This is a genomic window from Microbacterium sp., assembly GCF_036566905.1.
Lineage (GTDB): Bacteria > Actinomycetota > Actinomycetes > Actinomycetales > Microbacteriaceae > Microbacterium.
This window is the reverse complement of sequence record NZ_DATCVK010000093.1, coordinates 1-43,385: the sequence shown is the minus strand read 5'-3', so window position 1 is coordinate 43,385 and position 43,385 is coordinate 1. Positions and strand designations below refer to the sequence as shown.

The 43,385-nt window shown below is 70.9% G+C and carries 43 protein-coding genes; 22 read left to right on the top strand and 21 right to left on the bottom strand.

Going from position 1 to position 43,385, the window contains the following annotated elements:
• The 6 genes from VIP82_RS07315 to VIP82_RS07290 form a co-directional block, all read left to right on the top strand.
• Window positions 1–393 (top strand): ATP-binding cassette domain-containing protein (locus VIP82_RS07315; protein WP_331907146.1); only part of this gene is annotated, 393 nt, incomplete at its 5' end.
• Window positions 390–1,802 (top strand): M20/M25/M40 family metallo-hydrolase, encoded by a 1,413-nt coding sequence (locus tag VIP82_RS07310; RefSeq protein WP_331907144.1) that lies wholly within the window; start codon window positions 390–392, stop codon window positions 1,800–1,802. The genes VIP82_RS07315 and VIP82_RS07310, both read left to right, overlap by 4 nt.
• Window positions 1,799–2,887: an LLM class flavin-dependent oxidoreductase gene (locus VIP82_RS07305; protein WP_331907142.1), complete on the top strand. Its 1,089-nt coding sequence runs from the start codon at window positions 1,799–1,801 to the stop codon at window positions 2,885–2,887. The genes VIP82_RS07310 and VIP82_RS07305 overlap by 4 nt, the downstream gene beginning before the upstream one ends.
• A 32-nt stretch (window positions 2,888–2,919) precedes the next feature.
• The gene (locus VIP82_RS07300; RefSeq protein ID WP_331907140.1) at window positions 2,920–3,792 is read left to right on the top strand and encodes a DUF1684 domain-containing protein; all 873 of its coding nucleotides are present in this window, start codon (window positions 2,920–2,922) and stop codon (window positions 3,790–3,792) included.
• The gene (locus VIP82_RS07295; protein WP_331907138.1) at window positions 3,789–4,874 is read left to right on the top strand and encodes an LLM class flavin-dependent oxidoreductase; all 1,086 of its coding nucleotides are present in this window, start codon (window positions 3,789–3,791) and stop codon (window positions 4,872–4,874) included. Before VIP82_RS07300 ends, VIP82_RS07295 begins: the two co-directional genes overlap by 4 nt.
• Complete coding sequence (locus VIP82_RS07290) at window positions 4,828–6,372, top strand: MFS transporter (RefSeq protein ID WP_331907136.1); 1,545 nt, start codon at window positions 4,828–4,830, stop codon at window positions 6,370–6,372. The genes VIP82_RS07295 and VIP82_RS07290 overlap by 47 nt, the downstream gene beginning before the upstream one ends.
• Window positions 6,373–6,400: 28 nt before the next feature.
• On the opposite strand, the gene VIP82_RS07285 is transcribed toward VIP82_RS07290, so the two are convergent.
• The 8 genes from VIP82_RS07285 to VIP82_RS07250 all read right to left on the bottom strand — a co-directional run bounded on the left by VIP82_RS07285 (window position 6,401) and on the right by VIP82_RS07250 (window position 12,770).
• On the bottom strand, window positions 6,401–6,802 hold the full coding sequence (locus VIP82_RS07285; RefSeq protein ID WP_331907131.1) for an ester cyclase: 402 nt from the start codon (window positions 6,800–6,802) through the stop codon (window positions 6,401–6,403).
• A gap of 27 nt (window positions 6,803–6,829) precedes the next feature.
• Window positions 6,830–6,961: a hypothetical protein gene (locus VIP82_RS07280; RefSeq protein ID WP_331907129.1), complete on the bottom strand. Its 132-nt coding sequence runs from the start codon at window positions 6,959–6,961 to the stop codon at window positions 6,830–6,832.
• A gap of 204 nt (window positions 6,962–7,165) precedes the next feature.
• Window positions 7,166–7,543, bottom strand: a complete 378-nt coding sequence (locus tag VIP82_RS07275) for a DUF2255 family protein (protein WP_331907127.1) — start codon at window positions 7,541–7,543, stop codon at window positions 7,166–7,168.
• Entirely contained in the window at window positions 7,540–7,962 is a 423-nt protein-coding gene (locus tag VIP82_RS07270) for a (R)-mandelonitrile lyase (protein ID WP_331907125.1), read from the bottom strand. Before VIP82_RS07270 ends, VIP82_RS07275 begins: the two co-directional genes overlap by 4 nt.
• A 146-nt stretch (window positions 7,963–8,108) precedes the next feature.
• On the bottom strand, window positions 8,109–9,755 hold the full coding sequence (locus VIP82_RS07265; RefSeq protein WP_331907123.1) for an LLM class flavin-dependent oxidoreductase: 1,647 nt from the start codon (window positions 9,753–9,755) through the stop codon (window positions 8,109–8,111).
• 93 nt (window positions 9,756–9,848) lie between these two features.
• On the bottom strand, window positions 9,849–10,841 hold the full coding sequence (locus VIP82_RS07260) for an ABC transporter substrate-binding protein (RefSeq protein WP_331907121.1): 993 nt from the start codon (window positions 10,839–10,841) through the stop codon (window positions 9,849–9,851).
• Window positions 10,842–10,893: 52 nt separating this feature from the next.
• On the bottom strand, window positions 10,894–11,685 hold the full coding sequence (locus VIP82_RS07255) for an amino acid ABC transporter ATP-binding protein (RefSeq protein ID WP_331907119.1): 792 nt from the start codon (window positions 11,683–11,685) through the stop codon (window positions 10,894–10,896).
• Window positions 11,682–12,770, bottom strand: coding sequence for an amino acid ABC transporter permease (locus VIP82_RS07250; protein ID WP_331907117.1), 1,089 nt, complete (start codon window positions 12,768–12,770; stop codon window positions 11,682–11,684). Before VIP82_RS07250 ends, VIP82_RS07255 begins: the two co-directional genes overlap by 4 nt.
• Before the next feature lie 197 nt (window positions 12,771–12,967).
• Between VIP82_RS07250 and VIP82_RS07245 the strand changes: the two genes are divergently transcribed.
• Together VIP82_RS07245 and VIP82_RS07240 are read left to right on the top strand one after the other, a co-directional pair.
• Complete coding sequence (locus tag VIP82_RS07245; protein ID WP_331907115.1) at window positions 12,968–14,026, top strand: LLM class flavin-dependent oxidoreductase; 1,059 nt, start codon at window positions 12,968–12,970, stop codon at window positions 14,024–14,026.
• Window positions 14,023–15,336: an NtaA/DmoA family FMN-dependent monooxygenase gene (locus VIP82_RS07240; protein ID WP_331907113.1), complete on the top strand. Its 1,314-nt coding sequence runs from the start codon at window positions 14,023–14,025 to the stop codon at window positions 15,334–15,336. Before VIP82_RS07245 ends, VIP82_RS07240 begins: the two co-directional genes overlap by 4 nt.
• A gap of 168 nt (window positions 15,337–15,504) precedes the next feature.
• Here the strand turns inward: VIP82_RS07240 and VIP82_RS07235 are convergent, their stop codons facing one another.
• The 3 genes from VIP82_RS07235 to VIP82_RS07225 form a co-directional block, all read right to left on the bottom strand.
• On the bottom strand, window positions 15,505–16,032 hold the full coding sequence (locus VIP82_RS07235) for a DUF1269 domain-containing protein (RefSeq protein ID WP_331907111.1): 528 nt from the start codon (window positions 16,030–16,032) through the stop codon (window positions 15,505–15,507).
• Window positions 16,033–16,247: 215 nt separating this feature from the next.
• Window positions 16,248–17,492: an RNA polymerase sigma factor gene (locus VIP82_RS07230; RefSeq protein ID WP_331907109.1), complete on the bottom strand. Its 1,245-nt coding sequence runs from the start codon at window positions 17,490–17,492 to the stop codon at window positions 16,248–16,250.
• 112 nt (window positions 17,493–17,604) lie between these two features.
• Window positions 17,605–17,991, bottom strand: a complete 387-nt coding sequence (locus tag VIP82_RS07225; protein ID WP_331907107.1) for a YciI family protein — start codon at window positions 17,989–17,991, stop codon at window positions 17,605–17,607.
• A gap of 272 nt (window positions 17,992–18,263) precedes the next feature.
• On the opposite strand from VIP82_RS07225, the gene VIP82_RS07220 reads away from it, so the two are divergent.
• Window positions 18,264–18,761, top strand: coding sequence for a C40 family peptidase (locus VIP82_RS07220; RefSeq protein ID WP_331907106.1), 498 nt, complete (start codon window positions 18,264–18,266; stop codon window positions 18,759–18,761).
• Between the two features lie 192 nt (window positions 18,762–18,953).
• Window positions 18,954–19,346: a rhodanese-like domain-containing protein gene (locus VIP82_RS07215; RefSeq protein ID WP_331907105.1), complete on the top strand. Its 393-nt coding sequence runs from the start codon at window positions 18,954–18,956 to the stop codon at window positions 19,344–19,346.
• A gap of 63 nt (window positions 19,347–19,409) precedes the next feature.
• On the opposite strand, the gene VIP82_RS07210 is transcribed toward VIP82_RS07215, so the two are convergent.
• Entirely contained in the window at window positions 19,410–20,732 is a 1,323-nt protein-coding gene (locus tag VIP82_RS07210; RefSeq protein WP_331907103.1) for a M20/M25/M40 family metallo-hydrolase, read from the bottom strand.
• Between the two features lie 146 nt (window positions 20,733–20,878).
• On the opposite strand from VIP82_RS07210, the gene VIP82_RS07205 reads away from it, so the two are divergent.
• The 7 genes from VIP82_RS07205 to VIP82_RS07175 all read left to right on the top strand — a co-directional run bounded on the left by VIP82_RS07205 (window position 20,879) and on the right by VIP82_RS07175 (window position 30,228).
• A complete protein-coding gene (locus VIP82_RS07205) occupies window positions 20,879–21,640 on the top strand; it encodes a Pr6Pr family membrane protein (RefSeq protein WP_331907101.1) in 762 nt (253 codons plus the stop codon).
• A 201-nt stretch (window positions 21,641–21,841) separates the two neighbouring features.
• Window positions 21,842–22,576 carry a Pr6Pr family membrane protein gene (locus VIP82_RS07200; protein WP_331907099.1) on the top strand — a complete coding sequence of 245 codons (735 nt, stop codon included), beginning with the start codon at window positions 21,842–21,844 and terminating at the stop codon, window positions 22,574–22,576.
• 64 nt (window positions 22,577–22,640) lie between these two features.
• A complete protein-coding gene (gene argG / locus VIP82_RS07195; protein ID WP_331907097.1) occupies window positions 22,641–24,083 on the top strand; it encodes an argininosuccinate synthase in 1,443 nt (480 codons plus the stop codon).
• Window positions 24,084–24,135: 52 nt separating this feature from the next.
• Window positions 24,136–24,795 (top strand): TetR/AcrR family transcriptional regulator, encoded by a 660-nt coding sequence (locus VIP82_RS07190; protein ID WP_331907095.1) that lies wholly within the window; start codon window positions 24,136–24,138, stop codon window positions 24,793–24,795.
• Window positions 24,792–25,469, top strand: a complete 678-nt coding sequence (locus VIP82_RS07185; RefSeq protein WP_331907093.1) for a hypothetical protein — start codon at window positions 24,792–24,794, stop codon at window positions 25,467–25,469. The genes VIP82_RS07190 and VIP82_RS07185 overlap by 4 nt, the downstream gene beginning before the upstream one ends.
• Window positions 25,466–27,319, top strand: coding sequence for a YhgE/Pip family protein (locus VIP82_RS07180; RefSeq protein WP_331907091.1), 1,854 nt, complete (start codon window positions 25,466–25,468; stop codon window positions 27,317–27,319). The genes VIP82_RS07185 and VIP82_RS07180 overlap by 4 nt, the downstream gene beginning before the upstream one ends.
• Before the next feature lie 251 nt (window positions 27,320–27,570).
• Complete coding sequence (locus VIP82_RS07175; protein ID WP_331907089.1) at window positions 27,571–30,228, top strand: penicillin acylase family protein; 2,658 nt, start codon at window positions 27,571–27,573, stop codon at window positions 30,226–30,228.
• 15 nt (window positions 30,229–30,243) lie between these two features.
• Here the strand turns inward: VIP82_RS07175 and VIP82_RS07170 are convergent, their stop codons facing one another.
• Window positions 30,244–30,441, bottom strand: a complete 198-nt coding sequence (locus VIP82_RS07170; protein WP_331907087.1) for a hypothetical protein — start codon at window positions 30,439–30,441, stop codon at window positions 30,244–30,246.
• A gap of 19 nt (window positions 30,442–30,460) precedes the next feature.
• The gene (locus tag VIP82_RS07165) at window positions 30,461–30,904 is read right to left on the bottom strand and encodes a VOC family protein (protein ID WP_331907085.1); all 444 of its coding nucleotides are present in this window, start codon (window positions 30,902–30,904) and stop codon (window positions 30,461–30,463) included.
• A 132-nt stretch (window positions 30,905–31,036) separates the two neighbouring features.
• Between VIP82_RS07165 and VIP82_RS07160 the strand changes: the two genes are divergently transcribed.
• Window positions 31,037–31,585 (top strand): CGNR zinc finger domain-containing protein, encoded by a 549-nt coding sequence (locus VIP82_RS07160; protein WP_331907083.1) that lies wholly within the window; start codon window positions 31,037–31,039, stop codon window positions 31,583–31,585.
• 34 nt (window positions 31,586–31,619) lie between these two features.
• On the opposite strand, the gene VIP82_RS07155 is transcribed toward VIP82_RS07160, so the two are convergent.
• Window positions 31,620–32,297, bottom strand: a complete 678-nt coding sequence (locus VIP82_RS07155) for a TetR/AcrR family transcriptional regulator (protein WP_331907081.1) — start codon at window positions 32,295–32,297, stop codon at window positions 31,620–31,622.
• Window positions 32,298–32,355: 58 nt separating this feature from the next.
• Here VIP82_RS07155 and VIP82_RS07150 point away from each other — a divergent pair, with 58 nt between their 5' ends.
• The 3 genes from VIP82_RS07150 to VIP82_RS07140 all read left to right on the top strand — a co-directional run bounded on the left by VIP82_RS07150 (window position 32,356) and on the right by VIP82_RS07140 (window position 35,726).
• Complete coding sequence (locus tag VIP82_RS07150; protein ID WP_331907079.1) at window positions 32,356–33,213, top strand: SDR family NAD(P)-dependent oxidoreductase; 858 nt, start codon at window positions 32,356–32,358, stop codon at window positions 33,211–33,213.
• A 255-nt stretch (window positions 33,214–33,468) separates the two neighbouring features.
• Window positions 33,469–34,335 (top strand): AraC family transcriptional regulator, encoded by an 867-nt coding sequence (locus VIP82_RS07145; protein ID WP_331907077.1) that lies wholly within the window; start codon window positions 33,469–33,471, stop codon window positions 34,333–34,335.
• A 113-nt stretch (window positions 34,336–34,448) separates the two neighbouring features.
• Window positions 34,449–35,726 carry an FAD-dependent oxidoreductase gene (locus VIP82_RS07140; RefSeq protein ID WP_331907075.1) on the top strand — a complete coding sequence of 426 codons (1,278 nt, stop codon included), beginning with the start codon at window positions 34,449–34,451 and terminating at the stop codon, window positions 35,724–35,726.
• A gap of 19 nt (window positions 35,727–35,745) precedes the next feature.
• Here the strand turns inward: VIP82_RS07140 and mnhG are convergent, their stop codons facing one another.
• From mnhG to VIP82_RS07110, 6 genes are read right to left on the bottom strand one after another with little or no spacing between them, the layout of a single operon-like run.
• Window positions 35,746–36,102, bottom strand: a complete 357-nt coding sequence (gene mnhG / locus VIP82_RS07135; protein ID WP_331907073.1) for a monovalent cation/H(+) antiporter subunit G — start codon at window positions 36,100–36,102, stop codon at window positions 35,746–35,748.
• A complete protein-coding gene (locus VIP82_RS07130; protein WP_308866291.1) occupies window positions 36,099–36,365 on the bottom strand; it encodes an MrpF/PhaF family protein in 267 nt (88 codons plus the stop codon). Before VIP82_RS07130 ends, mnhG begins: the two co-directional genes overlap by 4 nt.
• The gene (locus VIP82_RS07125) at window positions 36,362–36,952 is read right to left on the bottom strand and encodes a Na+/H+ antiporter subunit E (protein WP_331907071.1); all 591 of its coding nucleotides are present in this window, start codon (window positions 36,950–36,952) and stop codon (window positions 36,362–36,364) included. Before VIP82_RS07125 ends, VIP82_RS07130 begins: the two co-directional genes overlap by 4 nt.
• On the bottom strand, window positions 36,949–38,532 hold the full coding sequence (locus VIP82_RS07120) for a Na+/H+ antiporter subunit D (RefSeq protein ID WP_331907069.1): 1,584 nt from the start codon (window positions 38,530–38,532) through the stop codon (window positions 36,949–36,951). Before VIP82_RS07120 ends, VIP82_RS07125 begins: the two co-directional genes overlap by 4 nt.
• Complete coding sequence (locus VIP82_RS07115) at window positions 38,529–39,095, bottom strand: Na(+)/H(+) antiporter subunit C (protein ID WP_331907067.1); 567 nt, start codon at window positions 39,093–39,095, stop codon at window positions 38,529–38,531. The genes VIP82_RS07120 and VIP82_RS07115 overlap by 4 nt, the downstream gene beginning before the upstream one ends.
• Window positions 39,092–42,028: a Na+/H+ antiporter subunit A gene (locus VIP82_RS07110; RefSeq protein WP_331907065.1), complete on the bottom strand. Its 2,937-nt coding sequence runs from the start codon at window positions 42,026–42,028 to the stop codon at window positions 39,092–39,094. Before VIP82_RS07110 ends, VIP82_RS07115 begins: the two co-directional genes overlap by 4 nt.
• A 180-nt stretch (window positions 42,029–42,208) precedes the next feature.
• Here VIP82_RS07110 and VIP82_RS07105 point away from each other — a divergent pair.
• The coding region (locus VIP82_RS07105) for a hypothetical protein (RefSeq protein WP_331907063.1) at window positions 42,209–43,385 on the top strand (1,177 nt) is incomplete at its 3' end.

Genomic DNA, 43,385 nt, shown 5'->3' with positions numbered 1-43,385 from the left:
GGGACGGCCTCGCGGCGCCCCGCCGAGCTCTCGGGCGGCCAGCGCCAGCGCGTCGCGATCGCTCGGGCCCTCGCGCTGCGCCCCGACCTGGTGGTGCTGGACGAAGCCGTATCGGCGCTGGACGTGTCGGTGCAGGCGCAGATCCTCGATCTGCTCGCGGCCGTGCAACGCGACGTCGGGGTGTCGTATCTGTTCATCAGCCACGACCTCGCCGTCGTGCGCGAGATCTCCCACCGCGTGGCAGTCATGCAGCACGGGCGGATCGTCGAGCAGGGTGCGACCCCGCGCGTGCTCGGCGCCCCGCGCGAGGAGTACACGCAACGGCTGATCGAGGCGATCCCGGGTTCGACGCTGTCGGCGGCGCCGGTGCTCGCGGGCGGGACGGCGGCATGAGCGCGCAGCATCTTCGGGCGCCGGGCCGGCACGCGCAGGGCACGCTCGCGCAGCAGACCACCGAGCTGCTGCAGGAGCTCATCCGCAACGCGGCCGTGAACGACGGCACGCCCGACTCGGGACACGAGCACCTGCAAGTGCGCACTCTCGAGCGCTTCTTCGCGGGCTCCGGGCTCGAAGGCGTCGTGGTCGAGCCGCACCCGGGACGCGCGTCGCTCATCGTTCGTATCGAGGGCACCGATCCCGCCGCGCCGTCGCTCGCCCTGGTCGGCCACACCGACGTCGTGCCGGTGGAGCCGTCCGGGTGGTCGCGCGATCCGTTCGCGGCCGAGATCGTCGACGGGGTGCTGTGGGGCCGCGGTGCGATCGACATGCTCAACCTCACCGCCGCGTACGCGGTGGTGACCCGCGCCATCGCGACCGGCGGGTTCCGCCCGCGCGGCGACCTCATCTTCGCCGCCGTCGCCGACGAGGAGAACGGCAGCCGCTTCGGCGTCGGCTGGCTCACCGAGCACCGCCTCGACCTCATCGACGCCGACTACGTCCTGACCGAGTCCGGCGGTGCGCACGCGGGCTCGCGCCCGCACCTCGGAGTCATGGTCGGTGAGAAGGGCGGCGCCGGCCGGCTGCTGCGCGTCACCGGGGCGCCGGGTCACGGCTCCGCCCCGTGGGGCTCGCGCAACGCGGCCGTCATCGCCGCAGAGGCGATCACTCGACTCGCGACGCACCGCGGACCGACCGTCATCACGCCGCAGTGGCGCGCCTACGCCGAGGCGCTCGACCTCGACACCGAGACGCGAGCGGCGCTCACGGACCCCGACCGGTTCTACGACGGGCTGCCGCGCCTCGGCACTCTCGACGGGTTCGCGCACGCCTCGACGCACACCACGGTCTCGCCGACCATCGTCCGCGCGGGTGAGAAGGGCAACGTCATCCCGGGCACCGCGACCGTGCAGCTCGACATCCGCATCCTCCCGGGCGTCACGCGCGATGACGTCGAAGGCCTCATCAGAGAGGCGCTCGGCGACCTCATCGAGCACATCGAGATCGAGGGGGACTGGTTCGGCGAGTCGACCGCCTCCCCCATCGACACACCCCTGTTCGATGCGCTCGGCAGCGCCGTGCGTCGCGCATATCCGAGCGCCGAGCTGCTTCCGATGCTCGGGGTCGGCGGTACCGACGGCCGGTTCTACCGGCGCCGCGGCATCCCGGCTTACGGCTTCGGCGTGCTCAGCGAGCGCTGGGACTACGGCACCTTCCGCCGCCTGTTCCACGGCAACGACGAGCGCATCGACCTCGACTCGATCGCACTGACGGTGGACGCGCTCGACCACGCCGTCCGCACCTTCCACGCCGACACCGGCGCGGCCACCAGAGCCCGCGCCGCCCGTGAGGAGGCCGCCGTTTGAGCGCCGGCACCATCCCCGTTGCGGGCATCATCCTCGCCGGCACCTTCCCCGAGCACGATCCGGGGGCGGGGCTCGAGACCACGCTGCGCCTCTTCAAGCTCGCGGAGGATCTCGGATATGACGTGGCCGGCATCCGTCAGCGCCATCTCGAACGCGGCGTCTCGTCGGCGCTCACCTTCCTCGCCGCCGCGAGCCAGCGCACGCGCACGATCCGCCTCGAGACCGACGTCGTGCCGCTGGGGTACGAGACGCCTTTCCGCCTCGCCGAGGACTTCGCCACCGTCGACGCGCTCGCGCGCGGGCGGGTGAACGTCGGCGTGAGCACGTCGGCACCGCACGGCGAACTGCTCGCTTCATTGGGACGCCCGGTCCCCCCGCCCCCTCCAGGCGCCGGTGGCGCGTCGCCCGGAGCCTCCGGGCGCGTGGGCCCCGCTGCCGCCACCGCCGACCCGTACACCCTGATCGAACGCTTCCTCCTGTCGCTCGAGGGGCGCGCGCTGTCGGACGAGGAGCTGTCCACGCCGTACGGGCCTCAGATCCCGCGCGTGCAGCCGCACGTGGCCGGGCTGCGCGACCGGGTGTGGCTGGGCGGCGGATCACTCCGGTCGGTGCGCTGGGCGGCCGAGCACGGCCTGAAGCTGCTGCTCGGCAACGTCGGCGACGGCGACGCTGCCGACACGTTCGAGGCGGCACAGCGCGCCCACGTCGACGCCTACCTCTCCGCGTTCCGGGGCGACGCACCGGCCATCGGCGTCGAGCGGGTGATCCTGCCGACCGACTCGGCGACCGCGGCGCAGCGCGAGCATTACGCCGCCTACGTCGCCGCGCGCGACGAGCGCACCGCGCAGCCGGTGACCCTCGGCGGACGCACCGTCGTCTTCCAGCGCGACCTGCACGGCACCGCTGAGCAGATCGCCGAGCGCCTCGCCTCCGACCCGACGTTCGACGGGCGCACCGAGCTGCGCGTCGCCTTCCCCTACGGGTTCGACGAGGACGAGTACCGCCAGATCGTGACCGACATCCGTGCCGCCGTCCTGCCGCTCGTCGGCTGGCAGCCGGCTGTCGCGGTCGCCCACGCCGCCTGACCCACCCACCCGTCCGCACCGAGGAGGACCCCATGACCACCACGCTCAACACCGACATCGACCGCGCGCAGTTCGGGCACGAATGGGAGGACTGGCACCGCGGCCACGAGACCCGCCGGGCGGACGCGCTCGGGTTCTTCGCCATCACCGGCCTGCACTGGCTGGGCTCCGAGCCGATCACGCTGCCGGGCGCACCGGGAACCTGGAGCCTCGGCGCCGAAGGCGTCGTCGTCGAGCTCGCCGAGGGCGAGAGCCTCACGCTGGACGGCGGCACGATCACCGGTCGCCACACCTTCGGCGAGCTCCCGGAGCGCAGCAGCATCACGCCCGGCTTCACCGACGGCGACGTCGCCGGCGCCGTCGAGATCGCCCAGCGCGGCGGGCACACGATCCTGCGGCCTCGTCGCGCCGACCACCCGTTCCTCGCGGAGTACCCCGGCACCCCGACGTATGTGCCCAATCCACGCTGGCGCGTGGCCGCACGCTTCCGTCCGTTCGACGCGCCCCGCCCGACCGAGGTGGGCGCCGCCGTCGACGGCCTCACCCACGTCTACGACGCCCCCGGCGTGCTCGAGTTCTCGTGGCGCGGCGAGGACTTCACGCTCACGGCGTTCGACGGCAAGGCGCCCGGCGACCTGCTCGTGCTCTTCACCGACGCGACGAGCGGGCTCACCACGTACGCGGCGAACCGTTCCGTCGGCGTCGACGCCCCGGACGCCGACGGCTGGACCACGATCGACTTCAACCGCGCCGTCAACCTCCCGTGCGCGTACACCGACTTCGCGACGTGCCCGCTGCCTCCGGAGGGCAACCGCCTGCCGATCGGTATCGAGGCGGGCGAGAAGACGCCGAGCACGCGCGTGCGCTCCACCGATGCGCTCGTCGCCCCGGGGAGGGCCGCATGAGGTTCCAGCTCCTCGACATCGTCCCCTATCGCGCCGACCCCCTCACCGGTCGCCAGGTCTCGCCGTCCGAGCGGTTCGCCGAGACGCTGCAGCAGGCGATCCGCGCCGAGGAGCTCGGGTTGGATGCGGTCGCGATCGGCGAGCGCCACGCGGGGCACTTCATCTCGTCCTCGCCGACGGTGCTGCTGGGTGCGATCGCGGCCCGGACCTCCCGCATCCGTCTCAATTCGGGGGTCACGGTGCTCTCGGTGCTGGACCCGGTGCGCGTCGCCGAGGACTACGCCACGATCGATCAGCTGTCGGGCGGCCGGCTCGACCTCACGATCGGCAAGGGCAACGAGGCCCTGCAGTTCCCGCTCTTCGGGCTCGACATCGACGACCAGTGGGAGCTGCTCGCAGAGAAGTACGAGCTGCTGCGGACGCTGTGGCGCGAGGAGGACGTCACCTGGCCGGGTAGCGAGTTCACCCGCGCGCTGACCGGCGTGACGACCCTGCCCCGACCCTTCGCCGGGGCGCCGCGGGTCTGGCACGGGTCTGCCACGACGCTCTTCTCGGCCGGACTCGCCGCCCGCTTCGGCGACCCGCTGTTCAGTGCGAACGCCATCCAGCCTCTCGGGAACTACGGCGTGCTCGTCGATCACTACCGCTCCGAATACTCGCGGCACGGCCACGACCCGGCGAGCGCATTCGTCGGTGCCGGCTCGGGCGCTCTCTTCATCGCCGACACCACCCAGGAGGCGATCAGCGAGTACGGACCGGTGTACAACGCGATCGTGGCCGCCACTAACGTGCCCGGGAACAACACCCCGTTCCGCGACATCGAGCACGCCGTCGCCGAGGGTCCGGCCCTCGTCGGCACGCCGCAGCAGGTCATCGACAAGATCGCGCGGTTCCACGGCCGGCTGGGGCATGACCTGCAGTCGATCAGCCTGCCGACGACGGTGCCCTTCGCGCGGCAGCTCGAGATCCTCGAGCGCTTCGCCGACGAGGTGGCGCCGGTGCTGCGGCGCGAGTTCCCGACGGCGCTGTGGACGGATGCCGACCCTCACGGGCTGCGCACCCGCGAGCTCGCCGTCGCGTGAGCCCGGCGGACACGTGATGATCCAGGGCGCGGGCCGCGCGCGGCGATCCCGCACGCGGCCCGCGCTCTGGGCGTGCCTGGCAGCCGGCTTCGCGACGCTGTTCGACGCCACCGTCATCACCTACGCCGCCCCCGCCGTGAGCGCATCTCTCGGCGGCTCGACCGCCGGTGTCCAGTGGCTGCTCGCGTCGTTCTCATTGACGTTCGGCCTCGGGCTGATCCCCTCCGGCCGGCTCGGCGACGTCTACGGCCGGCGCCTGCTGTTCCTCGTGGGGCTCTGCATCTTCCTCGTCGGAGAGATCGCCGCCGTCGTCGCGCCCACGATCTCGGTGCTGATCGCCGCGCGGTTCGTGCAGGGACTCGGCGCGGGCGTCATCAGCGCACAGGTGCTCGGCGCCATCCAGGACCTCTTCACCGGCGCCTCGCGCCTGCGGGCCCTCGCCGCGTACACCGCGGTCGGAGGCCTGGCCGGCGTGCTGGGGCCGGTGCTGGCCGCCGCACTCCTCGGCACCGTCCCCGCAGATGTCGCCTGGCGTCTCGTGCTGCTGACGCCGCTTCCCCTCGTGCTCGTCGCGCTCGTGCTCGGATGGCGAGGGATGCCGCATCCCGCCGTCGCTCGCGCCGCGACGCGCGTCTGGCTCGACCTGCCAGGCATCGTGCTGCTGTGCCTGATCGTCGTCGCCCTGACGCTGCCCGTGGTGGAGCCGGGTCTCTCAGGACTGGCCGGGCTGGTCGTCGCGGGCGGCGCGGTCCTCCTCGCGGCGGTGCTCGTCGTGTGGGAGCGGGGCTACGCGCGCCGCGGTCGCCTCCCTCTGTTCGCGCCGCAGCTCGTGAGATCGCGCGGCTTCGTGATTGGCAATGTCGTGGCCCTGCTGTGGTTCGGCAGCGGCATGGCCGCCGGATCCGCCGTGACCCTCTACTTCCTCCAGTCACCGGCGCTGTCGGCGCTGGCGATCGCCCTGGTGTTCGCGCCCGGCGCTCTCGCGCGGCTCGGCGGATCGCTGTTCAGCCTGCGCGTGGTGCGCCGCATCGGCCCGTCCGCCACGGTCGGGCTCGGCCTCGGACTGCAGGCGGTGCTCTTCGCGGGTCTGGCGATCGCGGCACCGCTGCTGTCCGACGGCACGTTGTTCGCGGTGGCGGCGGCCGCCCAGATCGGACTGGGCGTCGGCGGCGGCCTCGTCGAGCCCGTCGTGCGCGCGACCACCCTCTCGTTCGCGCCCGCCGAACTGCACGGCGTCGCCGCGTCGTTCCTGCAGCTCACGCAGCGGCTGTCGGCGACCTTCCTCGTCGCCCTGGCCACCGGCATCCTGCTCACCGCCACCGGTGTCAGCACGGCCGTGACCCTGCAGGCGGCACTCGCCACCTGCGCGCTGGGCTCCCTGATCGCGCTGGCGGCGTCGACCGATCCCGCCTATCGGCGGGCGGGCACACGCGGGACGGCCGGCACCGATGACATGCCGGCGGCTCGTCCCTCGACGCGCCGCACGGCCCGAGTGTGAACGCACGTCGCGCTGCGCGGGACGATGACTATCGTTCGGACCGGTCCAGCTGGGCGCGCAGCTCGAGGTCGTTCTCGGAACCGGTGAATTCGGTGATCCGCCGGTTGGTCACGCGGTACATCGAGAACTCGGCCACATTGACGCGGCGCCGGGTGGCAGCGATCCCGCGGAACGTTCCCAGGTGGGTGCCGCTGCCGCGCAGATGGGCGGCGACCCGGTCGTCCTCGACCACGAGCTGGATGCGGCGCCACTGCCAGTCGGGGAAGCCCTGGAAGAGGTCGGCCATGTCGGCGACCCACGCCTCCGCTCCGCCGGGCAGATGCGCACGCCGGACCGACGGATCGACGAACGAGCGGATGGCGTCGAGGTCGTGTCGGTTGCAGGCGTCGAGATACTCGGCGTACCACTCGCGCGTCTCCCACGGCTCCACTCCCTCATTATCCGGGGAGCCGCGAACTCATCGGTTCGCGTCGCGTCCCGAGGGAAGCGCCTGACGCCATGTCTTGCGGAACCAGTCGAAGACCGGCGCGATCGATCGCCATCGTCGTCCGAACAGCGCCTTGCCGAATGAGTGGTCCTGCTCCGTCATGTCAGATCCCTGCCGATGCCGCGTGCGGGCACCGCAGGGTCGGAACGTCGACGAACCGAGGAGCGGGCTCGCGCGGAGGCCTGTGTGCCGAGGTAAGCGCCGGGGTCTGGGGCGCCAGGCCAAGGGTAGGCGCATTATGGCCGGTTGTCGCGCTTTTTTTCGGATCAGACGATGCGCCCGACCCCGCGTGCGGCGGTCAGCGGCCTAACGCCGGGGCAGGACCTCGAGCGTGGTCTCGAGGACGTCGTCGCCGGTGATGGCGCCGACGGGGCCGGGTCCGTACCTGTCGTACTTCGCGTGGAGGGCGCTGTCGAGGCTCGGACGCACCTCCGGGTCGGCGACACGGAAGGTCACGTCGACCTCGATGCCGCCGGCGCTGACCCGCCCCTGGCCGGAGCGCCGCGCCCGGCGGAACCATCCGTTCTCCGGGCCATGGGCGGAGCGGATGTAGAGCGTGTCGCCGACGGTGGCGTGCCAGATCGTGGTGAAGGGTCGCAGCGTGCCGTCCGGTCGCTGCGAGGTGACGCGAAGCTCGGTGGCACCGCCGATCCGGCGGAGCTCGTCCGCGGTCCAGGCGGTCACGATGCGCTCTCCCGTCCGCCGCGCGGGTACTCGCCGGGCGCGAGCTTGTCGCCCCAGACGGTCTCGGGCTCGTCTGTGGCCGGGGCTTCCCACATCGCCAGATGGCACATGAAGTCGTCTCCGGTCGCGCCGTGCCAGTGCCATTCCCCCGCCGGCGTGTACACGGTGTCGCCGGGGTGCAGTTCGATGACCTCCTCACCACGGCTCTGCACGTATCCGCGGCCCTCGGTGACGTGGAGCGTCTGCCCGACGGCATGCTTGTGCCACGCCGTGTGCGCACCGGGTGTGAATCTGACGAGGTTCAGGCGTGCACGGGAGGGCTCCTCACCGGCGTAGTACGCGTTGAAGTACACGTCCCCGGTGAACCACTCGTCGGGCCCCTTCACGGTGGGTGTCTTCGGCTGCATCCGCGTGCTCATAAATCCTGCCTTCCTGCGACCCGCCCTGCCTCGGCGGCCGTCACACCATTCCACTCCCCCCGTCCCGCCGGGGGAAGGTGCTGGTGTGACGTGTACTGCGAGTGCCCCCCAACCAGATCTCGAGCGTCCGTCGGCACGGCGAGGTGTCAGCGGAGCGCGGGAGCCAGGTCGTAGCCGAACGCGTACAGCTCGATCCACCGGCCGGGCTGCACCTCCCACAGCCCCTCGCGCTCCGACAGCCGCTGGAAGCCGAGCTTCGCGTAGAGCGCGTGGGCGCCGGTCATCTCGGGCCCGCTGTTCATCACGACGCGGTGCGAGCCCCGCTGGCGCGCGAGGTCGATGACGTGGCGCGTGAGCGCCTCGCCGATACCGCGCCCTCGCGCGGACGGTGCGACGGCCAGCTGGCGGAAGTCGGTCTCGCCCGGCTGGGCCATCTCCGCGAGCGGCTTGCCCGCACGCGCGACCCATACGGTGCCGAGGATGTCGCCGCCCGCGTCGACCGCCACCCAGACGTCGCCGTCGTCCACCCGGCCGGCGACGTCGCGCAGCGACGAGACGTACTGGTCCGACAGCCCGCCGTAGCTCGCCAGATAAGCCTCCGCGGTCACCTCGCCGGCGCGCTCGTACTCCTCGGTGCGGACCAGGCGGATGGTCCAGCCGGCGTCGGCCTGCGCGGAACCGTCTGCGGCTTCGGCATCCCATGCCTCCGCCAGCAGCTCGTACGACCGCACCCGATCGACGGGGTCGTGCGTGACGGTCGTGACCAGGAGCTCGTCGGCGCCGGTCACGCGCTGCAGCGTCTCCAGCCGTTCGACCACGGTCTCGGGCGAGCCCACGAACTGCGTGTCGAGACGGTCGCGCACCACGGCGAGCTCGTCGGCCGCGAGCGGTTCCGCTGCGGCCTCCTCGGGCGAGGGGAAGGGGACGGCGCCCTGACCGGCGCGGATGCTGTGCACCCATCGACCGTAACCCGCCGTGAGACGGCGGGCTGCGGCATCCGTCTCCGCGATGACGGCGTCGACCGACACGATGACGTAGGGCTCGGCGATGCGGCCCGGACGGAACGCGGCGCGGTACTCGGCGATCGCCTCGAGCACGAACCCGGCCGCGACGTGGTAGTTGGCACCGAACGGCAGGCCGAGCTCGCCGGCGAGACGCGCGCTGGGGCCGGCGGTGGAGCCGTGGATCCAGACCGTGACGTCGGCGCCCTCGGCGGGCGTGACATGGATCGGCACCTTCTCGGGCGGGCTGAAGGTGCCGTCGAAGAACGACAGGATGTCGGCGACATCGGCGGCGAAGCGCTCGGCAGCCGCGTCGGTGCGTCCCAGCAGACGCGCCTGCACGACGAAGCGCTCGGCGTCGAATCCGGCGAACGGGCGGGCGGCGGGCAGCAGGAGCCCGTCGACGACGCGATCTCGCGGCGCGGACGGCAGCGCGGCCTGGGCGGCGCTGCGCGAACCCGACCTGCCGATGCCGAGGTCGAAGCGACCGGGGTGCAGCTGGGCGACGACGCCCGCGGCCTCGGCGACCTGAGCCGGGGAGTAGTTGCCGATGATCGTCGCGGCGGTGCCGATGCGGATGTCGCGCGTCACCGCCGCGACCGCCGCCAGCAGCACGTGGGGCGCGGCCCCGGCGATCCCAGGGTTGAAATGATGCTCGGCCACCCAGTAGCGCCGGTATCCGAGACGCTCCGCCGCGCGCGCCAGTTCGATGCTGGCACGGAGGCCGTCAGCAGGCGTCTGGCCCGTGCCGAACGGCGACAGGTCGAGGACGGAGAGCGGAACGCGGGACATGGGTGCTCCCTCGGGTGGACGCAGGGCGGGAGGGTGAGGGTAGACGCAGGATGCCGGCCGGACCCGCGGAGGGTCCGGCCGGCATGATGCTGGTCAGGACTTGGGGAGTCCGGGCGGGTTGATCAGGCTCTCGTCGACGCGCTCCGAGTCCAGGTCCCAGATCTTCAGGACCTCGTCGTACTGCCCGTTCTCGATGAGGTAGTTGAGCGCGATGCCCACCGGCTCGATGAGCCCGTTGCCCTTGGCCGTCGCGGCGGCGATGTTCGCCGTCAGCGGCCAGCCACCGGGCACGAGACCGACGAGCTTGGTGTCACCGGTCTCGCGAGCGGACCAGGCCGACGTCGCGTTCGGACCGAACGTCGCGTCGATGCGGCCGGACTGCAACGCCAGCACCGTCGCGGCGTTGTCGTCGAAGTACTGCAGCTCGGCGGGCTCCTCGCCGGCGGTCTCGAGCTCCTCGTTCCAGGCCAGCAGCACCTGCTCCTGGTTCGTGCCCGAGCCGACCGCGATGGTGAGGCCCGAGATGTCGGCGGCCTCTTCGATCTTCTCGATGTCACTGTCGCTCTTCACGTAGAAGCCGAGCAGGTCCTCGCGGTAGCTCGCGAAGTCGTAGAGCTCCTTGCGCTCCTCCGTCACGGTGACGTTCGACGTGATGAGGTCGTACTTGCCCGACTGGATGCCGAGGGGCCAGTCCGCCCACGCGACGACGACCGGGTTGTACTCGAGGCCGAGAGCGTCGGCGATGAGCGCGCCGATGTTCGGCTCGGTGCCCGCGGCCTCGGTCTCGCCCTCGGGGATGTAGCCCAGCGGCGGGACATAGGCGGAGTGCGCCACGGTGAGCTTGCCCGGCTCGACCGGCTCGAACCCGCTCTCCTCGAGGGCCGCGACCGCCTCCGCCACGGGCTCGTCCAGACGGACCCACTGGATGTCGTCGGTCGCGACGTTCGCCGACTCCGCGGTCGCCTCGGGTGCGGCCGCCTCGGCCGGGGCGTTCTGGTTGACGCCCCAGACGACGCCGCCGACGATCGCGGCCACCGCGACGACGCCGACGCCGATCGCGACGCCCTGCTTCTTGCTCAGTGCCATTGCTGTGTTTCCTTTTTCTCGGGTGAAGACTCGGTATCGAGATCTGTGGTGGTCAGGCCAGGACCTTCGCGAGGAAGTCCTGGACGCGCGGGTGCTTCGGTGTGACGAGGACCTCGGCGGGCGGGCCCTGCTCGACGACCTGGCCGCCGTCGAGGAACACGACGCGATCGGCCACCTCACGGGCGAACCCGACCTCGTGCGTGACGATGATGAGCGTCGTACCCAGCTGTGCGAGGTCGCGGATGACGTCGAGCACCTCGCCGACCAGCTCGGGGTCGAGCGCGCTCGTCGGCTCGTCGAACAGGATCACCTTGGGCTTGAGCGCCAGGGCACGGGCGATCGCGACGCGCTGCTGCTGTCCGCCCGACAGCTGGCGCGGGTAGTGCTCGGCCTTGTCGGCGAGGCCGACGCGGTCCAGCAGGCCCAGCGCGAGCTCGCGGGCATCGTCCTTCGAGAGCCGGCCGAGGGCGATCGGCGCCTCGGTGACGTTCTCGAGCGCGGTCAGATGCGGGAAGAGATTGAAGTTCTGGAAGACGATGCCGATCTGCGTCCGCCGCTCCAGCACCTCGCGCTCGCGCAGCTCGTAGAGCTTGCCGCCGCGCAGCTCGTAGCCGATCAGCTGGCCGTCGACCGTGACCGAGCCCCGGTCGATGCTCTCGAGGTGGTTGATGGTGCGCAGCAGCGTCGACTTGCCCGAGCCGCTGGGTCCGAGGATCGCGACGACCTCGCCCGGCTCGACGGTCAGATCGATGCCGCGCAGCACCTCGACGCCGCCGTAGCTCTTGTGGACGTTGTGGATCTCGACGAGCCCGCGCGTGGCGGTCTCCGCGATGACGGTGCTCATGCGCCTGCTCCTCCAGAGTTCTTGGTGTCGTTCGACGAGCCGCTGAACGTCGCCTTCGCGACGACGGGGGCATCGACCCCGACGAGGGGTGCCGGACCGGTCTCGGCGTCGCCCAGACGCGCCCACTGCACAGCGATCCAGTGGCGGGCCCGCTGCACGGGCGTCGGCGGCAGCACGCGCACGGTGCCACGGGCGTAGTGACGCTCGATGTAGTACTGCGCGATGCTCAGCACCGTGGTGATGATCGTGTACCAGACCACCGCGACGAGCAGCAGCGGGATCACGCGACTGTTGCGGTTGTAGATGACCTGCACGGCATAGAAGACCTCGGGCAGGGCGATCACGAACACGACCGACGCACCTTTGACCAGCCCGATCACCTCATTGGTGGCGTTGGGGACGATCGAGCGCATCGCCTGCGGCAGGACGATGCGCGTCAGGCGACGGCGGGGCGGGATGCCGAGTGCCGCGGCCGCCTCCAGCTGGCCCTGGTCGACCGACAGCAGACCGCCACGGATGATCTCGGCCGAGTACGCCGCCTGGTTGAGGCTGAGCCCGAGGATCGCGGCCGCGAATGCGCTGATCAGCTGCACCGTCGGGAACTCGACGATCCAGAAGTCCGTGGTGAACGGGGTGCCGAGCCCGAGGGTCGGGTACAGGTAGCCGAGGTTGTACCAGACGATGATCTGCACGACGAGGGGCACCGAGCGGAAGAACCAGATGAACAGCCACGCGGCCGAGTTCAGGAGAGGCGACTTCGCGAGGCGGGCGAGCGCCAGCAGCGTCCCGAGGAAGAACCCGATGGATGCCGAGACCACCGTCAGCAGCAGGGTCAGGCCGACGCCCTGGAGCACCGGCTCCGAGAGGAAGTAGTGGGCGAAGACATCCCACTCGTAGTTCTCGTTCGTCACCAGCGACCAGGCGAACTGGGCGACGACGAACAGCACGACGATGCCGATCGACCACCGGAACCAGTGCCGGGTGTGGACGACGGGGAGATCGCCGAGGTCGACGCGCGACGACGCCGCCGGCGACGGCGGCGCGGCTTCGGCGGCGCCTGCCTGGCGCGGGAGTGTGTCGGTCATGAGGGGCTCCTCGGTCGGTGGCGCGGTGTCTGCGGGGTGCGCCGGTAGGCCGAAGCTAGGGCCAGACGCCGCCGGTTGCCGAGCCGTCAGGGGCGCCCGGCGACACGGATCGTGACGGTCCGCAACGCGGCGTCACACTCCGGAATGCACCGACGCACACCGTCCGTCCCGGCGCGAGGAGACCTACCGTGGCTCGCATGTCCGATACCCCGTTCGCCGTCGCCCTCGAGCTGGACGCCGACGGCGCCCACCCCGCGGCATCCGCCCCTCCTGCCGCGCTCTCGCCGCGCCGCCTCGCCGCGCGCATCGCGAGCGCCGAACGGCTCGGGTTCACCGCCGCCACCTTCGACGATGCGCCGTTGCCGGTGGGCGATGTCCCGCGGTGGGATGCCGTGCAGCGGGCTGCGTACGCGGCGCCACTGACGACGGCGCTCGGCCTCGTGCCGGTCGCGCACGTGGCATACAGCGAGCCGTTCCACGTCGCGACCCAGCTCGCCAGCCTCGATTGGGCGTCGAACGGCCGCGCAGGCTGGATCGCTGCGGCCTCCGCAAGCGCCCGCGAGGCCGCCGCCTACGGGCGCGAGGCGCTGTCCGACGAGGAGCTGCGCCGCGAACGCGACGACGTCATCGAGGTGGCGCGCCGGCTGTGGGACTCGTGGGACGACGACGCGGTGATCCTGGATGCGGCCACCGGCCGGTACCTCGACGCCGACAGGCTGCACTACGTCGACTTCGAGGGCGAGAACTTCTCGGTGAAGGGTCCGCTCATCACGCCGCGTCCGCCGCAGGGCCAGCTCGTCGTCGTGGCGCCCGCCGGGACCGTGGGCATCGACGTCGCGCTCGTCGAGGGCGCCGACACCGTGGAGATCGCGGATGCCGCCGCCCGCACCCGCGCAGCCGGCGCGACGCGCGTCTGGGCTGAGGTGGAGGTCGTGCTCGATGCCCGGGGCGTCACCGCCGAGCGGCGACTGGACGCCCTGGGGACGTGGCCGTCGGGCGCGCGCCTGCGGCACGTCGGCGACGCCGCGGGGCTCGCCGCACTCCTCGCCGATCTGTCGGCGGCCGTCGACGGCGTACGGCTGCACGTCGCCGAGCTCGACGTCGACCTTGAAGAGACAGGGCGCGCCGTGCTGCCGGCCCTCCGAGCGCGGATCGGGTTCCGTTCCCCCCGCCCGGGCGAGACCCTGCGCCACACGCTCGGCCTCGAGCGCCCCGCCAACCGCTACGCCGCATCCGCCGTGAAGGAGTTCGCATGACCACGTCCCGCCGCATCCAGTTCGGAGTCTTCTTCCAGGGCGTCAATTTCGGCACCATCTGGTCGAGCGACCGCAGCGGATCGCAGTACGACTTCGAGTCGTTCCGCCGCATCGCGCAGACCGCCGAGCGCGGGCTCTTCTCGGCGTTCTTCCTCGGCGAGGGACTGCGCCTGCGCGAGCACTTCGGCCGCATCCACGACCTCGACATCGCCGGGCGCCCCGACGCGCAGACCCAGCTCGCGGCGCTGGCCGCGGTGACCGAGCGCATCGGCCTCGTCGCGACGCAGAACACCACCTACAACGACCCGTACGACCTGGCCCGGCGCCTGAACTCGCTGGATCTGATCAGCGAGGGCAGGGCCGGCTGGAACATCGTCACGACCGACAACGCCTGGACGGGGGCGAACTTCCGTCGCGGCGGCTACCTCGACCATGCCGACCGGTACCGGCGCGCGGCGCAGTTCGTCGACGCCGCTCAGCGGCTGTGGGATGCCGGCGCCGACGGCGTCGGAACCACGGTCGAGGTCGACCGCGACCTGGTGTCGTTCGCGGGTCCCGCACCGCTGCCGCCGAGCCGGCAGGGTCGGCCGGTGCTGTTCCAGGCCGGTGACTCCGACGAGGGACGCGAGTTCGCCGCGGCGAGCGCGGACGTCATCTTCTCGGGCCACCCCGGACTCGACGAGGCGATCGCCTTCGCGGCAGACCTGCGTCGGCGCCTGCCCCGGCACGGGCGGGGTGAGGACGAGCTCAAGTTCTTCCCGGGCGCGCAGTTCATCCTCGCGCCGACCGACGCCGAGGCGCGCGAGAAGGCAGAGTGGGTCACCCACGCGCAGGTGTCGCCGCAGACGGCGATCCGCTTCCTCGAGCCGATCTGGGGCCGGGATCTGTCCGACTTCGACGCTGACGGCCCGCTCCCCGACATCGACCCCGTCGTGGACGAGGTCGACGGCGCGCGCGGCTCGCTCTTCCAGGGGCGCCGCGCGCTCGAGACGGCGAGGGAGTGGCGCGAGAGCGCGGCCGCGGACGGCCTGTCGATCCGCGAGTTCGTCATCAAGCGGTCGTCGCTGCGCACCTTCGTGGGCGGCTACTCGACGATCGCCGACCGTGTCGTGCAGTACGTCGACGCCCACGCCGTCGACGGGTTCAACGTCTCGCCGTACCTGGTGCCGGAGGGCCTCGACGACATCGTCGACGGGCTCATCCCCGAGCTGCAGGAGCGCGGCGTCTACCCCGCCGAGTACCCCGGCACGACGCTGCGCGAGAACCTCGGCCTCCCCGACGTCGGCCAGCGCGCCGAACTCGCGGCCTGAGGGGGGCGAACTCGCGGCCACAGATCTGAGGGGTACGTGGGTGACCGACCCGCCGCCCGTTTCGAACTTCGGCCGGCATCCAGGCTCGGCATCCAGCCACCGTGGTTCCCTCGTGAGGTGGCGGCGGTGAGGCCCGGCGCTCGCCCGCCGGGCCTTCTCTAGAGGCGGCTAGGAGTTGATCTGCTCGACGACGTCGTCGGCCGACTCCTCGATCGCCTTGCGCAGCTTGTCGTAATCGTCGGAGTCGATCGCCTTGCTGATCCGCTTGTCGGCCCTGGTCAAGGCCTTCTCGACGTTGTCGGCCCACTTGTCGTCGACGACGGCGACGACGGCGGAGGTCCCGGGCGCGAGATACTCGTCAACGTCGACGCCGAGCTGCTTCTCCTCGCGGTTCTTCTTGATCTTTCCGAGGATCGCGCCGATGCCGGCGCCGACCGCGGTGGCCGCCAACAACGGCGGTGCGAACAGGCCGACCACCACTCCGGCGCCGGCGCCCCAGGCGGCACCGTGCCCGACCGACTTGTCGCCGTGCTCCTTGACCTGGACCTTGCCGTCCTTGTCGCGGACGAGCACCACGGCGCCGACGATCTCGTATCCGCCGGCGTCCTGGCCGCTTCGGAGGGCTTCGTAATCGTCCGACGCCGCCGTCGTGTCGTCGTACGAGCCGACTACCAGTGCGAGATTCTTCGTACCCATGGATCTCTCCTTCGGTTGATCTCGGAAGCGACCGGCCGGTCGCTTCCGGACTCTGGGTCATCAGGGTGGTGTGATCTTATTGCTGCGCCCGATGCGCTGGCGAGGCTCTCAACGGTGAATTCTTCGATTCTTCTGAAGTGAGAATCCAGGCTGCCGCCACGGAGGTCGGGGCGCAGATGGGTCGGCGAGTGGGCGGAAGAGAGCCAGACCGCAGGTCACCACGCGAGTTGGTCGCGACGGCGGGTGAGGTAGGCGCGCTCGGCGGCATTGCCGGCCAGCGCGATGGCCATGTCGTACGCCGTCCGCGATTCGCCGCTCCGCCCGACCCGCCGCAGGAGGTCGGCGCGCGCGGCATGGTACGCGTGGTACCCGTCGAGGGCCTCACGGAGTCGGTCGATCTCGGCGAGCGCCACATCGGGGCCGTCCACCTCGGCGACGGCGATCGCGCGGTTGAGTCGCACGATCGGGGAGTCATCGAGCCGGATCAGGCGGTCGTAGAGTGCGACGATCTGGGACCAGTCGGTGTCGCGTGCGGACGGCGCATCGGTGTGCACCGCGTTGATCGCGGCCAGCAGCTGATATCGCCCTGGCGGCTCGGCACCGGCGGCGACCGCGGCGATCCGTTCGCGGACCAGCGCGTGACCCTCGATGATCAGAGCCCGGTTCCACGCGCCGCGGTCTTGCTCGTCCAAGGTCACCAGCTCACCGGCGTGCGACACGCGCGCGGTGCGTCGTGCGTCAGCGAGGAGCATCAGGGCGAGGAGTCCCGTCACCTCACCCTCATCGGGAAGGAGCATGCGCAGGAGGCGGCCCAGGCGGATCGCCTCATCGGTCAGGTCGGCGCGCAGCGGGTCATGGCCGGCGGTGGCGAGATAGCCCTCGTTGAAGATGAGATAGATCACCGCGAGCACACCGGCGAGCCGTTCCCGGATGTCGCCGGCCGACGGCATCCGATAGGGAATGCGCGCAGCCCTGATCTTCGCCTTCGCACGGGTGATACGTCGCGCCATCGTGGTCTCCGGTACCAGGAAGGCGTGGGCGATCTCTGCGACGGTGAGTCCGCCGAGCAGGCGCAAGGTCAGCGCGACCCGGGCCTCCATTGCGAGAGCAGGATGACAGCAGGTGAAGACCAGCCGGAGGCGGTCATCCTCGACCGGCCCAGTCGGGTCGTGTGGTGTGTCGTCGGACAGCATCTGGGCCGCCTGATGTTTGTCGTCGCGATGGGACTCCCGACGCAGCCGGTCGATCGCCTTGCGCGTCGCGGTCGTGGTGAGCCATGCGCCGGGGTTGGGCGGTACGCCGTCGCGCGGCCACCGCTCCACCGCGGCGACGAATGCCTCGGCGGCTGCGTCCTCGGCCAGATCGAGATCGCCGAAGCGACGGGCGAGACCGGCCACCACCCGCGCCCACTCCTCCTGGTGGGCACGGGCGATGGCCTGGTCGACGGGGGATCCGGTCACGACTCCCGCAGAGCCCGAACGGATGCCGCGCGCCGCGCGGGCCGCGTTTCGACGGAACCGAGCTCGTTGTCCTCAGCCGGCACGAACGCGGACTCCATGCAGCACGGCATCCTCATTCACCCGCGCGCGATTGCCGTTCGATGATCTCCGAGACGTCTGACGGGAATCGGTGCACTTCCTGCGGCCAGTCCAGCGAGACGGCCAGTCGCCCTGCCCAGTAACGGGCGGCCTCATCGTCCGGCACTTCCACGACGGTGAATCCGCCGAGATGCTCCTTGCTCTCGACGAACGGCCCGTCGGTGAAGACCGGCTTCCCGTCCTTGCTCACGACGCTGCAGACAGCGGTCGAGGCATCGATTCCCCCATCGGCGTAGAGGAAGACGCCCGCCTCCTTCATGTCGTCGAGTACGGCTCGCGAGGCCTCGCTCTTGGCGCGCAGTTCGTCGGGGGTGTGCTCGGGCACCCACTCGTCGTTGAATGCGATCAGATACTTCGTCACTGTCGTCTCCTCTCATCGGGACGGGAGCCATGTCGCGGCTCCTCGGTCGCGGCGACCCGGACGGGGTCGCACACCCAATCCACGAACGGCGGCGCTCGGATACGACACTATCCCCGGGACATTTTTCGCGGCTGCCTCATGCTCACCCGGCGTCACGACGTTCTGCGGCCGGCGCGCGAGCTGCAGACGCCGGCACCGACGCCAGCTCCGGCACCGGCCGTGGCCGTGGCCGAGCCAACGGGTGGTCCGGCGCGTTCGCTAGCCTGCTGTCGATGAGTTTCGATGTGGAGACGTGCGGCGCGAACGCCGTGACCTGGGCGCGCGGGCACGCCGGCTCGACCGCGTACGCGACGCGCTGCCTGGCGTTCGTCGAGGACGCGATCGAGCGCTCGAACGACCTCGAGATGTTCGGCGGCGACGACGCGGCCGAATCGGCTCGCCTCTACGCCGCAGCGGTGAACACCGGTGAACCCCCCATCCACGCGCTGGTGTTCTACGAGAGCGTCGGCGATCTCTTCGGCGAGCGACGCGACTGGGGCCACGTCGGCCTGAGCCTCGGCCACGGCCGGATCGTCCACGCGTGGGACCGGGTGCGCGTCGACGACTACCGCGACCTCGAAGCGCTGACGCCCGCGCCCGGGTGGGAGCCCTTGCGCTGGGTCGGATGGGTGCCACTCGCCCGCGCACTCGAGGGTGCTCGGCCGCGGGTGTGGGACGAGGATGCCGCCACCGCAGCCCTCCGGATGCAGGCGGAGCGCTTCGCCGGCTGACGAGCCTCAGCGCTCGAAGGGGGAATCGTCGCGAGAAGCCAGGGGCGTAGCCCGGCGTCACAGTGGCTACTCGTGAGCGACGGCGCATGACGGATCATGGCGCCGTGTGACGAGCTCATGCCGGGGGCCGTGCAGACCGGCCGTAGCGTGGCGCCGAGGAGCGGCATCCGTCCCCCTGAAAGGACCACCGTCATGACCGACACCACCGACACCGCGGCCGAGACCACCTACGACGCGCCGCTCATCACCGCGGAAGAGGCCGCCGGCCGGGCGGCCGCGGGCGCCCTCGTCATCGACGTGCGCAGCGACGCCGGACGCGAACGCGACGGCGTGATCCCCGGATCCATCCGCGGCGACCGCGACAACCTCGACGCGCAGTTCCTCATCGACTCGCCCGAGAAGTTCGCCGAGATCACCGACTGGGACCAGGACATCGTCATCGTCTGCGGATCGATCCGCGGGTCCGGCCCCGTCGCCGAGCAGCTGCGCGCGAAGGGCTTCACGAACGTCGCCCACGTCGATGGCGGCTTCCCGGCATGGAAGGAGTCGGGTGCGCCGACCGCGGAGGCGCCGGCGCCCCAGTGACGCCGACGCGGAATGACGGATGCCTCGGCTCTCCCTTGCGGGATGGCTGAGGCATCCGTCGCTCTAGGCGTTCCGCAGGATGCGCTCGGTGACGCGCGCCGAGAAGTGCAGCGCGTTGACCGGGACGCGCTCGTCGGCCGCGTGGAACTGGGCGAACACGTCGAAGTCGCGGGGCACCCGCAGCGGCACGAAGCCGTAGCCGTGGATGCCCAGCTTCGCGAAGTGCTTGTTGTCCGTGCTCGCCGGCAGCAGATACGGCACGACGACGCCGTCGGGGTCGTCGATCGAGATCGCGTCCTGCAGGATGCCGATGATGGGCGCGTCGACGGGCGCCTCGGTCGCCGACCACCAGCGCCCCTCGCGGATGTCGATGCCGTCGCCCACGACCTCTCGGAGCCCGGCGCGCAGCGCGTCGTCCTCCCCCGGCAGGATGCGGATATCGAGGCGGGCCGAGGCCTCGGCCGGGATGATGTTCGTCTTGTCACCCGCCGTGAGCACCGTCGGCGTCGCGGTGTTGCGCGTCGTCGCACCGACCAGCGACGACACGAACCCGAGGCTCTCGAGGTCGGCGGCGAGCGACTCGTCGGTGAACGCCAGCCCGCGCGCCTCGCCGAACACGTCGAGGAACCGCTGCAGTGCGGGGGTGCGCACCACGGGGAACCGATGGGCGCCGACCGCGGCGACCGCCTGGGCGAGGCGCACCACGGCATTGTCGGCGGTCGGCCGCGAGCCGTGCGCGGCGTGCCCCCGGGCGCTGAGTGTCGACCAGGCGACGCCCTTCTCACTCGTCGCGACGAGGTATGCGCGCCGCTCGTCGGCGGGGTCGGCGGCCAGCGGCACCGAGAAGCCCCCCACCTCGCTCAGCGCCTCCGTGACTCCCGCGAAGAGCTCCGGGCGGTTCTCGACGAGCCACCCCGCTCCCCAGACGCCGCCGCTCTCCTCGTCGGCGAGGAACGCGAACACCAGGTCGCGTCGGGGCACGATGCCCTCGCGCGCGAAATGGCGGGCGACGGCGAGGATCGTCCCCGCGTAGTTCTTCATGTCGACGGCGCCGCGGCCGTAGAGGAAGCCGTCCTCGATGTCGGCGCCGAACGGCGGGTGGGTCCAGTCCTTCTCGTCGACTGGGACGACATCGAGGTGCGCGTGCACCAGCAGGGCACCGGCATCCCGATCGCGACCGGGAATGCGCGCGATGAGCGATCCGCGCCCCGGGCGGGACTCGACGAGCTCCGAGGCGATGCCCGCCTCGGAGAGGCGTTCCTGCACGTACTGCGCGGCGCGGGTCTCGCCGTCGCCGATGGTCGCGAGCACTCCGGTGTTCACGGTGTCGATCCGGATCAGCTCCTGCACGAACAGCAGCGCCTCGTCCTCCAGCAGCGTCGACACGGGATCCCTCCTCGAGCTCAGGCGGCGGACGTTCCGCCGGGCCCGAGGGTAGCCCGATGCGCGGTCTCGGCAGCGACACCCGCGCCACACCGGGTCACACCGCGACACGACACGACACGGCAGACCCGGATCGGTATGGTGTGCGCATGGCGCGTTCTCGGGCATGGGCGACGGCGTGGACGGTGCTGCGGCTGGCGATGGCGGCGGTCATCGCGGCGGCGATCACCGCGCAGCTGTCGAAGTCGATCGGGACCGCGGCCGAACTCGGCCGCGACGTCACCACGACGATCACGAACTTCTTCAGCTTCTTCACGATCCTCTCGAACGCCCTGGCGGCGATCGTGCTCGTCTGGGCGGCGGTGTGGTACTTCGCCCGCGGACGCAGAGCGGTCGCCGAGCCCCCCGCCCTGGCCGTCGCCCTCGCCTGCGCGAGCAGCTACATGATCATCACCGGCATCGTCTACAACGCACTGCTGCGCAACATCGAGCTGCCCCAGGGCAGCGCGCCCATCCCGTGGTCGAACGAGGTGCTGCATCTGATCGGCCCACTGTTCCTGCTGGCCGATGTGTTCGTCGGCCCGCTGCGCCGGTCGCTGCCGTGGCGCAGCCTGTGGGCGGTGGTCGCCTTCCCGATCGTCTGGGTCGTGTACACGATGATCCGCGGCCCCCTCGTCACCAACCCCGTTTCGGGCGACCCGTTCTGGTACCCGTATCCGTTCCTGAACCCGAACAACCCGGGCGGCTGGCTCTCGGTGATCGTCTACGTCATCGGCATCGCGCTCGCCATCGTCGCCGTCGGTGCCTTCGTCGTGTGGTGGGGCCGCCGGACCGGTACCGCCGACACCGATGCCGACGCCGCGACGCCGGCGGCGGCGGCATACGTCCCCTCCGAGGCGCTGTCGGAGTGACCCGAAACGGCCGTCGGCGGCCGTTTGTGTGTTCTGTCCCCCGAACGGCGGACACGTTGTAGCTTCCCGACAACACGCGCGTATCGGCGCGCGCTTTCCGCACCCTGCCGCCACACATGTTTCCGGTCCGTCGGTATCGGCGGGAGTACATCTGTGCTCGGGGACAACGACACGCAACCGCGTGGTGTCGAAGGGGGAGACATGTATTGGTCATGGTTTCGGATCGTCGCGGCGATCACCGGGTTCTCGGGGGTCGTCGCCGGATTCATCGTCAACGTCGATCGCGCAGCGCGCCAGGGGCAGGGCCTCGGCGACGTGCTGGCGAACTACTTCAGTCTGTTCACGATCGTGTCGACACTGCTCGGCATGATCACGCTCCTCGTCGCCGCATCATGGGGGATGCGGCACCCGGGCACAGGGCGCGAGCCGCTCGGCATCGCGCTCGCCCTGGCGGCCGTGACCGGACCGGTGCTGCTGCTCGGGCTGGTCTACAACGCGCTGCTGCGTGGCCTGCCGGCACCGGTCGCCCTCGGCGACTCGGTGGGCATCGCGATGCTCGACACCTACGCCGCAGAGGTTCTCCACGTCGTGCTGCCGATCTACTTCGTCCTCGACCTGGTCTGGGCACCGCGCCGGCGCGGGCTGCCGTGGTGGTCGCTCGCCGTGCTCGTCGGCTACCCGCTGGGCTGGACGACCTACACGATGGTCCGGGGCGAGCGCGTCGCGAGCCCCGACGGCACCACGGCGTGGTGGTACCCGTACCCGTTCCTCGACCCGCATGGCGCGGGCGGCTATTCGTCGGCGCTCCTCTACATCGGGGCGATCCTGGCCGGCTTCCTCGCGATCGGGACCGCGATCATCGTGATCGGCCGCTATCGCGATCGGCGGGCGACCCGCCACGGCGCACCGGCCGCGCGAGGCGCGCTGCCGATCTGAGCGGGTCAGGGACTGCGGGACGCCGGGCCGGGTAGCGCCGCATCCCTTAACTAGACTTGACGGCATGTCGAAGGTCCTTCAATCCCTGCCCGTCGGCGAGCGCGTCGGCATCGCCTTCTCAGGGGGCCTTGACACCTCCGTCGCCGTCGCGTGGATGCGCGACAAGGGCGCGATCCCCTGCACGTACACCGGCGACCTCGGCCAGCCCGACGAGGACGACATCGACGCGATCCCGAGCCGCGCGCTCGAGTACGGCGCCGAGGTCTCACGACTGGTCGACTGCAAGCCCGCGCTCGTCGAAGAGGGCTTCGGCGCCCTCGCGTGCGGCGCGTTCCACATCCGCTCCGGCGGCCGCACCTACTTCAACACGACGCCCATCGGCCGCGCCGTGACCGGCACGCTCCTCGTGCGCGCCATGAAGGAGGACGGCGTCGACATCTGGGGCGACGGGTCGACCTACAAGGGCAACGACATCGAGCGGTTCTACCGCTACGGTCTGCTCGCCAACCCCGCCCTGCGCATCTACAAGCCGTGGCTCGACGCCGACTTCGTCACCGAGCTCGGCGGGCGCCAGGAGATGAGCGAGTGGCTCGTCGAGCACGGCTTCCCGTACCGCGACTCGGCCGAGAAGGCCTACTCGACCGACGCCAACATCTGGGGCGCGACGCACGAGGCGAAGACGCTCGAGCACCTGAACGTGTCGCTCGAGACCGTCGAGCCGATCATGGGCGTGCGCTTCTGGGACCCGTCGGTCGAGATCGAGACCGAGGACGTCACCGTCACCTTCGAGGCCGGCCGCCCGATCGCCCTCAACGGCGTCGAGATCGCCGACCCGGTCCAGCTCGTCTTCGAGGCCAACCGCATCGGCGGCCGCCACGGCCTCGGCATGAGCGACCAGATCGAGAACCGCATCATCGAGGCGAAGTCGCGCGGCATCTACGAGGCGCCGGGCATGGCGCTGCTGTTCATCGCCTACGAGCGCCTGGTCAACGGCATCCTGAACGAAGACACGCTCGCCACCTACCACGAGCAGGGCCGCCGCCTCGGGCGACTGATGTACGAGGGCCGCTGGCTCGAGCCGCAGTCGCTCATGCTGCGCGAGTCGATCCAGAAGTGGGTGGGCTCGACGATCACGGGCTCCGTGACCCTGCGCCTGCGGCGCGGCGAGGACTACACGATCCTCGACACGAGTGGCCCGCGCCTGTCGTACCACCCCGACAAGCTGTCGATGGAGCGCGTCGGAGACGCCGCGTTCGGCCCCACCGACCGCATCGGCCAGCTCACCATGCGCAACCTCGACATCGCGGACTCCCGCGTGCGGCTCGAGCACTACGCCGCGGCGGGCATCATCGGCGGCGCGACCGGCGAGCTCGTCGGCCACCTCGCGCAGGGCGAGGCCGGCGAGATCACCGAGCACGCCGAGGAGTACAGCGCCGAGCGGGAAGAGCTGGCAGAGGCGACGGATGCCGCGAACGAGGCATCCGCGTTCGACCTGGGAACCGACTGAGTCCTGGCGCGATAACTTGCACAACGCTGTGCAAGATAACTAACGTGGAGGCATGACCTCTTCGATCGATGCTGCGCGCCGCCCGCGGCGGGACGCTCTCGAAAACCGCGCCGGGATCCTCGCCGCAGCGCACGTCGCCCTCGCGCACGACCCCCGCGCGTCGGTCGACGCGATCGCCCGACAGGCGGGCCTCACGCGCCGCGCGCTCTACGGACACTTCGACGACCGCGACGCCCTCGTGCGCGAACTCGTGGCTCAGGGCGCGGAGAGGTTCAACACCGTCGCCGTCCAGATCGACGACGCCGACCCGCGCGTCGCGCTCGCCCGCCTCGCGGGGGCGCTGTGGACCGAGGCCTCCCACGTGCAGGTGCTCGCCGCGATCGCCCTCGACGAGGCCCACCTCGAAGAGACGGCGACCGCACTCGCCCCCCTGCGGCGCACCGTCGTGCGCATCGTGCACGAGGGCCAGGATGCCGACGTGCTGCGCACCGACGTCGCCGCGCCCACACTCGCCCGGCTCGTCGAAGAGACCGCGCGCACCGTCATCACGCGCATGGACGCCTCGTCGCCGAGCGCGGGCGCCCTCGCGGTGCGGGCCGTGCTCAGCATCGCCGGACTCTCGTGGCGCGAGGCCGCCGCGCTGCTCGCGGACCATCCCGACCTGCTCGCCCCACCGACGACCGCTGCCGCCGTCGAGGCGGTGACGGAGTGAAGGTCGAGCTGGATGCCGTCGGCAAGGGCCGCCGCGAGCACGCACTGCCGGTGACCTCGGCCGTGTTCGAGTCGGGGCGCGTCACGCTGGTCGCCGCCGAGACCGAGCAGCGCCCCACCGTGCTGGGACTCATCGCCTCGGGTCGCATGCGGCCCGACACCGGACGCGTCGCCCTCGACGGGCGCCCCGCCCCCTCCCGCCTGCGGCGGCGCGTCGCCCTCGTCGACGCCCCCGAGGTGTCGGAACCGGAGCCGAACGTCACCCTCGCCGGCGTCGCCGCCGAGGAGCTCATGTTCGCGGGCCGCCGGTCGGACCCGATCGCGGTGCGGCGCTGGCTCGACGAGCACGCGCTCGGAGAAGCGGCATCCGTCCCCGTCTCGAACGTGGATCCCGCCGACCGCGTGCGCGCGCTCTGCGAACTGGCCGTGCTGCGCAAGGGCGTGGAGGGCCTCGTGCTCGTCTCGCCCGACCGCCACGGCGGTCTGCCCGCCGCGTGGTGGGCGATCGCCGAGGACTTCGCCGCCCGCGGCCTCGCGGTGCTCGTGATCGCGGGGCAAGCCTCGCAGTCTGTGCTCGTTGAGCGGGCGAGGAACGAGCGAGACGAAATGCCCGGGATCGTCGGCAGGCCACGGCTGCGGCGTTTCACCGCACCGTCGAAGGGTGGCCGGGCATGAAGGTCCCGCAGATGATCCTCGCGGAGCTCCGGCGCCTCGCCTCGACGCGCATGTCGCTCATCGCGCTGATCGCGCTGATGGTCGTGCCGATCCTGTACGGCGGGCTCTACCTGTGGGCGAACCGCGACCCCTACGGCCAGCTCGACGAGGTGCCGGTCGCGCTCGTGGTGGCAGACACCGGTGCCGAGCTCAACGGCACGGAGCGCAACCTCGGCGACGAGGTCGCCCAGGAGCTCATCGAGGACGGCACCTTCGACTGGCACCTCGCCACCGCCGACGAAGCGGACGCGGGCCTCGACGACGGCGCATACGACTTCGCGATCGAGCTGCCCGCCGATTTCACCGCCGCGATCGCCTCCATCACGACGGGCGAGCCGCGGACGGCCGACATCGTGCTGCACACGAGCGACGCCAACAACTACCTCGCCTCGACGATCGGCACGCAGGCGGTCGAGCGCATCCAGACCACGATCACCGAGAAGGTCGTGGCCGAGGCGGGTCTCACCATGCTCGACGCGCTCGACACCATCCGCATCCAGCTGACGGATGCCGCCACCGGCGCCTCTCAGCTGGTCGACGGTCTCGCGCAGGCCGACGACGGCGCTGGGCAGCTCTCCTCCGGCGCGGTCCAGCTGGCCGACGGCACCGCGCAGCTGCGCGACGGCGCTGCCCTGCTCTCGACGGGCGCGGCACAGGTCGCCGACGGCGCGAGCCAGGTTGCCGGCGGCACCGCGCAGCTCGATGCCATCGCGGACAGGGTCGGCGCGGCATCCTCCGATGCGGTCTCGACACTGCCCCAGGTGCGCGACGACATCGCCGCGGAACTCGCCGAGGCGGGTGTCGACCAGACGCGGATCGACGCGGTCCTCGCAGAGCTGGATCCCGTCGGCGAACGGCTGGCCGCAGTCGACGATCGCGTGCAGGGCGCCGTCGCCGAGATCGGCCGGCTGAACGACGGAGCCCAGCAGGTGTCGGCGGGCGCCGCGAGCGTCGCCGCAGGCTCCGCGACCCTGGCCAGTGGCACGGCGACGGCCGCCGACGGCGCGGCGCAGCTGCGCGACGGCGCAGCGACCCTCGACGACGGCCTGACCCAGCTCGAGGACGGTGCCACCCAGCTGCGCGACGGACTCGCCGCGGGCGCAGCCCAGCTCCCCTCGTTCGACGCGGCGACCCGGCAGGCGCAGGCCGACACGCTGGCTGCGCCCGTCGAGATCGAGCGGTCGTCGCTCACGCAGGCGCAGAACTACGGCGCCGGCCTCGCGCCGTTCTTCGCTGCCCTGGCCGGCTGGATCGGCATCTACGCGCTGTTCCTGATCGTCAAGCCGGTCTCCAAGCGCGCGGTGACGGCCCTCCACTCGCCGATCCGCATCACGCTCGCGGGCTGGGCGACCCCCGCCCTCCTCGGCGGCCTGCAGATGGTCGGGCTCTTCGGTGTGCTCGCCCTCGCGCTCGGCTTCTCTTTCGCGCATCCGCTGGCGACGCTCGGCATCCTGCTGCTCGCCAGCGCCACCTATGCGGCGATCGTGCTCGCGCTCAACGTGTGGCTGGGATCGGTCGGGCAGTTCCTCGGCCTCGTGCTGATGGTGCTGCAGCTGGTGACCGCGGGCGGCACGTTCCCCTGGCAGACCCTGCCGGCACCGCTGGCGGCGCTGCACCACGTGCTGCCGATGGGCTACGTCGTCGACGCGATGCGCCAGGTCATGTACGGCGGCAGCGCCGACCGGGTGTGGCTCGACCTTGCCGTGCTGCTGGCATGGCTCGTCGGCGCGGGGGTGATCGCGGCCATCGGCGTCACCCGCATGACGCACTTCCGCACGCTCCGCGACCTGCAGCCGAGCGTCATCGGCTGACGGATGCCGCGGCGGAGAACTCGTTGCGGGCGCGGCCTTCCGCGCACCCGGCGCCACCGGATCAGGTGATTCCACGACCCGTTCCGGGGTTCGCAACGGCCGATCCCACGGCAAAAGCGAGTGCGATTCGGCGTGGGGCGCGGGTCGGGGTTAGCATGCGGAGCGGTGCCTGTGCTGCCCGAATGCACAGGGACCGAATGCCGCGGTGCCTGGCACCCCGTTCCCCCCACCCTCGCTCGGAAAGCCCTTCAATGCCGAAGCCCCAGCCCTCGCCCTATGCCGTCGACGACACCGCCCCCCGTCGATCCGTGGGGCGGACGGTCGGCATCACGCTGTTCAGCATCCTCGCCGGCATCGTCGTGCTCGCCCTCATCGCGGTCGGCTTCGTCGCGTTCACGGCGCAGCGCTCCTTCCCCCAGCTGAGCGGCGAAGCGAGCGTGCCCGGTCTCGAGGCGGAGGTGACGGTGCAGCGCGACGTGCTCGGCATCCCGACGATCACCGCCGACTCGTCGCACGACCTGTTCTTCGCGCAGGGATACGTGCAGGCCCAGGACCGGTTCTGGGAGATGGACTTCCGCCGGCACGTCACGAGCGGGCGACTTTCGGAGCTGTTCGGCGAATCGCAGCTGGGCACAGACAAGTTCCTGCGCACGCTCGGCTGGCACGCCACCGCCGAGCAGGAGGTGGAGGCGCTGAGCGCGACCGAGCGCGCGTACTACGACGCGTATGCCGACGGGGTCAACGCGTACCTCGCCGAGAACCAGGGCGCCGACGCGTCGTTCGAGTACGCGATCCTCGGCCTGCAGAACCCCGACTACCAGATCGAGCCGTGGACGCCGGCCGACTCGGTGGCGTGGCTGAAGGCGATGGCCTGGGACCTCCGCAGCAACATCGAGAACGAGACCGAGCGCGCGGTCCTGGCCTCGAACTTCACCGAGGCCCAGATCGACGGCCTCTATCCCGGCTACCCCTTCGACCGGAACCCCGTGATCGTGCCCAAGATCTCGACGGTGCCCGCCGTGGGCACGGCGCCCGACCTCGCCGCCGAGGGCGACACCGACGGCGACGCCGGCGAGACCGGGGGCGACGCTTCGGGTGATGCGGATGCCGCCCCCGCCGCCGCCGCGATCGAGTGGACCGAGGCCGCCACCGTGCTGGACGCGGTGAGCGACCTCGTCGGCGACGCGGGCGAAGGCATCGGCTCGAACTCGTGGGTCGTGTCGGGCAGCGTCACCGACACCGGGATGCCGCTCCTCGCGAACGACCCCCACCTCGGGGCATCGCTGCCGAGCGTGTGGCACCAGATCCAGCTGAAGTGCTCGACGGTCACCGAGGAGTGCCCCTTCGACGTCGCCGGCTTCGGCTTCTCGGGACTGCCGGGCGTGGTGATCGGCCACAACGAACGCATCGCGTGGGGCTTCACGAACCTCACGACCGATGTCACCGACCTGTACCTCGAGAAGATCGACGGCGACTCGTACTGGTACGACGGCGCGCTGGTGCCGCTCGAGACCCACACCGAGACGTTCAAGGTCGCCGGCGGCGAGGACATCGACCTCGAGGTGCGTTCAACGGTGAACGGCCCGATCGTGTCCGGGCTCACGGACGACTTCACCGCCATCGCCGAGAACCCCTACACGGGCACCGCCGGCACGGTGGCCGCACCGGTAGATGCGCCGGACGGCGAGTATGCGGTGAGCCTTCGATGGACCGCGCTGCAGCCCGGGACCACGGCATCCGCCATCTTCGCCCTCAACACCGCGAAGGACTTCGACGATTTCCGGGGCGCCGCCGCCCTGTTCGATGTGCCGGCGCAGAACCTGATCTACGCCGACGTGGACGGCAACATCGGCTACCAGACGCCCGGCAAGCTGCCCATCCGCGGTGCCGGCGACGGCTCGATGCCGCAGCCCGGCTGGGACTCGACGTACGCGTGGCAGGGCTACATCCCGTTCGAGGAGCTCCCCGTCTCGTACAACCCCACCGAGGGATACATCGTCACCGCGAACAACGCGATCGTCGCCGCCGACTACACGTACAGCCTCACGACGGACTGGGACTACGGCTGGCGCGCCGCCCGCATCGACGAGCTCATCCAGCGCGCGATCGCCAAGGGCCCGGTGACCGCCGACGACCTGAACGCCATCCAGGCCGACAACTACTCCTTCATCGGCATGCGCCTGACGGCGGCCTACGCCGACATCACCACGGGCGATGACGACACGGATGCCGCGCTCGACCTGCTGCAGGAATGGGACGCCCAGAACGGTGCCGACTCCTCGGCCGCCGCCTACGCGAACGTGCTGTGGGACACCCTGGTCGAGAACGTGTTCGTCGACGGCCGCGAGAACGCTGCACCCCTCAGCGGCCAGGGCCGGCTGTTCCTGGTCGTGGACGCTCTGCTCGACGACGACGCGTCGCCGTGGTGGACCAATGAAGAGCTCGGTGTGTCGGGCATGACCGACATGCTGAAGCGCTCGGCGATCGACGCCTACGAGCGGCTGGTCGACGAGCAGGGCGACAACCCCACGCGCTGGAACTGGGGCGCGCTGCACGCGCTGCCCCTGACCAACGGCAGCTTCGGCGAGTCGGGCATCGCGCCGATCGAGTGGCTCTTCAACCGCGGTCCGTACCCCGTCGGCGGCGGCTCGTCCGTCGTCAACGCGACCGGCTGGGACCTCGGCTCGAGCTTCGCGACCGTCACCGTGCCGTCGATGCGCATGATCGTCGACCTCTCGGACTTCGACGCCTCGCGCTGGAACCAGCTCACCGGAGAGAGCGGCCACGCCTTCCATACGAACTACACCGACCAGGTCGAGTCGTGGCAGAGGGCCGAGCTGACGCCCTGGCCGTTCTCGTCGAAGGCGGTCGACACGGCTACCACCGACACCCTGGTGCTGACGCCCTGACCCGCCGGTCGGCGGTCACGAGATGCTTCGCGTGATCGCGTAGCCGTCTGCGGCGAGCGCGGCGGCCATGTAAGCGGCGTACCACTGCGGCCAGTTCTCGTCGTAGACCGACCCGAGCTCGTCGCGCTCGTAACGGCCGTGCGCCTCCGCGGTGCGGGTGAGCAGCTCGCGCAGGAAGGTCTCAGCATCCGAGACCGGAGCTTCACTGGACATGCTCGGACTCCTTCGCGGATCAGCGGCCGGGGGCGCGCGTGACGATCTGCTGAAGCACCCAGCCGTTGCCGTCGGGGTCCGAGAACGACGCGTACGTGCCGTAGCTGTCGGCGGCCGGGTGCGGACCCGCGACGCGGTTCTCGGTGCCGGCCCAGTGGAAGACACCGTCGGCATCGTGCCAGAGGTCGCTGACCTCGGCGCCACGCGCGAGCAGTTGCTCGCGCGCCCCGGCGATGTCGGTCGTGATGAGGTGCAGCCCCTGCGTCGAGCCCGGCTCCGCCGTCGTGAGCTTCTCACCGAAGATGATCGACGCCGCCGATCCGGGAGGCGTCAACTGCACGACGCGTAGACCGCGCTCGGAGCGGAAGTCGGCGTCGAGCCGGAAACCGAGCTGCTCGTAGAAGGCCTTCGATCGATCGACATCCGAGACGGGGATGACGACGACTTCGAGCTTCAGGTCCATGGGAATCTCCTCTGTCAGCGACCGGCACGTCACCGGTCTGAATGGTGACCATCATGCACTCACCGCCGTCACCTGTCAAACAGGTGACGCAGTTTCGACCCCGATCGGCGTGTCACCTGTCAGAATGGTGATGTGATTCACGCATTCCCGTGCGGCACGCTCGCCCTCGATTTCGTCGGCACCCTGCGCGCGCGTCGCAACGCCCGCCCCACCGAGAAGCTGGACGCGCCCTCAGACCTGGACGCGTGGTTCGTGGAGTCGGGCCTGGTTCCCCAGACCGCGGCATCGGTGTCCGCTGATCTGGACGCCGCAGTCGAGGTACGCGAGGCGATCTACGCGCTCGTCTGGGCGCGGCTGCACGAGCGCCCGCTGCCGGCCGACGCGGTCGCCACCGTAAACGCCGCCGCTGCAGCCCCGCCGCTGACGGCCGCGCTCACGCCCGACGGCTGGTCCCGCTCGGGCACTCCGCGCCAGGCGCTGTCGCACATCGCGCGTGAGGCCGTGGAGATCGTCGGCGGCGAGCAGGCCGCGCTGCTGCGCGAGTGCGCGCGACCGGAGTGCACTCAGGTGTACCTGGACACGTCCCGCGGACATCGCCGCGAGTGGTGCTCGATGTCGACCTGCGGCAGCCGCATGAAGGCGAAGGCCTACCGCGAGCGCCGCAAGGCCGACGCCGCCTGAACCGTCACCGCCTGAGCCGACGCCGCCTGAACCGTCACGCCTGCTCGTCGGCGAATCCGCGGAGCATCGCGGCGATCATCCGCTGCAGGCGGGGCTCGATGTCGAACACCGCGTGCCCGAGCAGCGGGTCGGCCCGGTACAGCTCAGCCACTTCCGGACCGGGAGTGGCGATCTGCCAGAACGCGCCCGCCATCGCCGTCGCCGCGGCGATGACGTCCACGCCCTGCTCGGCGGTCAGCCGAGGAAGCGTCTCACGCATCGCCTCGACGATGCGATCGAGCTGCTCATGGGTCACCAGCTTGAACCTGCGCACCGCCTCCACCGAGACGTTGCGTTCGAGGTTGAGCGGCGCCTGCGCGAGCAGGTCGCAGAACGTCCCGCGTCGCGCCAGAGTCGCAGCCAGGTCGGCGGCGACATCCTGAGACGTACGGCTGCCGCCTCGGTGCAGCAGGGTCACGAGTTCGTCGGCCCACGAGGTCCACTCCGTGGCGGTGACGCGCAGGAAGATCTCCTCCCGCGTCTCGAAGTAGCGGAGCATCGCGGACTTGTGCAGGCCGACGGCGGCGGCGATGTCGGTGAGCGTCACGTCTCGGACTCGGCCGTTTCCGGCGAGCTCGCGCGCGGCGTCGAGGATGGCGGTCTCACGCCGATCCTTCGCCTCGCGGCTTCGCGCGCGCTGGAACCGGGCATCGGGCGACGTCGTTCCGGACATGAGCCCATCGTACGGCAACGCCGTTGCGTTATTAACGCAACCATGTTGTACTAAGTTCATGGCATCCACATGGTTCATCACCGGTTCCTCTCGCGGCTTCGGTCGCGCACTCGCCCGCACCGCGCTCGCACACGGCCACCGGGTGGCGGCAACGGCACGTCGCCCCGGCGACCTCGGCGACCTCGCCGACGAGTTCGGCGACCGCGTCCTCCTCCTTCCCCTCGACATCACCGATCCGTCAGCAGTGGCGGACGCGGTCAGTGAGGCTCACAGCACGTTCGGACGACTGGACGTCGTCGTCAACAACGCCGGGTTCGCCAACGTCGCCCCGGTCGAGACCGGCGATCCGGAGGACTTCCGCAGCCAGTTCGAGACCAACTTCTGGGGGGTCTACAACGTGTCGCGGGCCGTCGTGCCGATCATGCGTGCACAGGGCGAAGGCCTCATCATCCAGTTTTCTTCGATCGGAGGTCGCGTCGGCGGATCCGGCGGGATCGCGTCGTACCAGGCGGCCAAGTTCGCCATCGACGGGTTCAGCCGCGTCCTGCGCACCGAGACGGAGCAGTTCGGAATCCGGACGCTCGTCGTCGAGCCGAGCGGCTTCCGCACCGACTGGGCGGGCAGCTCCATGACCGTCGCGGCCATGCCCGACGAGTACGCGGCGCTGGGCGCGCGGTACGCGGACTCCGCCGACGAGTCCTCGCCACTCGCGGCCGGCGACCCGGACAGGGCGGCCGAGATCCTGGTGAGGCTGACCTCGCGACAAGCCCTTCCGCACAACCTCCCCCTCGGCGCGAACGCCGCCGACCTGGCGGTGGCCTACGGCCGGCGGCAGCTCGAGAGCGACCTGACCTGGAGCGCGGTCAGCCGGTCGGCCGACTTCGGCACAGAGTTCCCCGTGCCGTTCCCCGACTGAGCACGCGAGACGGCCGACCCCGACCTGCACCGGTGGAAGGATCGAAGGATGACTGCCGAGATCGCGGCGGAGATCCCGTCGGCGACCGAGCTCGTGGAGCTGTACCGCTCCGTCGGTTGGACCGCCGACACCAACGACCCCGACGCGCTTCGCTTCGGCTGACGCCGGACCGGCGCAGGTGGCCGATCGAATCGGACCGCGATAGTCGGGTGCGCGGAGGTGTGCGGGACGAGGCTGGATGTCGAAGGAGGAACCGTGATCTCGATTCTCAACCGGGTCGTCGGGTACGTCGAGGACCACCTCACCGAGGACGTCGACGTCGCCGACCTGGCACGGAGTCTCGGCACCACCGAGTACCACATGCGCCGGATGTTCTCGTCGCTGGCCGGAATGCCGCTGTCGGAATACATCCGGCGGCGCCGGATGTCGGTCGCAGCGGCCGATGTCGTCGGCGGCGGTGACCTGCTCGGGATCTCGGTCCGCTACGGATACGGCTCCACCGAGGCGTTCGGTCGAGCGTTCCGGGCGGTGCACGGCGCCGGTCCCGGCGACGTGCGCCGAGACGGCGGCCCCCTTCGCACGCAACCGCAGCTCAGGTTCCGCCTGACCGTAGAAGGGAACACGCCCATGGACACCCGCATCGCAGACCTCCCCGACCTCCGGCTCGTCGGCCACGCCGCCCGCGTGCCGCTCATCCACGAAGGGGTCAACCCGCACATCCAGGCGCACATCGCTTCGCTCCCCGCCGACGAGCACCTGCGCCTCAAGACGCTGAGCAGCGCGGAGCCCGCCGGGCTGCTGCAGGTGAGCGCCGACCTGGACCCCGACTACACCGAGGGCAGCGAGCTGACCTACCTGCACGGCGTCGCCGTCGGTGAGGCCACGACGGTGCCCGACGGCCTCGACGTGATCGAGGTGCCTGCCGGGAGCTGGGCAGTGTTCCGCACCTCAGGCCCGTACCCGGCGGCCCTGCAGTCCACGTGGGCCGCCACGGCCGCTGACTGGTTCCCGTCCAACCCGTGGCGGCTGCGTCCCGGCCCCTCGATCGTGGCCATCCTCGAGCGCGCCGACGACTTCAGCACGGCGACTTCGGAGCTGTGGCTGCCGGTGGAACGCGCCTAGCCGTTCGCGGGCGCGGCGGTCGTACCCTGGGTTCGGATGATGCTCGGCGGAGCACGAGGACTCGAGGAGGCGTCGAACGTGGAGACCGCAGCGGCGCTGAGACGGATGCCGACATGACCGCCGATCCCGACGCCGGCGGGTCGACGCGGACGACGTGCGCCATCGTGGGCGGTGGCCCCGCGGGCCTCGTGCTCGGCCTCCTGCTCGCCCGCGCGGGGGTGACGGTCACGGTGCTGGAGAAGCACGCCGACTTCCTCCGCGACTTCCGCGGCGACACGGTCCATCCGACCACGCTCGGCCTGCTCGACGACCTCGGTCTGTTCGACCGTTTCGACGCGCTGCCGCACTCGCGGATCAGCCGGGTCGTCCTGCCCGGGCCCGCCGGCCAGGACGTGCAGATGGCCGACTTCTCGCGCCTGCGGGTGCGGCATCCGTACGTCGCGATGGTGCCGCAGTGGGACCTGCTCGACCTGATCGCCGATGCCGCGGCCGCCGAACCGTCGTTCACACTGCGCATCGAGCACGAGGTGACCGGTGTCATCCGCGACGGCGATCGCGTGGTCGGCGTGGAGTACTCGTCACCGGCAGGTGACGGCCGGCTCCTCGCCGACCTCACAGTCGCGTGCGACGGCCGCTGGTCGGTCGTCCGCCGGTCCGTCGGTCTTCCGGCGCGGCAGTTCCGGGTCGGCTTCGATGTCTGGTGGTACCGCGTGAACACCGCGCGGCCGCTCGGCGAGTCCCTGCTGCCCCGCATCGGCAAGGGTCGCGTCGCGATCGCGATCCCCCGCAGGGGCTACGTCCAGGTCGCGGCTCTCGCGCACAAGGGCACGGACGCCGCCGTCCGCCGGCGAGGAATCGTCGCATTCCGCGCCGACACCGCGCAGCTCCTCCCCGAGCTCGCCGACGACGTCGACGGCATCGCGTCCATGGACGACGTGAAGCACCTCGACGTGCGCCTCGATCGCCTGCGCCGCTGGCACGCGCCCGGTGTGCTGTGCATCGGCGACGCCGCCCATGCGATGTCGCCCGTCGGCGGCGTCGGCATCAACCTCGCCGTGCAGGATGCCGTCGCCGCCGCCCGCATCCTCGCCAACCCGCTGCGTCGCGGCACGTTCCGTGGTCCCGCTCGCGAGGGCGACCGCGTGCTCGCGCGCGTGCAGCGCCGGCGAAGACTGCCGACGGTGGCGATCCAGGCGCTGCAGCGCTTCATCCATGCGCGCCTCATCATGCCGGCGCTCAGCGGCGCAGGGTTCACGCCGCCGCGCCGGTTGATCCGCCTCCTCCGTCGCCTGCCCGGACTGACGGTCATCCCCGCGTTCATCATCGGCGTCGGCCCGCGCCCCGAGAGGGCGCCGACGTGGGCGCGCCGCGCCGCGGGCACCTCGCGCTGACAGCGGCGGGCTTCAGGCCTCAGCCGCCGGCGGCGGGAGGCGTGCGCTTGGACTCGGCGAGCTCGTCCACGTGGAGCCCCGTCTCGTCGATCGTGCCGTTGCGATACGCCTGACGCCCCACCATGTGCGCCGACAGCGGCGCCGTCGCGAGTTGGATGAGCACGATCGGCACGAGGAACGCGACCACCGGCCACGACCGCAACGACAGCGCGATCGCGAGGCAGATCAGCATCAGGCCGAGAACCTGCGGCTTGGTCGCCGCGTGGAGGCGGCTCGGCACATCGCGGAAGCGCAGCACCCCGATCGCGGCGGTGAGGCACAGCAGCCCGCCGATGAGGATCAGGACGAGGGCCGCGACATCCAGGAACTCGTTCATCGTCCTTGGTCCCTTCTCGCCACGAACCGCGCGATCGAGATCGATCCGAACACGCCGACCGCCGCGATGATCAGCAGCACCGGGAGCGTCCGGGTGTGATGGTTGATCGCCATCTCGGCGCCCAGCACGCACATCACCTCGGTGAGGAGGACGTCGGAAGCCACCGCGCGGTCGAGGATCGACGGCCCGATGACGATCCGCCACAGCGTCAGCAGTGCGGCCACGCCGAAGATCACGTAGATCGCGATCATCAGGACGTTCATCGCGCACCCCCTCCGGTGACAGGTCGCGTGCCTCGCATCGCCCGCAGCTGCGCCCGCGAACCGACCGCGCGCACGATGCGCTCCTCCCAGTGGTGGACGCTCGCGCGCTGCTTCTCGACATCGGCGTCGTCGCGCACGCCGATCACGTGCAGGTACAGGATGCGGCGGTCTCGATCGGTCTCGACGATCAGCGAGCCGGGGATGAGGGATGCCGTCACGCCGGTGTGCGTCATGATCAGGTCGTCGTCGGTGCGCAGCTGCACGGCGATGATCGCGGCGCCGGGCTGCCGGCGGAAGTCGAGCACCTGCCACGCCACGGTGAGCGAGCCGTGGACCACCGCAACGATGAACTCGAGCACGAACACGAAGCCCCACCAGAGGTTGACGCGGCCGGAGAGCTCCACGGGCGGCAGACGGAAGATGCGCGTCACGATGATGGCCGCGATCAGGCCGGTGAGGAACGCGAGCCACGTGAACTGCCCCCACAGCAGCATCCACAGCGCGATGAGCCAGACGAAGAACGGCAGCTGGCGCCAGGTCGTGATGGCAGCGCGGCGCAGCCGGTTCTGGGGCAGGTCGGGGCTCACGGCGCCTTCTCCGATCCCTGCACGTCATCCTGCAGCTGCGTGAGCGACACCGGCTGGAGGAGCGCCTCGCCGATGCGCGTGCACACCTCGTAGAGCGGCCCGGCGAAGATCGTCAGGGCGACCGTGATCGCCACCATTCCGGTGGTGGCAGCGGTCATGATCTTCGGGATGACGCGGCGCTCGGTCTCGACGCCGGCCGCCGGGGCAGCCCCGAGGTACGAGATGCGGGCCTCGGTCTCGGCCGAGTCCTCGTCCTCGCGCCAGAACGACAGGTTCCACGCCCGCATGAGGGCGTACAGGGTGAGCAGGCTCGTCAGGATGCCGCCGACCATCAGCACCATCATGATCGGCGTGCCGACCTGGGCCGCGGCGTCGAACAGCGCGAACTTGCCGATGAAGCCCGAGAACGGCGGCAGGCCGCCGAGGTTGACGGCGGGGATGAAGTAGAGCACGGCGATCACCGGCGCCGCCTTCATGAGTCCCTTCACGCGCAGGATCGAGGTCGATCCCGCGCGGCGCTCCACGAGTCCCACGGCGAGGAACAGCGTCGTCTGCACCACGATGTGGTGGATCATGTAGTAGATCGTCGCCCCGATGGCCGCCGGCGTCGCGATCGCGAGTCCGAAGATCATGTAGCCGATGTGGCTGACGAGTGTGAACGACAGGATTCGTTTCAGCTCGGCCTGCGCGACCGCGCCGAGCACGCCGACGATCATCGTCGCCAGCGCCACCCACATGAGCAGCTGGTTGACGTCGTTGTAGAGGAACAGCTCGGTCTCGGTGCGGATGATCGCGTACACGCCGACCTTCGTCAGCAGACCGGCGAACACCGCGGTCACCGGCGCCGGCGCGGTCGGGTAAGAGTCGGGCAGCCAGAACGACAGCGGGAAGACGGCGGCCTTGATGCTGAACGCCAGCAGCAGCATGAGGTGCAGGATCAGCTGCGTCTCCTGCGGCAGCTCCCCCATGCGCTCCGAGATCTGCACCATGTTCACGGTGCCCAGGGCGCCGTAGATCATCGCGATCGCGGCGAGGAACAGGATCGACGACACCAGCGACACCACGATGTAGACGACGCCGGTGCGGATCCGCGACTCCGTCGAGCCCAGCGTGATGAGCACGTACGAGGCGACGAGCAGGATCTCGAAGCCGACGTAGAGGTTGAACAGGTCGCCCGCGATGAACGCGTTGAAGATGCCGGCGCCCAGGATCAGGTACGAGGGGTGGAAGATCGAGACCGGCGTGTCGTCGTCGCCGTCGGCCGCACCCTGGCCGATCGAGAAGAGGAGCACCGCGAGCAGCACGATGCTCGAGACCACGACCAGCAGCGCCGACAGCCGGTCCACGTACAGCACGATGCCGAACGGGATGGGCCAGCCGCCGACCGAGACCGCGATCGGGCGGTCTCCGACGTCGACGACGTAGAGCAGGATGGCGGCGATGACGAGCACCGCGGTGAGCGTCACCACCGAGACCGCGACCTGCGTCTTGCGATGCCGGCCGGCGATGAGGGCGATGGCGGCGCCGAGCAGCGGCAGCGTCACGAGCAGCGGGACCAGAGCCGGGGCGATCTGGATCATGCGTCATCACCCCGCTCGCGCTCGTCGGAGCGACCCCCCGGGTCCTGTGCGGGACGGTCCACCGGTGCGTCGTCGCGGAGGCCGGCGAAGTCGCGCGTGCCGAGGATCGTGATGGGCGCGGTGTCGGTGCCCACGAAGTCGGTCGTCGCGTCGTCGTCGGTGTGCTCGATCTCGGTTTCCTCGTCCATCGTGTCCTCGTCCTCGGGGCCGCGCTCGCGCACCTCCAGGTCGGCGACGTCGTCGACCACCGTGTCGGCCTGGCCGAGCTGCCAGGAGCGGTAGATGAGTGCGAGGAGGAACGCCGAGACGGCGAACGTGATGACGATCGCGGTGAGCGTGAGGGCCTGCGGCAGCGGGTCCGACATCTCTTCGACGGATGCCGCCGCCCCGAAGAACGGCGCGACACCGGGGGCGCCCATCACGATGAGCAGGAGGAGGTTGGTCGCGTTGCCGAGCAGCAGGAACCCGATCAGGACGCGGGTGAGGCTGCGTTCGAGCATCGCGTACACGCCGCAGGCGAAGAGGACCGCCATCACGATGATGAGGATGAGCGAGACGTTCACGAGACGCTCACCCCCTGCTGCTCGCGGGCCTCCTGCGCCTGACGGTCGACCTCGGCGCCGAGGCTGCGCAGCACGTCGAGCACGAGCCCGATGACGACGAGGTAGACGCCCACGTCGAAGATGGTCGAGGTGACGAACTCGACGTGGCCGAGCACCGGCAGCGTGGTCTCGAAGAAGAAGCTCGACAGCGGCGGGTAGCCGAAGAACACCGGCACCACGGCGCACGCGACCGCGATGCTCATGCCGGTGCCGAGCAGGCGCCCGGCGTCGGTGGGCGCGGCCGCGCCCAGCTCGTAGCGGCCGCCGGCGACGTAGCGCATCACGAGCGCCATACCCGCGACGAGGCCGCCGGCGAAGCCGCCGCCCGGAAGGTTGTGACCGGCGAACAGCAGGTACAGCGACACGATGATGATCGTGTGGAACAGGATCCGCACGATCACCTCGAGCATGATCGAGCGGTTCTCGGGTCGCACGCGCTGGCCGCCGACGAGCCAGGCCATGCGCCCGCTGCCGCGCTCGTCGCCGCGCTGCTTGAGGCCGTCCGACGTCTCGACGAGGGGGCGGCGTGCCCGTGTCGCCCCCGAGGGGAGCGGCGCGATGAACCGGGACAGCGTGTCGGCGCGGTGGGTGACGAAGACGAGGGAGGCCACGCCCGTCGCCGCGAGGATCAGCACGGAGAGCTCGCCCATCGTGTCCCACCCGCGGAGGTCGACCAGGGCGACGTTGACCACGTTCTTGCCGTGACCGAGCTGATAGGCCAGCTCGGGGAAGCGCTCCGAGATCGGCTTCTCGACGCGCGCCCCGGTCGCCACGATCGCGACGAGGGCCATGGTGATGCCGACCGCGGCGCCGAGCACGGCGCGCGCGACGGGCCAGACCGACGCGTTGTGCTCGCCGAGCCGCGACGGGATCCGCCGGAGCACCAGGGCGAAGGCGACCAGCGTGACGGTCTCGACGAGGATCTGCGTGAGCGCGAGGTCGGGCGCCCCGCTCGTCGCGAAGAGCAGCACCATGCCGAGTCCGGTCACCGAGACGAGGACGACTCCGGTGTAGCGCTTCCGGGCGCGGATCGCGATGAGTCCCGCCGCGATCATGAGCGGGGCGACGAACAGCTGCGTCGGTGTCTGGAAGGCGTCGAGCTGGGCGCGCCACTCATCGCTCGCGATCAGCGCGGTGCCCTCCGCGGCGACGAACACCACGAAGATCGTGCCGACGTACACGGGCAGGGAGCCGCGCTGGGTGAGGCTGGTCGTCAGGACGGAGAGGCGGGCGATGCCGCGGAGCGCGCCGTTGTACGCCTCGGCGGCCGTGAACGGCAGGAGACGAGTGATCGGGCGCCAGCCTCGGGTCGCCCAGAACACGACGACTCCCACCGCGATGGACGCGAGCGAGATCCACAGCGCGGCCTCGAAGCCGTGCCAGACGGCGAGATGCGCGGGGTGCTCGGGAGGCGTCACGCCGGGCGTGGCCACAGGCGCCTCATCGGCGTACGGGGCGAAGGCCTTGTCGAGCCACGGGGACGCGACACCGGCGATGACGGTGAGGCCGGCGAGCACGATCGGAGCGACGAGGAAGCCGATCGGCGGATCGGGCCATTCCGTGTCGGGCATACGGTCGCCGCTCGGCTGACGCTTGGTCGCGAACGCGCCCCAGACGAAACGGATGCCGTACCCCGCGGTCAGCACCGACCCCAGCGTGATGCCGACCAGGGCGACGATCCCCCACACCGCTCCGCCGAGCGCCTCGTGCAGGAGTGCGGCGAGCGCCCCCTCCTTCGCGACGAACCCGATGGTGGGGATGACGCCGACCATCGAGGCGACCGCGATGATCGAGAACGTGGCCAGCACGGGTGCCTGGCGGCCGACCCCGGACAGCTCGGTGAGGTCGCGCGTGGAGAGCTGGCGGTCGATGACGCCCACCACGAGGAACAGCGCCGACTTGAAGAGGGCGTGACTCAGCAGCAGCGCCAGGCCGGCGAGGGCGGCATCCCTCGTCCCATAGCCGAGCACCACGGTCAGCATGCCGAGCTGGCTCACCGTGCCGAACGCGAGCACGCGCTTGAGGTCGGTCTCGCGCAGCGCCTGGAACCCGCCCAGCAGCATCGTGAAGACGCCGAGTCCGACCACGATCGGCCGCCACGTCGGTGCGATCGCGAAGACCGGCGCAAGGCGGGCGATGAGGTAGATGCCGGCCTTCACCATCGCCGCGGCGTGCAGGTAGGCGCTCACGGGGGTGGGCGCCGCCATGGCACCGGGGAGCCAGAAGTGGAACGGGAAGATGGCCGATTTGCTGAGCGCGCCGACGAGGATCAGCACCAGCGCGGCGTCGACGATCGGCCCGGAGGGCGCCTCGGCGAGGATCGTCGAGATGCTCGAGGTGCCGGCGTCCACGACCAGCAGCACGACACCGATCAGCATGACGAGTCCGCCGAGCGTTGTGACCAGGAGCGCCTGGAGTGCGGCGCGGCGGCTCGCCGCCCGTTTGTTGTAGTACCCGATGAGGAGGTACGACAGCACGCTCGTGACTTCCCAGAACATCACCAGCACGACGAGGTCGTCGGTGAGCACCAGACCGTACATCGCTCCGGCGAAGGCGAGGAGAACAGCGGCGAACTGGCCCAGGTTCTCCTTCTTGCCGCGGAAGTACCAGCGGCAGTAGATCATCACGAGAGCACCGACGCCCGTCACCACCAGCGTCATGAGCCACGAGAGCGTGTCCATGCGCATCGAGAGGTCGATGCCGAGCGAGGGGATCCAGGCGTATGTCTCGAACGGAATGTCGCCGGCGATGATGCGCGGCGTGAGCACCGCGGCGTACACGGAGCCGGCGAGCGGAAGGATCGCTGCGACGTAGAACGCCCGGGCGCCGATGCGTGCGACGAGCCACGGCAGCAGGATCGGAACGACCGCGAACGCGCCGAGGACGAGGAGCATTCGGGCCTCCTCGTGGTCGTCGGTCTGCGCGGGTCGTCGACGAACAGCGCGGAGCCAAGGCGATCGGGGTGTCGGACCCATCCTACCGGGCGCATCACCCGCGCCTGCCCGCCACGGCATACATCCGCGGTCGGTGCGCTGCCGCAGGGGCGATGAGGTCGGGCGTGGCAGAGTGAGTCGGTGGCCCAGAACACCGTGCCCTACGTCGAGGCCAGGCGCGAGCTGCCGCGCTGGGCGCGAGAGCTCCTCGGCCTCGTGGTGGCGCTCGCCATCGGCATCGCGGTCGTCGCGGTGGTGGCGGGATCCGCACGGTCGGAGCTGCTGTTCCGTGACGGCGACTCGCTGGTCACCACGCTGATCCTGCACTCGATGGCGACAGGCCGGCCTCAGGACTGGGCGCTGTCGTCGGTGCTGTTCCTTCCCGAGACCGCGATGCTCGGAGTGCTCGCGCCGGCCGGCCTGGGCATCGAAGGCACCCTCGGCCTCGCCGGCGTCGTGAACGTCGTCGCGCTGTACGGCGCCCTGCGCGTCGCGGCGGGGTCGGTCACGCGTGCGCGCGCGCCGATCGCCGGCGCACTGCTCGCACTCGGAGCGTTCGCGGTCCTCGCGGCGAGCGAGACCTCGGCGTCGCGCGACGCGCTGGAGCTCGCCTCGCTGCTCACGACCACGACCTACTACAGCGCGACGGTGGTCGGCGCCGTGCTCGCGGTGGGGCTGGCACGCCGGGGACTCGACGGTGCCCGGAGTACCGGGGCTGTGCCATGGGGACCGGCAACCGCACTCGGACTCGTGGCTGCGGCATCCGTCCTCACCAATCCGCTGTTCGCGGTGTGGGCGACCATCCCCCTCTGCGTGGTGCTCGGCGTGGCCGCGGTGCGCCGGCGCGCGGCGCTCTGGCTGGTCGGTGCACTCGTGGCGGGCTCGATCCTGGGATTCGTCGGGCGGATGCCGCTGGCACACCTGATCGCCAACACCGGCGCCGGCTACATCGACCCGGCGCAGTGGGCGGCGTCGCTCGAGTACTACGGAGCGCTGCTGGCCGAACGGATCGCTGCTCCGTGGGGCGCGGCATCCGTCTTCGCCGTCGCGGTGCTGTGGTGCGGAAGCGTCGCCGCCACGCTGCTGCTCGCGCGTCGGCGCGACGTCGGGTCGGCCGTCGTGGCGGCGTGCGGCTGGGTCATGCCCCTCCTCGTCGTGGTGGGCGCGATCGCGCTCGGCACCCACGCGGCGCGTTATCTGCAGCCGGCCGTGTTCGCACCGCTTCTCGGGCTCGTCGTCCTCCCGGATCTCCTGTTCCGGCGCTCACAGGCCGATTCCGCGTCCGAACGTCCTGTTCCCACCGGAACACCTGTTCTCG

Bases quoted from the DNA above. Each gene is read 5' to 3' on its own strand.
- VIP82_RS07310 (WP_331907144.1), top strand. From the start codon at position 390: ATGAGCGCGCAGCATCTTCGGGCGCCGGGCCGGCACGCGCAGGGCACG.
- VIP82_RS07300 (WP_331907140.1), top strand. From the start codon at position 2,920: ATGACCACCACGCTCAACACCGACATCGACCGCGCGCAGTTCGGGCAC.
- VIP82_RS07295 (WP_331907138.1), top strand. From the start codon at position 3,789: ATGAGGTTCCAGCTCCTCGACATCGTCCCCTATCGCGCCGACCCCCTC.
- VIP82_RS07290 (WP_331907136.1), top strand. From the start codon at position 4,828: ATGCCGACCCTCACGGGCTGCGCACCCGCGAGCTCGCCGTCGCGTGAG.
- VIP82_RS07280 (WP_331907129.1), bottom strand. From the start codon at position 6,961: ATGACGGAGCAGGACCACTCATTCGGCAAGGCGCTGTTCGGACGACGA.
- VIP82_RS07270 (WP_331907125.1), bottom strand. From the start codon at position 7,962: ATGAGCACGCGGATGCAGCCGAAGACACCCACCGTGAAGGGGCCCGAC.
- VIP82_RS07265 (WP_331907123.1), bottom strand. From the start codon at position 9,755: ATGTCCCGCGTTCCGCTCTCCGTCCTCGACCTGTCGCCGTTCGGCACG.
- VIP82_RS07260 (WP_331907121.1), bottom strand. From the start codon at position 10,841: ATGGCACTGAGCAAGAAGCAGGGCGTCGCGATCGGCGTCGGCGTCGTC.
- VIP82_RS07255 (WP_331907119.1), bottom strand. From the start codon at position 11,685: ATGAGCACCGTCATCGCGGAGACCGCCACGCGCGGGCTCGTCGAGATC.
- VIP82_RS07250 (WP_331907117.1), bottom strand. From the start codon at position 12,770: ATGACCGACACACTCCCGCGCCAGGCAGGCGCCGCCGAAGCCGCGCCG.
- VIP82_RS07245 (WP_331907115.1), top strand. From the start codon at position 12,968: ATGTCCGATACCCCGTTCGCCGTCGCCCTCGAGCTGGACGCCGACGGC.
- VIP82_RS07240 (WP_331907113.1), top strand. From the start codon at position 14,023: ATGACCACGTCCCGCCGCATCCAGTTCGGAGTCTTCTTCCAGGGCGTC.
- VIP82_RS07235 (WP_331907111.1), bottom strand. From the start codon at position 16,032: ATGGGTACGAAGAATCTCGCACTGGTAGTCGGCTCGTACGACGACACG.
- VIP82_RS07220 (WP_331907106.1), top strand. From the start codon at position 18,264: ATGAGTTTCGATGTGGAGACGTGCGGCGCGAACGCCGTGACCTGGGCG.
- VIP82_RS07215 (WP_331907105.1), top strand. From the start codon at position 18,954: ATGACCGACACCACCGACACCGCGGCCGAGACCACCTACGACGCGCCG.
- VIP82_RS07205 (WP_331907101.1), top strand. From the start codon at position 20,879: ATGGCGCGTTCTCGGGCATGGGCGACGGCGTGGACGGTGCTGCGGCTG.
- VIP82_RS07200 (WP_331907099.1), top strand. From the start codon at position 21,842: ATGTATTGGTCATGGTTTCGGATCGTCGCGGCGATCACCGGGTTCTCG.
- argG (WP_331907097.1), top strand. From the start codon at position 22,641: ATGTCGAAGGTCCTTCAATCCCTGCCCGTCGGCGAGCGCGTCGGCATC.
- VIP82_RS07190 (WP_331907095.1), top strand. From the start codon at position 24,136: ATGACCTCTTCGATCGATGCTGCGCGCCGCCCGCGGCGGGACGCTCTC.
- VIP82_RS07180 (WP_331907091.1), top strand. From the start codon at position 25,466: ATGAAGGTCCCGCAGATGATCCTCGCGGAGCTCCGGCGCCTCGCCTCG.
- VIP82_RS07175 (WP_331907089.1), top strand. From the start codon at position 27,571: ATGCCGAAGCCCCAGCCCTCGCCCTATGCCGTCGACGACACCGCCCCC.
- VIP82_RS07170 (WP_331907087.1), bottom strand. From the start codon at position 30,441: ATGTCCAGTGAAGCTCCGGTCTCGGATGCTGAGACCTTCCTGCGCGAG.
- VIP82_RS07165 (WP_331907085.1), bottom strand. From the start codon at position 30,904: ATGGACCTGAAGCTCGAAGTCGTCGTCATCCCCGTCTCGGATGTCGAT.
- VIP82_RS07155 (WP_331907081.1), bottom strand. From the start codon at position 32,297: ATGTCCGGAACGACGTCGCCCGATGCCCGGTTCCAGCGCGCGCGAAGC.
- VIP82_RS07150 (WP_331907079.1), top strand. From the start codon at position 32,356: ATGGCATCCACATGGTTCATCACCGGTTCCTCTCGCGGCTTCGGTCGC.
- VIP82_RS07140 (WP_331907075.1), top strand. From the start codon at position 34,449: ATGACCGCCGATCCCGACGCCGGCGGGTCGACGCGGACGACGTGCGCC.
- mnhG (WP_331907073.1), bottom strand. From the start codon at position 36,102: ATGAACGAGTTCCTGGATGTCGCGGCCCTCGTCCTGATCCTCATCGGC.
- VIP82_RS07130 (WP_308866291.1), bottom strand. From the start codon at position 36,365: ATGAACGTCCTGATGATCGCGATCTACGTGATCTTCGGCGTGGCCGCA.
- VIP82_RS07120 (WP_331907069.1), bottom strand. From the start codon at position 38,532: ATGATCCAGATCGCCCCGGCTCTGGTCCCGCTGCTCGTGACGCTGCCG.
- VIP82_RS07110 (WP_331907065.1), bottom strand. From the start codon at position 42,028: ATGCTCCTCGTCCTCGGCGCGTTCGCGGTCGTTCCGATCCTGCTGCCG.